This is a genomic window from Aeromonas sp. 25-AL00135 (genome assembly GCF_054052385.1).
Genome location: NZ_JBSTYQ010000004.1, coordinates 1 through 56,137 on the forward strand (window position 1 = coordinate 1; position 56,137 = coordinate 56,137).

Annotated in this window: 51 protein-coding genes, 1 tRNA gene and 1 riboswitch; of the genes, 18 read left to right on the plus strand and 34 right to left on the minus strand. The window is 57.6% G+C overall.

The annotated features are described in order from the left end of the window. Positions 1 to 137: 137 nt before the first annotated feature. The 5 genes from phoU to tadA form a co-directional block, all read right to left on the minus strand. On the minus strand, positions 138 to 848 hold the full coding sequence (phoU, locus tag ACW5XC_RS04210; protein ID WP_042052914.1) for a phosphate signaling complex protein PhoU: 711 nt from the start codon (positions 846 to 848) through the stop codon (positions 138 to 140). A gap of 85 nt (positions 849 to 933) precedes the next feature. Then, positions 934 to 1,752 (minus strand): phosphate ABC transporter ATP-binding protein PstB, encoded by an 819-nt coding sequence (pstB, locus tag ACW5XC_RS04215; RefSeq protein ID WP_005334102.1) that lies wholly within the window; start codon positions 1,750 to 1,752, stop codon positions 934 to 936. A 133-nt stretch (positions 1,753 to 1,885) separates the two neighbouring features. Beyond that, positions 1,886 to 3,535: a phosphate ABC transporter permease PstA gene (pstA, locus tag ACW5XC_RS04220; RefSeq protein ID WP_021231039.1), complete on the minus strand. Its 1,650-nt coding sequence runs from the start codon at positions 3,533 to 3,535 to the stop codon at positions 1,886 to 1,888. A 17-nt stretch (positions 3,536 to 3,552) separates the two neighbouring features. Beyond that, positions 3,553 to 5,790, minus strand: coding sequence for an ABC transporter permease subunit (locus tag ACW5XC_RS04225; protein WP_042052918.1), 2,238 nt, complete (start codon positions 5,788 to 5,790; stop codon positions 3,553 to 3,555). Positions 5,791 to 5,994: 204 nt separating this feature from the next. Further along, on the minus strand, positions 5,995 to 6,552 hold the full coding sequence (tadA, locus tag ACW5XC_RS04230; RefSeq protein ID WP_042052919.1) for a tRNA adenosine(34) deaminase TadA: 558 nt from the start codon (positions 6,550 to 6,552) through the stop codon (positions 5,995 to 5,997). 249 nt (positions 6,553 to 6,801) lie between these two features. Between tadA and ACW5XC_RS04235 the strand changes: the two genes are divergently transcribed. From ACW5XC_RS04235 to aceA, 4 genes are all read left to right on the plus strand, one after another. Beyond that, positions 6,802 to 6,878: transfer RNA gene (locus tag ACW5XC_RS04235), tRNA-Pro, on the plus strand. Positions 6,879 to 7,101: 223 nt separating this feature from the next. Continuing rightward, a complete protein-coding gene (locus ACW5XC_RS04240) occupies positions 7,102 to 7,242 on the plus strand; it encodes a hypothetical protein (protein ID WP_005334106.1) in 141 nt (46 codons plus the stop codon). Between the two features lie 688 nt (positions 7,243 to 7,930). Beyond that, positions 7,931 to 9,538, plus strand: a complete 1,608-nt coding sequence (aceB, locus tag ACW5XC_RS04245; protein ID WP_042052922.1) for a malate synthase A — start codon at positions 7,931 to 7,933, stop codon at positions 9,536 to 9,538. Between the two features lie 73 nt (positions 9,539 to 9,611). Further along, positions 9,612 to 10,925 (plus strand): isocitrate lyase, encoded by a 1,314-nt coding sequence (gene aceA / locus ACW5XC_RS04250; protein WP_042052925.1) that lies wholly within the window; start codon positions 9,612 to 9,614, stop codon positions 10,923 to 10,925. Positions 10,926 to 11,030: 105 nt separating this feature from the next. Here the strand turns inward: aceA and hda are convergent, their stop codons facing one another. From hda to upp, 3 genes are all read right to left on the minus strand, one after another. Continuing rightward, on the minus strand, positions 11,031 to 11,732 hold the full coding sequence (gene hda, locus ACW5XC_RS04255; RefSeq protein WP_013723920.1) for a DnaA inactivator Hda: 702 nt from the start codon (positions 11,730 to 11,732) through the stop codon (positions 11,031 to 11,033). Between the two features lie 102 nt (positions 11,733 to 11,834). Further along, positions 11,835 to 12,854 (minus strand): DUF2066 domain-containing protein, encoded by a 1,020-nt coding sequence (locus ACW5XC_RS04260; protein WP_042052926.1) that lies wholly within the window; start codon positions 12,852 to 12,854, stop codon positions 11,835 to 11,837. A 150-nt stretch (positions 12,855 to 13,004) separates the two neighbouring features. Further along, positions 13,005 to 13,631, minus strand: a complete 627-nt coding sequence (upp, locus tag ACW5XC_RS04265) for a uracil phosphoribosyltransferase (RefSeq protein ID WP_005334115.1) — start codon at positions 13,629 to 13,631, stop codon at positions 13,005 to 13,007. Positions 13,632 to 13,807: 176 nt separating this feature from the next. Between upp and purM the strand changes: the two genes are divergently transcribed. Together purM and purN are read left to right on the plus strand one after the other, a co-directional pair. Then, positions 13,808 to 14,845: a phosphoribosylformylglycinamidine cyclo-ligase gene (gene purM, locus ACW5XC_RS04270; protein ID WP_042052927.1), complete on the plus strand. Its 1,038-nt coding sequence runs from the start codon at positions 13,808 to 13,810 to the stop codon at positions 14,843 to 14,845. A 32-nt stretch (positions 14,846 to 14,877) separates the two neighbouring features. Then, positions 14,878 to 15,516, plus strand: a complete 639-nt coding sequence (gene purN, locus ACW5XC_RS04275) for a phosphoribosylglycinamide formyltransferase (protein WP_042052928.1) — start codon at positions 14,878 to 14,880, stop codon at positions 15,514 to 15,516. Positions 15,517 to 15,625: 109 nt separating this feature from the next. On the opposite strand, the gene ACW5XC_RS04280 is transcribed toward purN, so the two are convergent. From ACW5XC_RS04280 to ACW5XC_RS04300, 5 genes are all read right to left on the minus strand, one after another. Beyond that, complete coding sequence (locus tag ACW5XC_RS04280; RefSeq protein WP_042052931.1) at positions 15,626 to 16,387, minus strand: Nif3-like dinuclear metal center hexameric protein; 762 nt, start codon at positions 16,385 to 16,387, stop codon at positions 15,626 to 15,628. A 141-nt stretch (positions 16,388 to 16,528) separates the two neighbouring features. Next, complete coding sequence (locus ACW5XC_RS04285) at positions 16,529 to 17,872, minus strand: sigma-54-dependent transcriptional regulator (protein WP_021231049.1); 1,344 nt, start codon at positions 17,870 to 17,872, stop codon at positions 16,529 to 16,531. Further along, a complete protein-coding gene (locus ACW5XC_RS04290; protein WP_042052933.1) occupies positions 17,869 to 18,903 on the minus strand; it encodes a sensor histidine kinase in 1,035 nt (344 codons plus the stop codon). The genes ACW5XC_RS04285 and ACW5XC_RS04290 overlap by 4 nt, the downstream gene beginning before the upstream one ends. Positions 18,904 to 19,009: 106 nt before the next feature. Continuing rightward, positions 19,010 to 20,431: a sigma-54 dependent transcriptional regulator gene (locus tag ACW5XC_RS04295; protein ID WP_042052960.1), complete on the minus strand. Its 1,422-nt coding sequence runs from the start codon at positions 20,429 to 20,431 to the stop codon at positions 19,010 to 19,012. Between the two features lie 268 nt (positions 20,432 to 20,699). After that, positions 20,700 to 21,578: a DUF2726 domain-containing protein gene (locus ACW5XC_RS04300; protein WP_042052935.1), complete on the minus strand. Its 879-nt coding sequence runs from the start codon at positions 21,576 to 21,578 to the stop codon at positions 20,700 to 20,702. A 196-nt stretch (positions 21,579 to 21,774) separates the two neighbouring features. Between ACW5XC_RS04300 and ACW5XC_RS04305 the strand changes: the two genes are divergently transcribed. The 3 genes from ACW5XC_RS04305 to ppx all read left to right on the plus strand — a co-directional run bounded on the left by ACW5XC_RS04305 (position 21,775) and on the right by ppx (position 25,914). After that, complete coding sequence (locus ACW5XC_RS04305) at positions 21,775 to 22,290, plus strand: glycine cleavage system protein R (RefSeq protein ID WP_042052937.1); 516 nt, start codon at positions 21,775 to 21,777, stop codon at positions 22,288 to 22,290. A 74-nt stretch (positions 22,291 to 22,364) separates the two neighbouring features. Then, positions 22,365 to 24,434 carry a polyphosphate kinase 1 gene (gene ppk1 / locus ACW5XC_RS04310; protein WP_005350671.1) on the plus strand — a complete coding sequence of 690 codons (2,070 nt, stop codon included), beginning with the start codon at positions 22,365 to 22,367 and terminating at the stop codon, positions 24,432 to 24,434. Then, complete coding sequence (gene ppx / locus ACW5XC_RS04315; RefSeq protein WP_042052939.1) at positions 24,424 to 25,914, plus strand: exopolyphosphatase; 1,491 nt, start codon at positions 24,424 to 24,426, stop codon at positions 25,912 to 25,914. Before ppk1 ends, ppx begins: the two co-directional genes overlap by 11 nt. Positions 25,915 to 25,974: 60 nt before the next feature. Here ppx and mgtE read toward each other — a convergent pair whose 3' ends face one another. The 14 genes from mgtE to ACW5XC_RS04385 form a co-directional block, all read right to left on the minus strand. Further along, a complete protein-coding gene (gene mgtE / locus ACW5XC_RS04320) occupies positions 25,975 to 27,318 on the minus strand; it encodes a magnesium transporter (RefSeq protein WP_042052940.1) in 1,344 nt (447 codons plus the stop codon). A 122-nt stretch (positions 27,319 to 27,440) separates the two neighbouring features. After that, positions 27,441 to 27,610: riboswitch (M-box (ykoK) riboswitch) on the minus strand. A 182-nt stretch (positions 27,611 to 27,792) separates the two neighbouring features. Then, on the minus strand, positions 27,793 to 29,001 hold the full coding sequence (gene flgL / locus ACW5XC_RS04325) for a flagellar hook-associated protein FlgL (protein WP_042052941.1): 1,209 nt from the start codon (positions 28,999 to 29,001) through the stop codon (positions 27,793 to 27,795). A 4-nt stretch (positions 29,002 to 29,005) separates the two neighbouring features. After that, positions 29,006 to 31,009 (minus strand): FlgK family flagellar hook-associated protein, encoded by a 2,004-nt coding sequence (locus tag ACW5XC_RS04330; RefSeq protein WP_042052942.1) that lies wholly within the window; start codon positions 31,007 to 31,009, stop codon positions 29,006 to 29,008. Between the two features lie 3 nt (positions 31,010 to 31,012). Further along, on the minus strand, positions 31,013 to 32,086 hold the full coding sequence (flgJ, locus tag ACW5XC_RS04335; protein WP_042052944.1) for a flagellar assembly peptidoglycan hydrolase FlgJ: 1,074 nt from the start codon (positions 32,084 to 32,086) through the stop codon (positions 31,013 to 31,015). Positions 32,087 to 32,129: 43 nt separating this feature from the next. After that, on the minus strand, positions 32,130 to 33,227 hold the full coding sequence (locus ACW5XC_RS04340; RefSeq protein WP_005350664.1) for a flagellar basal body P-ring protein FlgI: 1,098 nt from the start codon (positions 33,225 to 33,227) through the stop codon (positions 32,130 to 32,132). A gap of 8 nt (positions 33,228 to 33,235) precedes the next feature. Continuing rightward, entirely contained in the window at positions 33,236 to 33,907 is a 672-nt protein-coding gene (flgH, locus tag ACW5XC_RS04345) for a flagellar basal body L-ring protein FlgH (protein WP_005334152.1), read from the minus strand. Between the two features lie 14 nt (positions 33,908 to 33,921). Next, positions 33,922 to 34,710: a flagellar basal-body rod protein FlgG gene (gene flgG, locus ACW5XC_RS04350; protein ID WP_005334158.1), complete on the minus strand. Its 789-nt coding sequence runs from the start codon at positions 34,708 to 34,710 to the stop codon at positions 33,922 to 33,924. A 14-nt stretch (positions 34,711 to 34,724) separates the two neighbouring features. Next, positions 34,725 to 35,471, minus strand: coding sequence for a flagellar basal-body rod protein FlgF (gene flgF, locus ACW5XC_RS04355; protein WP_005334159.1), 747 nt, complete (start codon positions 35,469 to 35,471; stop codon positions 34,725 to 34,727). A gap of 141 nt (positions 35,472 to 35,612) precedes the next feature. Further along, entirely contained in the window at positions 35,613 to 36,950 is a 1,338-nt protein-coding gene (flgE, locus tag ACW5XC_RS04360) for a flagellar hook protein FlgE (RefSeq protein WP_042052946.1), read from the minus strand. Positions 36,951 to 36,960: 10 nt separating this feature from the next. Further along, positions 36,961 to 37,701 (minus strand): flagellar hook assembly protein FlgD, encoded by a 741-nt coding sequence (locus ACW5XC_RS04365; RefSeq protein ID WP_042052947.1) that lies wholly within the window; start codon positions 37,699 to 37,701, stop codon positions 36,961 to 36,963. 15 nt (positions 37,702 to 37,716) lie between these two features. Next, positions 37,717 to 38,136 (minus strand): flagellar basal body rod protein FlgC, encoded by a 420-nt coding sequence (flgC, locus tag ACW5XC_RS04370; protein WP_005350658.1) that lies wholly within the window; start codon positions 38,134 to 38,136, stop codon positions 37,717 to 37,719. Then, complete coding sequence (gene flgB, locus ACW5XC_RS04375) at positions 38,136 to 38,534, minus strand: flagellar basal body rod protein FlgB (RefSeq protein WP_005334169.1); 399 nt, start codon at positions 38,532 to 38,534, stop codon at positions 38,136 to 38,138. The genes flgC and flgB overlap by 1 nt, the downstream gene beginning before the upstream one ends. Positions 38,535 to 38,829: 295 nt before the next feature. After that, the gene (locus tag ACW5XC_RS04380) at positions 38,830 to 39,654 is read right to left on the minus strand and encodes a CheR family methyltransferase (protein WP_005350656.1); all 825 of its coding nucleotides are present in this window, start codon (positions 39,652 to 39,654) and stop codon (positions 38,830 to 38,832) included. Positions 39,655 to 39,671: 17 nt separating this feature from the next. Next, a complete protein-coding gene (locus tag ACW5XC_RS04385) occupies positions 39,672 to 40,583 on the minus strand; it encodes a chemotaxis protein CheV (RefSeq protein ID WP_005334174.1) in 912 nt (303 codons plus the stop codon). Between the two features lie 144 nt (positions 40,584 to 40,727). On the opposite strand from ACW5XC_RS04385, the gene flgA reads away from it, so the two are divergent. From flgA to ACW5XC_RS04400, 3 genes are all read left to right on the plus strand, one after another. Then, positions 40,728 to 41,411: a flagellar basal body P-ring formation chaperone FlgA gene (gene flgA / locus ACW5XC_RS04390; protein ID WP_074042683.1), complete on the plus strand. Its 684-nt coding sequence runs from the start codon at positions 40,728 to 40,730 to the stop codon at positions 41,409 to 41,411. Positions 41,412 to 41,502: 91 nt separating this feature from the next. After that, positions 41,503 to 41,823, plus strand: coding sequence for a flagellar biosynthesis anti-sigma factor FlgM (gene flgM / locus ACW5XC_RS04395; RefSeq protein WP_042052948.1), 321 nt, complete (start codon positions 41,503 to 41,505; stop codon positions 41,821 to 41,823). After that, a complete protein-coding gene (locus ACW5XC_RS04400; protein WP_040066163.1) occupies positions 41,820 to 42,236 on the plus strand; it encodes a flagella synthesis protein FlgN in 417 nt (138 codons plus the stop codon). The genes flgM and ACW5XC_RS04400 overlap by 4 nt, the downstream gene beginning before the upstream one ends. A gap of 36 nt (positions 42,237 to 42,272) precedes the next feature. Here ACW5XC_RS04400 and yfcE read toward each other — a convergent pair whose 3' ends face one another. Together yfcE and ACW5XC_RS04410 are read right to left on the minus strand one after the other, a co-directional pair. Further along, a complete protein-coding gene (gene yfcE, locus ACW5XC_RS04405; RefSeq protein WP_042052949.1) occupies positions 42,273 to 42,815 on the minus strand; it encodes a phosphodiesterase in 543 nt (180 codons plus the stop codon). A 10-nt stretch (positions 42,816 to 42,825) separates the two neighbouring features. Beyond that, positions 42,826 to 44,463 carry a peptide ABC transporter substrate-binding protein gene (locus tag ACW5XC_RS04410; RefSeq protein ID WP_042052950.1) on the minus strand — a complete coding sequence of 546 codons (1,638 nt, stop codon included), beginning with the start codon at positions 44,461 to 44,463 and terminating at the stop codon, positions 42,826 to 42,828. A gap of 156 nt (positions 44,464 to 44,619) precedes the next feature. Between ACW5XC_RS04410 and ACW5XC_RS04415 the strand changes: the two genes are divergently transcribed. Continuing rightward, positions 44,620 to 45,519, plus strand: coding sequence for a DMT family transporter (locus ACW5XC_RS04415; protein ID WP_005350643.1), 900 nt, complete (start codon positions 44,620 to 44,622; stop codon positions 45,517 to 45,519). A 19-nt stretch (positions 45,520 to 45,538) separates the two neighbouring features. Here ACW5XC_RS04415 and rsuA read toward each other — a convergent pair whose 3' ends face one another. Further along, positions 45,539 to 46,231, minus strand: a complete 693-nt coding sequence (gene rsuA / locus ACW5XC_RS04420) for a 16S rRNA pseudouridine(516) synthase RsuA (protein WP_021231067.1) — start codon at positions 46,229 to 46,231, stop codon at positions 45,539 to 45,541. A 168-nt stretch (positions 46,232 to 46,399) separates the two neighbouring features. Here rsuA and ACW5XC_RS04425 point away from each other — a divergent pair, with 168 nt between their 5' ends. Then, positions 46,400 to 47,599 (plus strand): HD-GYP domain-containing protein, encoded by a 1,200-nt coding sequence (locus ACW5XC_RS04425; protein ID WP_042052952.1) that lies wholly within the window; start codon positions 46,400 to 46,402, stop codon positions 47,597 to 47,599. A gap of 18 nt (positions 47,600 to 47,617) precedes the next feature. Here the strand turns inward: ACW5XC_RS04425 and ACW5XC_RS04430 are convergent, their stop codons facing one another. Together ACW5XC_RS04430 and fsa are read right to left on the minus strand one after the other, a co-directional pair. After that, a complete protein-coding gene (locus ACW5XC_RS04430; protein ID WP_042052953.1) occupies positions 47,618 to 47,797 on the minus strand; it encodes a hypothetical protein in 180 nt (59 codons plus the stop codon). Between the two features lie 131 nt (positions 47,798 to 47,928). After that, positions 47,929 to 48,582, minus strand: a complete 654-nt coding sequence (gene fsa, locus ACW5XC_RS04435) for a fructose-6-phosphate aldolase (protein ID WP_042052954.1) — start codon at positions 48,580 to 48,582, stop codon at positions 47,929 to 47,931. A gap of 128 nt (positions 48,583 to 48,710) precedes the next feature. Between fsa and ACW5XC_RS04440 the strand changes: the two genes are divergently transcribed. From ACW5XC_RS04440 to ACW5XC_RS04455, 4 genes are all read left to right on the plus strand, one after another. Next, complete coding sequence (locus ACW5XC_RS04440) at positions 48,711 to 49,607, plus strand: glycyl-radical enzyme activating protein (protein WP_042052955.1); 897 nt, start codon at positions 48,711 to 48,713, stop codon at positions 49,605 to 49,607. Between the two features lie 52 nt (positions 49,608 to 49,659). Continuing rightward, entirely contained in the window at positions 49,660 to 52,092 is a 2,433-nt protein-coding gene (locus ACW5XC_RS04445) for a formate C-acetyltransferase/glycerol dehydratase family glycyl radical enzyme (RefSeq protein WP_042052956.1), read from the plus strand. Between the two features lie 94 nt (positions 52,093 to 52,186). After that, positions 52,187 to 52,933, plus strand: a complete 747-nt coding sequence (locus tag ACW5XC_RS04450; RefSeq protein ID WP_042052959.1) for a DeoR/GlpR family DNA-binding transcription regulator — start codon at positions 52,187 to 52,189, stop codon at positions 52,931 to 52,933. A gap of 127 nt (positions 52,934 to 53,060) precedes the next feature. Continuing rightward, the gene (locus tag ACW5XC_RS04455) at positions 53,061 to 54,911 is read left to right on the plus strand and encodes an extracellular solute-binding protein (RefSeq protein ID WP_042052722.1); all 1,851 of its coding nucleotides are present in this window, start codon (positions 53,061 to 53,063) and stop codon (positions 54,909 to 54,911) included. A gap of 94 nt (positions 54,912 to 55,005) precedes the next feature. On the opposite strand, the gene ACW5XC_RS04460 is transcribed toward ACW5XC_RS04455, so the two are convergent. Next, complete coding sequence (locus ACW5XC_RS04460) at positions 55,006 to 55,398, minus strand: DUF2750 domain-containing protein (protein WP_005334204.1); 393 nt, start codon at positions 55,396 to 55,398, stop codon at positions 55,006 to 55,008. 159 nt (positions 55,399 to 55,557) lie between these two features. Further along, entirely contained in the window at positions 55,558 to 56,106 is a 549-nt protein-coding gene (locus ACW5XC_RS04465; protein WP_042052721.1) for a hypothetical protein, read from the minus strand. Between the last annotated feature and the right edge of the window lie 31 nt (positions 56,107 to 56,137).

Below are 56,137 nucleotides of genomic sequence, written 5' to 3' on the forward strand. Positions count from 1 at the left end.
AGTAATCGCGCTGTGTCCGTTTCACACCTTGTCCCATCGGGTTCTCCATTTATTGGGGGGGAAAGGTGTAAACCATATTCAGGACGGCACATATGCAACAAAAAAGGCGCTTCACGCGCCTTTTTATTCACTTCCGGTTAGCCCTTGCCCAGCAAGGTGCCCAGATCGTCCGCCTTGGTGTGGCGCACATCCTTGCCTTTCACGTAGTAGACGATGTACTCGCAGATGTGCTGGCAGCGATCGCCGACCCGCTCGATGGCTCGCGCCGCCCACAGGACGTTGAGCACCTGGGGGATGGTGCGGGGATCTTCCATCATATAGGTCATCAGCTCACGGATGATGGACTCGTACTCCCGGTCTACCTTGTCATCTTCTTTGTAGACCACCAGCGCTGCATCCAGATCCATGCGGGCGAAGGCGTCGAGCACATCGTGCAGCATCTTGATGGTGCGACGGCCCATGTTCTCCAGCGACACCAGCGGCGGCTGCGGCTTGTTGGCGTTGTCGGTCAGCATGCGGGCGATCTTGTCGGCCACGTCGCCAATGCGCTCCAGATCAGTGATGGTCTTGATGATGGCCATCACCAGTCGCAGGTCGGAGGCAGTCGGCTGACGCTTGGCGATGATGCGGGTGCACTCCTCGTCGATCGCCACTTCCATCGCGTTGACCTTGTGGTCGTTGGCCACGATTTTACGCGCCGCATCGAGATCCTGATCGTGGATCGCCGCAATGGCGTCGGTGAGCTGCTGCTCCACCAGACCGCCCATCACCAGCACCTGGTTGCGCACGCTCTCTAGCTCGGCATTGAACTGACCGGAGATGTGTTTATTGAGGTTCATATTGTCCATACAAATAATCCTTGATTGCTCCGATTATGCCTTAGCCGTTGAACCGACTGCCAATCTGTTTGCTGAGATTCATCCTCTCCTCTCCTTAGCCGTAACGACCGGTAATGTAATCTTCGGTCTTTTTCTTGGCCGGGGTGGTGAAAATGGTGTTGGTATCCGAGTACTCGATAAGCTCGCCCATATACATGAAGGCGGTCTGATCCGACACTCGCGCAGCCTGTTGCATGTTGTGGGTCACGATCACCACGGTGAACTGGCTCTTGAGCTCGTTGATCAGCTCCTCGATGGTGAGGGTGGAGATGGGGTCGAGCGCCGAGGTCGGTTCATCGAGCAGCAACACTTCCGGCTCGATGGCGATGGCACGGGCGATCACCAGACGCTGCTGCTGACCACCGGAGAGACCGAAGGCGTTGTCATGCAGACGATCCTTCACCTCGTCCCACAAGGCCGCACCGCGCAGGGAGCGCTCGGCCGCTTCATCCAGAGTGCGACGATCGTTGATCCCCTGCAGGCGCAGACCATAGACCACGTTCTCGTAGATGGACTTGGGGAACGGGTTCGGGCGCTGGAACACCATGCCCACCTGACGGCGCAGGGCGGAAACATCAACGCTCTTGTCATAGATGTTGTGGCCGTGCAGCTGGATTTCCCCCTCGATGCGGCAGATCTCCACCAGATCGTTCATCCGGTTGATGCAGCGCAGCAGGGTCGATTTGCCACAGCCTGACGGGCCGATAAAGGCGGTCACCTGCCCTTTGGGGATCTTCATGTTGACGTTGAACAGCGCCTGTTTGCTGCCGTAGTACAGGTTGAGATCCTTCACCTCCAGCGCGGTCTGCTCCGGGGTCAGGTTGAGCAGGTCCAGCGCGGTGTGCTGGGTAGACGTGGTCGTTACGTTGATCATCTGTTACCTCAAAATCTATCTGGAGTGGCCGGACTGCTGCCGGTGCCCCTCACGTATTGGTGCAGAGAGATGGCGGCTCGCGCTCGGCCGCCCCTCTGTTATCTCACTCTTGTATCACTCATGCGGCGCCGGATTAATGCTCCAGCGACCGGAATTTCTCGCGCAAGTGGTTACGAATACCGATAGCGGTCAGGTTCAGACCCACGATCACCGTCACCAGCAGGAAGGAGGTGGCGTAGACCAGCGGGCGGGCCGCCTCGACGTTGGGGCTCTGGAAGCCGACGTCATAGATGTGGAAGCCCAGGTGCATGAACTTGCGCTCCACATGCAGATACGGGAAGTTGCCATCCATCGGCAGGGTCGGCGCCAGTTTCACCACCCCCACCAACATCAGCGGCGCCACTTCACCGGCTGCACGGGCAATCGCCAGAATAAGGCCGGTCATGATGGCCGGGCTCGCCATCGGCAGCACGATGCGCCACAGGGTCTCGGCCTGGGTCGCGCCCAGTGCCAGCGAGCCTTGACGGATGGTGCTCGGGATCCGCGCCAGCCCCTCTTCGGTGGAGACAATCACCACCGGCAGGGTCAGGATAGCCAGGGTCAGCGCCGACCAGATCACGCCGGGTGAGCCAAAGGTCGGGCTCGGCAGCGCTTCCGGGTAAAACAGCTGATCCAGCGAACCACCGAGCGTGTAGACGAAGAAGCCCAGACCAAACACGCCGTAAACGATGGAGGGCACGCCCGCCAGGTTGATCACCGCAATGCGGATAAGCTTGGTCAGACTGTTCTTGCCCGCGTATTCGTGCAGATAAACCGCTGCTACCACCCCCAGCGGGGTCACGATGATCGCCATCAGGATAACCATGAAGACGGTACCGAAGATGGCCGGGAACACCCCGCCCTCGGTGTTGGCTTCGCGAGGCTCACCGGAAACAAACTTGCCAATCTGGTGGAACCAGTGACCCACCTTGGCCAACAGGCTCATGTCGTTGGGCCATACCACGTCCAGTACCTTGGACATCGGCATGGTCACCAGCTCGCCACGCATATCCTTGACGGTGATGGCGTCGCGGTCAGCTTGGCTACGCAGAGAGAAGAGCTCTTTTTCCAGCACCTGATAACGATCGTTGAGGGCCTGACGCTCACTGGCCAGCTCCGCTTTGAGCTGATCGGTCAGCTCATTTTCGAGCTCTGCTTTACGTTCCTTGAGGCGCAACTTCTCTAATTGGTAGTTGATGGCGCCAATGGGGCCTTTTTGCAACTCATTGGCTTGTTCAGACAAACCGTTGCTTCGAGCCAGCATCCGCTTGAGCACTTTGTGCAAATCTTGCTCATGCACGACGCCATCTTCCTTGGCCTCTACCACATAGCCATAGAAGTTGCCGTTGGTAGTACGCTCGATCATTGCCATCTCGACAGGAAGAGCCTGAGACTTGATATCAGTCTCCAGCACCCAGCGAAAATCGAGGTCAACGAACTCACGGTTACCGGTCTTGACCAGATAACGGGTCAACACCTCACGTTCTTCACCTTCCAATGGCAATCCTGCGGCTCGCAGGCGTTCAACCGGCACCAGCTCACTGTCATTGATTTCACCAACCAACACACTCTTGTTACCGCTGGCGTCTTCCAGCTGCCACTCATAGATAGGGTGGGGCCAGAAGTAGACCAGACCACGCCAGCCGATCAGCAACAACAGACCCAGTACCGCTACCAGGCTCAGGCTGACGGCACCGCCGGTCATCCAGATCCAGGGGGCCCCTGATTTAAACCACTTACCCATTGTCGATTCCTTGCCCGTTACATGGAGCTGTATTTTTCACGCAACCGCTGGCGGACAAACTCGGCCAGGGTGTTGAAGAAAAAGGTGAACACAAACAGTACGAAGGCCGCGAGGAACAGCACTCGATAGTGGGAACTGCCCACTTCCGATTCCGGCATCTCCACCGCGATGTTGGCGGCTAGGGTACGCAGCCCCTGGAACATGGAGAAATCCATGATGGGGGTGTTGCCAGTGGCCATCAACACGATCATGGTCTCGCCCACGGCGCGGCCAAGGCCCATCATCACCGCAGAGAAGATGCCCGGGCTGGCGGTGAGGATCACCACCCGGCTCAGGGTCTGCCACGGGGTGGCCCCCAGCGCCAGCGAGCCCTGAGTCAGATGCTTGGGCACAGAGAAGACCGCATCTTCAGCGATGGAGAAGATGGTGGGGATGACCGCAAAGCCCATGGCGATACCGACCACCAGCGAGTTGCGCTGGTCAAATTTGATCCCCATTACATTGGTGAGCCAGCTACGGGTATCACCACCGAAAAACGCATTTTCGACGACAGGACTGAGAGTAAGAGCCATCCAGCCAATCAGAATAACGACAGGGATCAGCAAGACGGCTTGACTGCCCTCAGGCACACTTTGCTTGAGAGTGTCAGGCAACAGATGCCATAGCAGAGCTGCAAGCAGCATCCCCATCGGCAACATCACCAGCATCATAAAAATGCCCGGCAGGTAATCTTCCACAATGGGAGCAAGCCACAAACCAGCCAGGAAGCCGAGGATGACGGTTGGCAATGCCTCCATGATCTCGATGGTCGGTTTAACAAACTTGCGCATCCCCGGAGACATGAAGTAGGCGGTATAGATGGCACCGGCAATCCCGAGTGGTACAGCAAACAACAGCGCATAAAAAGCGGCTTTGAGAGTACCAAACGAAAGGGGTACCAGACTCAGCTTGGCTTCAAAGTCGTTGCTGGCGGAGGTGGATTGCCATACATACTGGGGCTCCGGATACCCTTCGTACCATACCTTTTGCCACAGGGCAGACCAGGTCACTTCGGGGTGATCATTCTCAACCGTAAACAACTTGAAGGTGTCGCCTTGCTGCATCAACAGTGCATTGTGGCGTGGAGAGATGGCCAGGGCAGAAAGTTCCCCCCCTTCTACTGTCTCGGTCAGCAGCTTGGTCTCGCCTGTGGCGTGGAAGAAGCTGATGATGCCGTCCTTGTCGGCACTGATGAAGCCTTTGCGAAAGTGCTCGGGAGTCAACAGATCCACAGCGCCATCACCCTTGAAATCACGGATCTGGGTGAACTGACGTTTGCCATCCTTTGCCACTTCAAACCACTGGGAGATGACGCCGTTGTCATTACCTACCAGCAACGAAGAAGCGCCTGCCAGCAGCTCGACCCGGGTCACGTTGGCGTTGGTGGCATTGATCTCCAGCACGTTGCGCAGGGAGATTTCGCTCAGGTTATGAATGTCATAGACGGAGAGACGATTTCCCTGACGTACAAAGAGGATCCGCAGATTGGGGGTCAGCAACATCTGATCCACATGACGCGGCAAAGAGGGAATCGTGTAGTTTTCACTGCTCCACTCAATCTCCCCGGAGATGAAGTTCTCCTCGCCGCTCATCACAGTCATCACGCCACGACCATCTTCGGTCACGGCAGCGGTCGCCATCTTGTCCTTGGTGGCTTCGAACACCATCCGTTGCAGCGCCTTCCCTTGCGGGTCGATCACCACAGGCTCTTCGCCGAAGGGATATTTCAAGCTGGGTTCAATCACCCGCACATCGTTGGGATAGGAGACCTTGAACGCTGGCTGGACGACCTGCGCCTTACCATCGGCAAAGCCGTAGGCGATCAGCCGCTGACCAGGAGCAGGGGTCGCTACCGTGGTGATGTCACCAGCAACCTGGGCCTGACCCAGTGACTGGCCGACCTTGATCTTGTCATCTCCCTGCACCGCAAAGAAGTTGACCTGCCCTTTATCGCTGAAGCGATAGCCGATCTCGTTCTGCTCTTCCACGCCGAGCCAGGCGGTCTTCCCTGCGGCAGGCAGGGTAAACGAGGCGGTCTGCTCCATGGAGGCGCCATTGAAGATGGGTTTCACCACATAGAGCAGATAAAAGAAGATAAGCAGCAGCGCCACCAGTACCAGGGCTCCGCCTGTGGTGACGCCATATTTGGCCAATTTATCCTTGATCCGGCGTTTTCTACTGCCCGCCATGACCAGGTTTAACGATTCCGATGACATGCAAGACCTCAATGTAAGCTAGGCTTCGCGGCATTATATGGCGGTTGCATGACAGTTTTGTTACATCGAGAGCGCTTTAACAGAGGTTGTTAGCGGAAAAATGGGCGGGGATTCTTTCGAAGGAAGATGAACGCAATATATTGTTTATAAAGGGATATTTATGAGGATAATCAGCAAGGGCAGCCTGCGCTGCCCCCGAATGATTCAGGAAAGGGTATCGTTTGATTGTTGCAACGCCAGTTTGGCCGCCTTTTTCTCGGTGCGGCGGCGCTTGAAGAAGGCCGACAACTGGGCCGAGCAGGCATCGGCCAGCACACCGCCGGTCAGCTCGACACTGTGGTTGTGGCGCGGGTCCTGCAAGATCTCAAACACCGACCCCGCGGCACCGGTCTTGAGATCTCGGGCGCCGTAAACCACCCGCTTGACCCGGCTATGGATCAGCGCACCGGCACACATACAGCAGGGCTCCAGCGTCACATAAAGAGTGGTGTCGAGCAGGCGGTAGTTCGCCAGCTGCTTGCCCGCCGCCCGGATTGCCATCACCTCAGCATGGGCACAGGCATCGTGTTCGCTGATGGAGCGGTTCCACCCCTCTCCCACCACCTGACCATCCAGCACCAGTACGGCACCGACCGGGATCTCGCCAATTCCTTCGGCCCGGGCGGCCAATGCCATGGCATGGCGCATCCACTGTTCGTCCTGCTCGGTTTGACTCTGTGCCTGACTCGGTATTTCTGGGACCTTTGATGGTTTCACGCCCATCCCCTCTTTATATTGTTCAATTGTGCTGTTTGCATTCCAGCTATCCATACCAGTCAGATGATTCCATAGATAGCAGGCATGATAGCTCGCGGTGACAGGGCGGCGATTATGCCAAATCTGCACGTCAGACCCAAGCCGCATCCCGACTGAGCAATAAAGAAGCAATCGGCATCTCTATGATAAAAAAGGAGTTGCACCCGTTTGGCCATGCTATTAGACTTCCTCCCCGTCAGCCGAGTCTGACTCCGTCGGTGTGTAGCGCAGCCAGGTAGCGCATCTGCATGGGGTGTAGAGGGTCGGAGGTTCGAATCCTCTCACACCGACCATTTTCCCCGAGAATAGCCCAGTCAAACGACTGGGCTATTTTTTTGCCTCCGATTTATCCTCCTGACGATGTCTACCTATCAAGCACAAAAAACACCCAGAACCACTTGAATCTTTTTGCCGAACTCATTAAGATGCGCAACTTTCCGCCGGTAGACAACACAAGGAGGTGGAAACACGAGTGAAGGGATCACTGTCCGGCTTGCGCGCAACACAGGACCAGGCATGAACCAGAACACCGATTTCGCACCCGCCATTACGCTTTATTCCGTTCCTCACGACACCCCTTGCCACACCGAAAGCGAAAATGAACAGGTCATCCAGCTGGATGTGATCGATCTTGCCGAACCGGATGATGACTATTGAGCCCGGCCAGATGGCCACTCAATCACTGGGGCATCGCCTGTTCAACACACTCAGTTTCACACCCTTGGCGAGAAATCTGCAAAAAACGACAAACTGCTAATTCTATCAAGGATGGCAGTATTATTGACTGATGTATCTCCCCCTTTCCTCCCCGGCATTCCCCCCGACAACTGATACAAACCTACGTTATTGCACTTCACTTTCCATCGCTGCAACCGCTGGTGCCAACAGAGCCTGCATCACCACACCAAGTTTAAAACGCACGTTCACCAATCAGGTCTAGCATTAGCAAAACATTCATTACCACATTCAAACGCACTTTATACGGCTGTTTTGGCAAAGCCTGGAGTTAGGTCGGGATTTGTTTTTGCATTTGTAATTTTATTACGTAATAACTTACAAAGTAAGAGCCTGGGTAACGGCCCAAATTAGCCGTTGTCCGATGGGAAAAAGCAGGAGCATAACCATCTGCATAGAGCTTTTATACCAACCCAATAAAGCAATAAAAAACATCAACTTAACCATATCCAAAAAACAGGTGTTTAAAAAAAACTGTTGACGTACTCAACAATATTTCGCACCTTATCAATCGTGTTACCCCGTTGCTGCGGGAACGTTTCAAGAACAGGGATTCGACTTTAGTCGTAGTTAGTAAGTTCAAAATGTAATTCTCAAAGGAGTGAAACTTATGTCGGCACCGGCTCAGACCCACTGCAGCGCCCGCCTTCGCATCCAGGGCGAGATGCTGCCCGAATACGCGCAAATTCTGACGCCGGACGCGGTGGCTCTGGTCTCCGAACTGGTGGAACGTTTTGCTCCCCAAAGAGGGGAATTGCTGAAACAACGTGTGGCACGCCAGGCCCGTATCGATGGCGGCGAGCTGCCGGACTTCCTGCCGGAAACCGCCCACATCCGTGAAGGTGACTGGACCATTCGCGGCATTCCCGCCGACTTGCAAGACCGCCGTGTGGAGATCACCGGCCCGGTCGAGCGCAAGATGGTGATCAACGCCCTCAACGCCAACGTCAAAGTGTTCATGGCGGATTTCGAGGATTCACTGGCTCCCGCCTGGAACAAGGTGATCGAGGGCCAAATCAACCTGCGCGATGCGGTCAACGAGACCATTTCTTACACCAGTCCGGAGGGGAAGGCTTATACCCTGAATGCCGATCCGGCCGTCCTTATCTGCCGGGTGCGTGGTCTGCATCTGCCGGAAAAACATGTCACCTTCGATGGCGAGCCCATCCCAGGCGGCCTGTTCGATTTTGCCCTCTACTTCCTGCACAACTATCAAGCGCTGCTGGCCAAAGGCTCTGGCCCCTATTTCTACGTGCCCAAGCTGCAGAGCCATCTGGAAGGGCGCTGGTGGAGCGAGGTATTCGCCTGGACCGAGGACAAGTTTGGTCTGCCCCGCGGCACCATCAAGGCCACCGTGCTGATTGAAACCCTGCCGGCCGTGTTCGAGATGGATGAGCTGCTCTATCAAATGAAGGATCACATCGTTGCGCTGAACTGCGGCCGCTGGGACTACATCTTCAGCTATATCAAAACCTTGAAGAACCATCCGGATCGCGTCCTGCCCGACCGCCAGGTGGTGACCATGGACAAGCCGTTCCTCTCCGCCTACTCGCGGCTGCTGATCAAGACCTGCCACAAGCGCGGAGCGCTGGCGATGGGCGGTATGGCTGCCTTTATTCCGGCCAAGGACGCGGCCGTCAACGAGCAGGTCTTCGCCAAGGTCAAGGCCGACAAGGAGCGCGAAGCCAACAACGGCCACGACGGTACCTGGGTCGCCCACCCTGGCCTCGCTGATACCGCCATGGCGGTGTTCAACGCCACCATTAAGGCTGGCGCCAAGAACCAGATCGGCGTGCTGCGCGAGCAGGATGCCCCCATCACTGCCGCCGACCTGCTGGCACCCTGTGAGGGTGAGCGCACCGAGGCAGGGATGCGCACCAATATCCGGGTCGCCCTGCAATATCTGGAGGCCTGGATCAACGGCAACGGCTGCGTGCCCATCTACGGCCTGATGGAAGATGCCGCCACCGCCGAGATCTCCCGCACCTCCATCTGGCAGTGGATCCGCCACGGCAAGAGCCTGTCGAATGGCAAGGTGGTGACCAAAGAGCTGTTCCGCCAGATGCTGGCCGAGGAGTTGGAGGTGGTCAAAGCCGAGGTGGGTACTGCGCGCTGGCAGGCAGGACGCTTTGCCGAGGCCAGCGAGCTGATGGAAGAGATCACCTGCGCCGATACCCTGATCGATTTTCTGACGCTGCCCGGTTACGAGCGGCTCTGAATCACGGGCCCCCAGCGGGGCTCGCCAATAACAAGTCAATGGAAACGTGAAATCAATGAAAGAGGGAACTGATATGGCACTGACCCGTGAGCAACAGATCCAGGCTATCGAGAAAGACTGGGCGGAAAACCCCCGCTGGAAAGGGATCAAGCGCGGCTACAGCGCCGAAGACGTGGTGAACCTGCGCGGCAGCTTGCAGCCGGTGCACACCCTGGCCCAGCGTGGTGCCGACAAACTGTGGGGCCTGATCCACGGCGACGCCAAGAAAGGCTATGTCAACTGCCTCGGCGCCCTGACCGGTGGTCAGGCGGTGCAGCAGGCCAAGGCGGGGATCGAGGCGATCTACCTCTCCGGCTGGCAGGTGGCGGCGGACAACAACTTGTCCTCCACCATGTATCCGGATCAGTCCCTCTACCCGGCCAACTCTGTACCGTCCGTGGTGGAGCGCATCAACAACTCCTTCGCCCGTGCCGACCAGATCCAGTGGGCCAACAAGGTTGGACCGCAGGATGAGGGCTTTATCGACTACTTCCTTCCGATCGTAGCCGATGCGGAAGCCGGTTTCGGCGGCGTGCTGAACGCCTTCGAACTGATGAAGGGAATGATTGAAGCAGGCGCCGCTGGCGTGCACTTCGAAGATCAGCTCGCTTCCGTCAAGAAGTGCGGTCATATGGGCGGCAAGGTGCTGGTACCGACTCAGGAAGCGGTGCAGAAGCTGGTTGCCGCCCGTCTGGCAGCCGATGTGTGCGGCACCACCACCCTGGTGATCGCCCGTACCGACGCCAACGCCGCTGACCTGTTGACCACCGACGCCGACCCGTACGATGCAGGCTTCCTGACTGGCGAGCGCACTGCCGAAGGGTTCTACAAGGTACGTGCCGGTATCGATCAGGCCATCGCTCGCGGTCTGGCTTACGCACCCTACGCAGACATGGTGTGGTGTGAAACCGCCAAGCCGGATCTGGACGAAGCGCGTAAATTTGCCGAAGCAATCAAGGCCAAGTTCCCGGATCGTATCCTGGCCTACAACTGCTCCCCGAGCTTCAACTGGAAAAAGAATCTGGACGATGCCACCATCGCCCGCTTCCAGCAGGAGCTCTCCGACATGGGCTACAAGTACCAGTTCATCACCCTCGCGGGTATCCACAACATGTGGTTCCACATGTACGAGCTGGCCTACCAGTACGCCCGTGGCGAAGGGATGAAGCACTACGTCGAGATGGTGCAGGAGCCGGAATTTGCCGCCGCCAGCCGTGGCTACACCTTCGTGGCCCACCAGCAGGAGGTTGGTACCGGTTACTTCGACAAGGTGACCACCGTGATTCAGGGTGGCCAATCCTCGGTGACCGCACTGACCGGCTCCACCGAAGAAGATCAGTTCCACTAATAAGAGAGCTGCCTTGAAATAGCAAAACCCCGGCCTGAAGCCGGGGTTTCTTTTTATCTACCATTCAAACGAAAGTCAGGCCACAACCGCACACCGCAGAGAGGATCAGAGCTCGAGGATCTCTTTGACAAAGGGAATGGTGAGCTTGCGCTTGGCGCGAAATGAGGCGTTGTCGAGCTGATTGAGAGTGGTGAGCAGGGTTCGCATATCGCGGGAGAGTCGGTTGAGCAGGAAGCGGCCCACATCGATAGGCAGTTTGAAGCCCCGCAGCTCGGCACGCAGCTGCAGGGCACTGAGCTTGCCTTCATCATCCAGCTCTTCGAGATGGAAACTCACCCCCCAGTCGAGGCGCGAAGCGAGATCCGGCAACTGCAGCCCCAGTTTGCGCGGCGCGCTGCAGCCAGTGACCACCAGCGTCCCCTCGCCCTTCTCCTGCCAGCGGTTGTAGAAATCGAACAGCGCCCGCTCCCACACGGCATTGCCGGCGATCGCCTCGAGGCTGTCGAGACAGACCAGCGGCAGGCTTTCGAGAGCATCGAGCATGCTGGGATCAAGCTGTTCAAACTGATCGAGGGAGAGATAGGCCGCAGCCGCATCGCGTGCGTTGACCTCGGCACAGGTGGCGTGGAGCAGATGAGAGCGTCCGGATCCCTTGGCTCCCCAGAAATAGAGGAAAGGCGATCCCTGACCGATGGCCGCATTCTTGAGGGCGGTGATCAGATGAGCATTGTTGCCGGGATAAAAACTGACGAAGGTTTCATCATCCGGTAGTTGTACGGCTAAAGACAGTTGGGCCGGTTGCTTCACTCGTTGGGCTTTGACTGTGACATTTGTGGCTAAGTGTATCATCGCAAAGGCAGATAGAGAACCGCCCGGACAAGCCGGGCGGTAGACAAAAGCCTTATAAAATCAGGGCTGCGACCATTGGTAACGCAAACCGCTGCCATTATCGTCAACCTTGCGCAAACGACTCTCAAGCTGCAGTGCCCGCACCAGCTCGGCCTGATCTCCTTGCAGGGTAAAGTTGAAGGTGACCTGGTCCCCCTCCAGCTTGCCGATCGCCACCTTGCTGACGTTGGCCATCCCCTGCAGCATCTTCTGCACGGCGATCATGCTGTCCACTTCGGAGAGGCCATCCACCACCAGGGTCTGGCTGGTTGCCGGACCAGAAATGCGGGCACCGTAGTTTTTCACCAGCCAGGCCGCCAGGGTATCGGCAAACCCTTGCGCCACTTCGGCCTGAGTGCCGGTGCTATTGCCACGGGTCAGCTCGGTCACTTCACCGGCCGCTTTGGGGCCGTAGAGTCCCCAATCGATGCTCCACTTGTCACCTTCCGGTGTCAGCTTGCCCAGCACCACCATCTCGGCGCCATAGCGCTGGCTTGCCTGCAAAATCGGGTCGGCAAAGCGTCCCCAGACGTCGGTGGCACTGACCGCCATGTTGTCATCGAGATCCATCAGCGGAATGCTGATGGGCAGCCCCAGCGTCTGGGCCTGCTCGCGCAAGGCTTGCGCCCAACCATCGCTGGATTGATCCGCCAGCAGGCGACGCTCCCCCTGATCCACCACCAGCCAGATGGCCATCTGGGGACGAGCCGGGCCAAGCAGGGCATACTGGCTCTCGGAGACCAGGCTGTTGACCTTGTCACTCTTGAACTCGGCCTTCAGATACTTGACGGAGTCCTGATCCTGATAGCCATAGCTTTTGACATAGTCGCCCGGGGCCGCCAGCGCCTTGACCACCACCGGCTGGGTGAGGATGTCGCGCTTGCCGGTCACCTTGATCAGCACCTGACCCAGTGCCTGCCCCTGAGCGGCCACCATGTCGCCACTGGTCGGGGCCTTGCCCTGATAGAGGTCGGTCACCTGAGCGGCCGAGGCCATGAATGACAAGCCGCAGCAGAGGGCGGTCACAACACGTTTGAACATGAACAGAGTCTCGAAATGGGAGAGTGTGCTTATGGTAGCGGCAAGGCGCGTCCTGCGGCAAGGCTGGCACAAGCGGCCACAAACAGCAGAGCCGGCGATGCGCCGGCTCCGATCACCCCTTCCACATGGGAAGCAGGTCAAGGCATAAACTTATTTGGTACCGAAGATCTTGTCGCCTGCATCGCCCAGACCCGGCACGATGTAGCCTTTCTCGTTCAGCCCCTGATCGACAGAAGCACAGTAGAGCTCTACGTCAGGGTGAGCGGCTTCCAGCGCCTTGATCCCTTCCGGCGCGGCAACCAGTACCAGCACCTTGATGGATTGGCAGCCTTTCTTCTTCAGCAGATCGATAGTGGCGATCATGGAACCACCGGTGGCCAGCATCGGATCGATGACCAGCGCCAGACGCTCTTCGATGTTGCTGACGATCTTCTCGAAATAGGGAACCGGTTGCAGGGTCTCTTCATCGCGGTAGATACCGACCACGCTGACACGGGCACTCGGCATGTGCTCCAGCACGCCATCCATCATGCCAAGGCCGGCACGCAGGATGGGTACGACGGTTACCTTCTTGCCTTTGATCTGGTCAACTTCTACTGGCCCATTCCAGCCATCGATGATAACCTTCTCGGTTTCGAAGTCAGAGGTCGCTTCATAGGTCAACAAACTGCCCACTTCTTTGGCCAGTTCACGGAAACGCTTGGTGCTGATATCGCCTTCACGCATCAGACCGATCTTGTGTTTGACCAGGGGGTGTTTGACTTCAACGACTTTCATTATTATCTCCTCTAACCTGCCGCAAAAAAATCGCGGAATCATACAACAAAAGCCACCGCTTGTAGAGCATTTCCGCGCAAAAACGCGCAAACGATTTCCTTTCTGGTTTTCCACCGCCACTGTTAGAATACGCCCCGAATTTTACCCTCCACTTCTTTACATGACGGGGAATACTCGTGACTGACAAAACCTCACTGAGCTACAAGGATGCTGGCGTAGATATCGATGCCGGCAATGCACTGGTTGAACGTATCAAGGGCGTGTCAAAGCGCACTCGTCGTCCTGAAGTCCTTGGTGGTCTTGGCGGCTTTGGGGCCTTGTGTCAAATCCCTGCGGGCTACAAGGAGCCGGTACTGGTCTCCGGTACCGATGGTGTGGGCACCAAGCTGCGGCTGGCCATCGACCTGAAGAAGCACGACACCGTGGGCATCGATCTGGTGGCCATGTGCGTCAATGACCTGATCGTACAGGGCGCCGAGCCGCTGTTCTTCCTCGACTACTATGCAACCGGCAAGCTGGACGTGGACACCGCAGCCGCGGTGGTCACCGGGATCGGTGCCGGTTGCGAGCAGTCAGGCTGTGCCCTGGTGGGCGGCGAGACCGCCGAGATGCCGGGTATGTATGAAGGGGAAGACTACGACATCGCCGGTTTCTGCGTCGGTGTGGTGGAGAAGAGCGAAATCATCGACGGCAGCAAGGTCGGTGAAGGGGATGCCCTGATCGCCTTGGCCGCCAGCGGCCCTCACTCCAACGGCTTCTCCCTGATCCGTAAAATTCTGGAAGTCTCCAAAGCCGACGTTCATCAACCGTTGGGTGACACGACCCTGGCCAACGCCCTGCTGGAGCCGACCCGCATCTATGTGAAACCTGTGCTCAAGCTCATCAAGGAGTGCGAGATCCACGCCCTCTCCCACATCACAGGTGGTGGCTTCTGGGAGAACATCCCCCGCGTCCTGCCCGCCAACACCCAAGCGGTAATCGATGAGCAGAGCTGGCAGTGGCCGGCAGTGTTCAGCTGGCTGCAGCAGGCTGGCAACGTCACCCGTCACGAGATGTATCGCACCTTCAACTGCGGTGTCGGCATGATCATCGCCCTGCCCGCCAACCAGCTGGAGAAGGCGCTGACCCTGCTCAAGGCGGAAGGCGAAAATGCATGGCATATCGGCCATATCGCCAAGGCAGCCGATGGTGAGGAGCAGGTCGTCATTCAATGAATGACCGGATCAACAGCCAAATGAACTCCCCTATGAAACGCATCCTGGTGCTAATCTCCGGCAGCGGCAGCAACCTGCAGGCGATCATCGACCACTGTGCCAGCGGCAAGATTGCCGGTGAGGTGGTCGGCGTCATCAGCAACAAGGCCGATGCCTATGGTCTGGTTCGCGCCAGAGAGGCAGGCGTGGCGACCTCTATTCTGGCCCAGCAGCAGTTTGCCAGCCGGGAGGAGTATGACGCCGCCCTGCTTGCGCTGATGTCAGACTATCAGCCGGACTTGGTGGTGCTGGCCGGGTTTATGCGGATATTGAGCGGCGATCTGGTGCGCCATTTCGCCGGGCGGATGATCAATATCCACCCCTCCCTGCTGCCCAAGTATCAGGGCCTGCACACCCACCAGCGCGCCATAGATGCCGGTGACAGTGAACACGGCGCCAGTGTCCACTTTGTCACCGAAGAGCTAGATGGTGGCCCGGTTATCCTGCAGGCCCGCGTGCCCATCTTTGAAGGGGACACGGCGGACGAGGTAGCGGCACGGGTACAGGCGCAGGAGCACAGCATCTACCCGCTGGTGGTGCGCTGGTTCTGCGAAGGCAGGCTGCAGATGATAGATGGCGCCGTGCAACTGGATGGCGCCCTGCTGGGCCCCGCGGGTTACGCCTGCGAGTAACAGCTAACAACTGCATGTCAGATACAACAAGGGAGGCTTAGGCCTCCCTTGTCATTTCTACCTACCGCACGATGGCAGCGGTTAGGTCGGATTACTCGGCCAAGCGACCCTACACCGGATTGTCGATATCGATAAAGGTCACATCCAGCCCATGCACGGTCGCCAGCCACTCCCCCAGCGCCTTGACGCCGTAACGCTCGGTGGCGTGATGGCCCGCGGCGTAGAAGTGCATCCCCATCTCGCGAGCGGTGTGAATGGTCTGCTCGGAGGCTTCGCCGGAGATAAAGGCATCGATACCCTGCTCCGCCGCCAGATTGATGTAGCTCTGACCGCCGCCGGTGCACCAGGCCACGGAACGGATAAGCTCGGGGCCGCTGTCGCCACAATAGAGTGGTTCACGGCCAAGGCGCTCGGCAATCAGCTTGGCAAAATCGCGGCCGCTCATCGGCTCTTCCAGCTTGCCCACCATGGCGACGCTCTTGCTGTTCCACGGCTCCAGACCGCGACGCACCTTGATGTCGAGCAGCTTGGCGAGCTGGGCGTTGTTACCCACCTCGGGATGGACATCCAGCGGCAAATGGTAGGCAAACAGGTTGATATCGTGGGTCAGCAGGGTCTTGAGCCGACGCTGCTTCATGCCGGTGATCTGGGCCGGTTCACCGCTCCAGAAGTAGCCATGATGGACCAGAATGGCATCGGCCTCGGCAGCCACCGCCGCGTCGATGAGCGCCTGACTGGCGGTGACACCGGTAACTATCTTGCGAATACGTTCGCGCCCCTCCACTTGCAAGCCGTTGGGGCAGTAATCCTTGATGGCGTGCGGTTCGAGCAGATGGTTCAGTACGGTTTCGAGTTTTCGATGAGAGATCATAGGGGTCCCTTATTAAGGCTCGGTCCCCTGCTTTACCAATAAAAACAGGGCCCAGGCTCAAAGCGCCAAGGGCCCCATGATAATCGAGCCGGGCCGTCAAGACCATGACAGCCCCCACACAGTACGGTTTCCCTACATGCCTTAGGCTGGCAGGTCGATCCCCGCCTCCCGCATCTGGGCCAGCTTGTAGCGCAGGGTGCGCGGGCTGATGCCGAGCCGGTCGGCCACCGCCTTGCGGCTGCCGTTACAATCTTGCAGGGTGTCGAGGATGATCTGGTGCTCCTGCTGCTTGAGCTCGCTGCCGAGGCGATCGCCGCCATAGCTGCGCTCGACGCTGACAAACTCCATCTCCTGCTCGTCCAGCTCCTCCAGAATGAGGTGGTCACAATCAATGACCCCGTCGGGGCTGAGGATCAGGGCACGCTGTACCACGTTGTCCAGCTCCCGCACGTTGCCGGGCCAGGGGTGAGCCAGCAGCCGTTCCCGCGAGGCATCCGTCAACTGTGGTGTCGGCAGCCCCTGCTGACTGGCATGAAGCGCCAGCAGATGTTCCGCCAGCGGCAGAATGTCGCCGGGCCGCTCACAGAGGGCAGACCAGCGCAGCGGGAAGACGTTGAGACGATAGTAGAGATCTTCGCGAAACAGGCCATCCTGCACCGCTTTTTTCAAATCCCGGTTGCTGGTGGCGATGACCCGCACATCCAGCGGGATCATCTTGCGACTGCCGAGCCGCTCCACCTCTTTCTCCTGCAGTACCCGCAGCAATTTGGCTTGCAGCCCCTGATCCATCTCGGTGATCTCGTCGAGCAGCAGGGTGCCCCCCTGCGCCTGCTCGAACTTGCCGGGGCACCCCTGCACCGCACCGGTGAAGGCCCCCTTCTCGTAGCCAAACAGGGTAGCCTCCAGCATGTTTTCCGGAATGGCGGCGCAGTTGATGGCGACGAAAGGCTGCTCGGCGCGGCTGGAGTTATCGTGAATGTAACGGGCCAGCACCTCTTTCCCCGTCCCGCTCGGGCCGGTCACCATCACGGTCGCTTCGCTTCTGGCCACTCGGGTCGCCAGCTGGAACAGCTCGGCAGTTTTGGGATCCCCGTAGACCACAGCGCGCTTCTCCACCTTCTGGGCGGGCACATAGCGGCTGACCTGATTAAGCAGCACCTCCGGCGAAAATGGCTTGGCCAGATAGTCGATGGCACCTTCGCGCATGGCGCGCACCGCGCCATCGATGTTGGCGTAGGCGGTCATCAGCAGCACAGGGATCTGCGGATATTGCTGGCGGATGGTGGCCAGCAAGGTGAGACCGTCCATTCCCCCCATCTGGATATCGGAGATCACCATGTCAAACGGCTGACGGGAGAGGGCCAGCAGAGCCCGCTCGCCGCTGTCCGCTTCACGGCACTCATAACCGCCGAGCAAAAGGGTATCCACCAGCGCTTCGCGCAGGCCATTGTCATCTTCAACTACCAGGATCCTGGCCTGTGTCATGCTACACCTCCAAGCTGCACCGGTTGCTGATGCAGGGGGAACGACAGAGTAAAGCAGGTGCCCTCACCGGGAACCGAGGCCACACCGACCTCCCCCTGATGGGCACGCACTACAGATTGCACCACCGCCAGCCCGAGGCCTGTGCCCTGGGAGCGAGTGGTAAAGAAGGGTTCGAATACCTGACCGAGCTGATGGGAAGGGATCCCCTTGCCATTATCAATGACCCGCATCTCCACCCGGGCACCGCTGCGTACCGCGCTGACCAAGAGTGAGGTGGCCCCTGCCTGCTGGGCATTGGCAATCAGGTTGTTGATGGCCCCCGCCAGCGCACTGCTGTTGGCCAGCAGACAGAGATCGGGCTCCGGAGCTTCCATGTGCAGCTCGCAGCCCTGTTGCTGGCAGAAGGCCTCGGCACCTGCCTGCACTTCGGCCAGCAGCCCTTGTACCGAGATGGGAGTGACCACCTGATTGTCACCGTTGCGGGCGAACAGCAGGATGTCGTTGATCTGCTTCTCCAGATCCTGCAAACGGGCCATCAGCTTTTGCTGAAACTGAGTGCGAGATTCCGGCTTGAGGGTGCGGTTGGCCAGGTTTGCGGCATAAAGCATGGCAGCGGAGAGCGGTGTGCGGATCTGGTGGGCGAGCGAGGCCGCCATATTGCCGAGCGCCGACAGCCGCTTCATGTGGTTGATGCGGTCTTGCAGTTTACGGGTTTCGGTCAGGTCATTGATAAAGACCAGCTGGCCGGACTGATCCGGCAGCGGCTGGGTCGAGAGCTGCACCCGGCGCCCGTCGCGCAGGGAGATCTCGTGGCCATCATCCTCGCGCGGCTCGAAGCAGCGGGCAATGATGTGGCGCCAGAGCTCCCCTTCCAGCGGCTCCCCCAGCAGGGAGATGGCCGCCGGATTCGCGCGGGTGACCACCCCAGCCCCGTCAAGCAGCAACACCCCGGTGGGGAGCGCCTTGAAGATGGCATAGAGCTGGCTCACTTCGTGGGACTGGAGTGGCATGTCCTGCTGCTGGATTGTCATAAACCTGACCTCAAACTGGCTATTGGGTCAGGTTATTCAATTTCCATGCCACTAAAATATATGAATAAAAACAATGAATTGCGCATTAGCGTCAAGGCTTTGACCCTCAGACGTCCTTGCTCATCCCGTACTTTTTCATCTTCTCAACCAGAGTGGTACGGCGCATGCCGAGCAGATCGGCAGCGCGGGCCACCACCCCGTCCTGAGACTCCAGCGCCTGACGGATCAGCTCCACTTCAAGGTCGGCCAGCATCTCTTTGAGGTTGACTCCCTCTTCCGGCAACTGCATGGTGCGGGCCGAGGCGAGGGAGTGATCCAGCTCGGGCGGATCCTGGAATACCGCCGCCAGCGCATCCCGTTCATCCATCTCGGTCAGCCGCTCATCCCGCGGCTCGCTCGGCAGCAGGCGATAACGGCTCGGCAGATCGGCCACATCGACAATCTGGTGCGGGTAGAGGATCAGCAGCCGCTCCAGCAGGTTGGAGAGCTCGCGCACGTTGCCGGGCCAGGGGTACTGCATCAGCGACTCCAGCGCCCGCTGGGTCAGCCGGATAAAGCCATGGTGCTGCTCGGCATGGCGGTTGAGCAGCTCCTGCAGCAGCAGCGGGATGTCGTCGATGCGATCCCGCAGCGGCGGCGTCTCAATGGGGAAGACGTTGAGGCGGTAGTAGAGATCTTCACGAAAACCCTGAGTGCGGATCATCGCCTCCAGATCCCTGTGGGTAGCCGCTATGATGCGCACATCGGCCTGAATGGGCTTGCCGCCACCGACCCGGTCGAACAACCGCTCCTGCAACACCCGCAGCAGTTTGACCTGCATCGGCATCGGCATGTCGCCGATCTCGTCGAGAAACAGGGTGCCCCCCTGAGCCAGCTCGAAGCGACCGCGACGGGCCGCGATGGCGCCGGTAAACGCCCCCTTCTCGTGGCCAAACAGTTCGCTCTCCAGCAATTCGGCCGGAATGGCGCCGCAGTTGATGGGCACGAAGGGACCTTGACTTCGGGAAGAGAGTTCATGGATAGCGCGAGCCACCACCTCTTTACCTGTGCCGGACTCGCCGAGGATCAGCACGTTGGCATCGGTCTCGGCCACTTGGCTGATGAGGCGGCGTACCTCCTGGATCCCCTTCCCTTTACCCACCAGCAAGCGCAGCAGGGCCTGACCCTTGTCATGGGTCTGCTGACGAGGATGCAAGGAGACGAACGCCTGACAGAAGTGCAAATGACGGGTAAGGGATTCATAGGTAAAGGGCGAGAGCGCGACCCCGATAAAATTGCTGTTGGGCAGATCGGCCTCAACCAGCGAGAGGAAGGGGGTACGGGGGAAGGCTGCCAGCAGCTCTGACAAGGGACGGTCGGTCAGCTCACCCACCAGCACCCCTTGCAGCGGACCGGAGGATTCGATGGCTACATCCATATCGCTTTGTGCCACCTCCTGCCACGGGATCCCCATAAACGAGAGCACGGTTCCCAACTGTTGGCGCCGCTGCGCATCGGCATCAACAATCAACACGCCCATCTCCACCATATCCATTCCTCGCGATGTCCTGAACTAACTTATTGTTTTATTTAATGATAAAACAGCTACCGACTGTCTTTTTGCAGGCACACAAAGTGCCAAAATTCCGACACATTGTCAAAAATTGTCGTATTCAGGCTAAGTGTATCGACAGAAACGAGAGATTAGATAAATTTTGCCGAGGAATTTTCTGCATTGGCGCCGTTAACAAACGCAGCCAAAAGCGGAAAGAAAACTGCCCTCGTCAGAGGGCAGCATGGGACACGGTGAAGCGCATTCAGTGGCGATTATGGTGGTGCGGCGCCGCGTAACGACACTCGGGGAAACGGCTGCAAGCCAGAAAGAGTCGACCGGCGTGGGGGCCTTTTTTCGCCTCCCGCTCCACCAGCGGCGCATCGCAGCGGGGGCAGTGGTGTACCTCGTGCTCTTCATCATCTTCTACATCGGCGAACAAGCCATCGACCAGCTCCCCCTCACTCTGTGGTGCCTCCACCATCCCCTTGGCCTGAATGGCGGGCTCGTGGAGCGACGCAGGCGAGATGGCCTCGGCATGGGCAGTGCGGCCACGCATCCCGGTACCGACATCCACACCATCCAGCAACAGAGGGTTGAAGGTGGGCTCGCGCCGCGCTCCGTGCGGCAGATCGTCGATCAACGGTTCGCTGGTTTTGACCAGCAGCGGCAGGATCTGTTCGCGCAGCTCTTCCACCAGATAGCTGGCACTTGCCGGGATCTGCAGCAACGGCAGACCGGCGCTGTCACAGGCGGTTTTCAGAAAAAGGTCGCGCGCCTTGCGCTTCTGATGACGGTGAGAGCTGTCATCGAGTTCAATGGCGCAGATAAAGGAGAGATCCGCAGGGTGGCAAAGCAGATAGTCGAAATGCTTGGCGCTGATCTTGTTGAAGTGCTGCTGCCATTTGCTTTTACCGATCCCGGCCTGCGGCGTCAGCACATCGGCCACCCGCACCTTGGCAAAGACCCGGGCCTTGTCACCCACCGCCAGATCCAGTACCCCGAGGAAGGATCGCTCGGCGGGACTGAACAGGGTCTCCTGCACATCATAGGGCAGGCGCTTTTGCTGTCTGCCTCTGCTCCAGAAGATCGCCAGCACAAGCAGCGCCAGCAACAACAATCCCGATAGGACAAGGGTATTCATGAGAGCACGATCCAGTTCACGACACGAAAGGGGAATTACTTTACCACAGCCGCCACGGAGCAAGGCAGCAGACCCGTGTATAGAAAGTGAAAAGTCCCGTCTTTTTATCTATTTGTCATCAGGCGGGGGTTCATATGACCAGCCCCAGCAGGCACAATAGGGATAGAGTAAGAAATCCCATTTCAAGGAGAGCAGGATGCAAAAGCAATTGGTGGTCACCGTGATCGGTGCAGACAAACCCGGGATCGTCGAGAGTCTGGCAGCTATCATCAGCCGCGAGCAGGGCAACTGGCTGGGCAGCGCCATGAGCGAACTGGCGGGCCAGTTTGCCGGTATCCTCCATGTCTCTGTCCCCGATGAGCACTATCGCAGCCTGTGCGAAGCACTGGCCCTGCTACCGGATCTGACCATCAGCTTTGCCGAAGGGACACCGACCGCCGAGCCAGCCCATCAAGTCATGATGACGGTGACCGGCAACGACCGCCCCGGCATCGTCCATGAAGTAGCCAGCATCCTGCGCCAGCTCGAGATCAACGTGGCCGATCTCACCACCGGCTGTGAACCGGCGCCCCACTCCGGCGCCCCGCTCTTCTATGCCCATGCGCTGGTTGCCCTGCCCGACGGGCTCGCGATGGATACGCTTATCACCGCGCTGGAATCCCTCTCCGACGATCTGGTGGTCGACATCGACGAAGCGTTCAGCGAGCAGTAACAATACTGTCATTTATTTGTCATATATTAACGCCATAACTGCCGCGCAGACGCGACCTGAAACAGAGGCACAAGATGAGCACCGACAAGCAGTATGAAGAGAAAGAGCTGAGCTGGCTCTCATTCAATGAACGGGTGTTGCAAGAGGCAATGGACAAGACGGTGCCCCTCATCGAGCGGGTTCGTTTTCTGGGGATCTTCTCCTCCAACCAGGATGAGTTCTTCAAGGTACGGGTATCGGACGTCAAGCGCCGCATCCTCATCAATGAAGTACATGGTGGCGACGATGAAGCGAAAGTGCTGCTGCGCGCCATCCAGCAAAAAGTGATGGCGCTCGGTGAAGCGTTCGACAACACCTACAAGGAGCTGTTGATTGCGCTGGCCCGCCACAACATCTTCCTGGTCAACGAGAACCAGCTCTCCGATGCCATTCAGAAGTGGCTGCGGGTCTTCTTCAAGGAGAAGGTGCTGCGTCACATCATCCCGATCCTGCTCAACAAAGAGGTCAATCCGGTCAAATTCCTCAAGGATGAGTACACCTATCTGGCCATCGAGATGAAGAAGAACGGTCAGGTGATCCAGTACGCCCTGGTGGAAGTGCCGACCGACGACCTCCCCCGCTTCTTCCAGCTGCCGCCGGAAGGGACCCGCCGCAAGAAGCAGATCATCATTCTGGATAACGTCATCCGCTTCTGCCTCGACGAGATCTTCAAAGGCTTCTTCGACTACGACGAGATTGCCGCCTATGCGGTGAAGCTGACCCGGGATGCCGAATATGACCTATCCGACCAGCTGGACTTGAGCTTGGTGGACAAGATGAGTGACGGCTTGAAGCAGCGCCTCACCGCCATGCCGGTGCGCTTCGTCTACGAGCGGGAGATGCCCGCTGCCATGATAAGCTTCCTCAAGCTCAAGCTGCAGATCAGCTCCTACGACGCCATCATGCCGGGCGGGCGCTATCACAACTTCAAGGATTTCATCGGGTTCCCCAACGTGGGCCGTGACTATCTGGAAAACCCCAAGCTGCCGGCCCTCGATTGCCGCGATTTTGACGGCTTCGTCAACGCCTTCGATGCGATTACCAAGCAGGATATTCTGCTCTACTACCCGTATCACAAGTTCCACCACTTCACCGAGCTGGTGCGCCAGGCGGCGTTCGATCCGGCGGTGAGCGCCATTCGCATCAATATCTACCGGGTCGCCAAGAAGTCGCGCATCATCCACTCCCTCATTGATGCAGCCAACAACGGCAAGAAGGTGACCGTGGTGGTCGAGCTGCGCGCCCGTTTCGACGAAGCGGCCAACATCGACTGGGCCAACATCCTTACCGATGCCGGGGTCAAGGTGGTGTTCGGGGTACCGAGCCTCAAGATCCACTCCAAGCTCTGCCTCATCACCCGCCACGAAAATGGCGAGGCGGTGCGCTACGCCCATATCGGCACCGGGAACTTCAACGAGAAGACCGCCAAGATCTACACCGACTTCTCGCTGCTGACCCGCAATCCGGATATCACAGCCGAAGTGGAAGGGGTGTTTGAATACATCGAGTACCCCTATAAGCGATACAAATTCAACCACCTGCTGGTCTCCCCCATCAACAGCCGCCGTCAGCTCTATCGCCTCATCGACAACGAGCTCTCCAACGCCAAGGCGGGCCAGCCGAGCGGCATCATCCTCAAGATCAACAATCTGGTGGACAAGGATCTCATCAACCGGCTCTATGCCGCCGGGCAGGCCGGGGTGCCGATCCAGATGATCATCCGTGGCATGTGCGCCCTGCGTCCGGGCGTACCGGGCCTCAGTGACAACATCAAGGTGATCAGCATCATCGACCGCTTCCTCGAGCACCCGCGGGTGATGGTGTTCCACAACAAGGGCAACCCCCAGCTCTATATCTCCAGCGCCGACTGGATGAGCCGCAATATCGACGGCCGGATCGAGGTGGGCACCCCCATTTATGATGAGCGCCTCAAGCAGCGCATCATGGACATTCTCGAACTACAACTGAGTGATACCTGCAAGGCGCGGGTCATTGATGCCGACCAGCAGAACGAATATGTGAAGCGGGGCAACCGCCGCAAGATCCGCTCTCAGGTGGCGATTTACGACTATCTCAAACGTATCGAGTCAAACAATGGACAATAGTCTCTATGCCGCCGTGGATCTCGGCTCCAACAGTTTTCATATGGTGATCGCCCATCTGAGCGAAGGGCGTTTTCGCATCGTCGATCGCATCAAGGAGCGGGTGCGGCTGGCGGAAGGGATGGATGAGCAAAAACGCATGAGCCCGGAGGCGATGGAACGCGGTCTCGCCTGCCTGTCGCTGTTTGCCGAGCGGCTCACCAACATCAAACCGGATCAGATCCGCATCGCCGGTACCTACACATTGCGCCGTGCCAGCAACGCGCGCGAGTTTGTGAGTGAAGCAGCCAAGGTGCTCAACCACCCTATCGAGATCATCAGCGGGCAGGAAGAAGCACGGCTCATCTATCAGGGGGTCGCCCATACCCAGCATATCGAGGGCCAGGTACTGGTGATCGATATCGGCGGCGGCAGCACCGAACTCATCATCGGTGAAGGGTTTGAACACAAGGCCCTTACCAGTCGCAAGATGGGCTGCGTCAGCTTTACCCAGAGCTTCTTTGCCAGCGGCAAGCTGAGCGACAAGCACTTCACCAATGCCGTGCTGGAGGCGCAGCACCAACTCGCCCCCATCGTCAACCAGTACCGCAAGCTGGGCTGGCAGAGCTGCCTTGGCAGCTCAGGCTCCATTCGTACAGTACGGGATGTGCTGCAAGGTGAGGGGCTGACCGATGGCAGTATTACGCTGGAGGGGCTGGAGCGGCTCAAGGCGCTGATGATTGAGCGCAAGCGAGTCGATAACCTCAAGCTGACAGGGCTTACCGAGGAGCGTCAGGAGGTGTTTGCCGCTGCGGTCGCCATCCTGCTCGGGCTGTTTACCTCGCTGCCCATCGAGCGGCTCGACTACTCCGATGGTGCCCTGCGCGAAGGGTTGCTTTATGAATTCGAGGAGCGCTTGCAGCACCACGATATTCGCGAGCGCACCGCACAGGCGCTCGGTACCCACTACCGGATGGACCGCAAACAAGCAGCCCGGGTGGAGCAGAGCGTGCTGACGCTGTTTGATGCCTTGCAAGAGCCCTGGCAGATGGAGATAGAGCCCTATCGCGCCATCCTCGGCTGGGCGGCGCGGCTGCACGAAATTGGCCTTGCCATCAACTACAGCGGCATTCACCGCCACTCCGCCTATATCCTGCAACACACCGACCTGCCTGGCTTCAACCAGGACGATCAGGCCCTGCTGGCGGCGCTGGTACGCTTTCAGCGCAAGGGGCTCAAGCTCTCCGAGCTGCCTCCCCTGCCCAACCACGACATGCAGACGGTGCTGCGCTGCATCCGCATCCTGCGCCTCGCTGTCGCCGCTCACCACAAGCGCCAGGACAACCTGCTGCCCGAGTGGAAAGTCGCGGTACAAGGGGATCAGCTGGTCGTGACCCTGCCGATCGACTGGTGCGAGGAGAACCGTCTCCTGATGCAAAATCTGGAGAAGGAGCATCGTTATTGCCAGGAGCAGGGCTGGCCACTGTTGTTCCAGCTCGGCTAAATCGGAAAGATAAATTAAAAAGGCAGCCCACTGGCTGCCTTTTGCATGTCAATCTCCCGGTTACTGCAACTCGGGCAACAACCACTTGGCCATCTCGAAGTAGATGATAAGGCCGGTGCCATCCACCAGTGTCGCGATGAATGGCGCAGAGACCACCGCCGGATCGATGCGGAAACGACGCAGCACCATGGGAATAATGGACGCGACCGTGGCACTCCAGAGCACGATGGCGATGATGGTAAAGGTCACCACCATGCCAATCTGGGGACCGACGCCGAGACTCCATGCCCGTACCCAAGCCGCCATGGCAATGGCACCCGAGATGAGCAAACCGGTGGAGAGCTCCTTTTTCAGCACTGTGCCGAGATTGCGCAGGCTCACCTCCCCGACCGCCATGGCACGTACTATGGTGGTGGTGATCTGGGTGCCGCTGTTACCGCCAGTACCGATCAGGAGCGGAATGAAAAAAGCCAGCGCGATGGCCGCTTCCAGCTGCTCCTCAAATGCCCGCAGCACGCTGCCGGTGTAGGCTTCTGCCACAAACAGGATGAGCAGCCAGCCCACCCGTTTGCGCCACAGCTGCCAGGGCGTCGCCTGCAAGTAAGGGGTATCGAGCGGTGATGAGCCCCCCTGCATCTCGGCATCCTCGGTGGATTCGAGCTCCAGAATATCCGCCGCATCATCGACATGGAAAATACCGACCAGTCGCCCCTGATCCTCGACCGGCAATACCGACAGGTCGCGGTCGATCAGCAGGCGCGCTGCCAACTCCTGATCCGCACGGGCGTTGATCCGCACCGTCTCCCGATCCATCAGGGTCGCGACGCTGGCCAGCGGGTCAGCGATCAGCAAGGTCTTGAGGGAGAGGCTCCCTTGCAGACGACCATCCCCGTTGACCACATAGATATGGCGAAACAGCTGGGCATTATCCCAGGCATCGTGGATCAGCTGTTTGGCGTGACCGACAGTGTCCTCCTCCCGCACCGCCAGATATTCGTGGCGCATGTTGGCCCCCACCGACTCGGTGGGCCAATCCAGCAGGGAGTAATAGATGGCCTGAGCCTGGGTCGGGAAGCGAGCCAGCAACATGGTGCGATCCTGACGACTCAGTTTGCGCAGGATGGCGACCATATCACGGCGGGGAATGGCCTCCTGCAACACGCTGACGATGCTGCCATGGAGCCGCTGCAACAGGCGCCCGGCACTCTCGGCCGAGAGTGAACCAAGCAGTTCGGCCCCTTGCGGGATTGGCAGGGTATCAAAGATGCAGTTGAGCTCTTCCGGACGCAGGGTCAGCAGTTGATCGGCGCGCTGAACCGGATCCAGATTATGTTCCAGCCAACCCTGCAGGGCGGCCAGATCGAGCAGTTGGTGACGGTTAAGAATGGTATGTGTTTTCTTCATCACAGATATCCTCATGTGATTTCAGGCGAACCTGAATGCCTCCGGAAATAGCCGGATGCAACGACAAGAAAACAGCAATTTGATTGACGAGTAATAGGCAGGAAATGACGCCGTTCGGCGTGTCATCATCCCCACGTACCAGCTTTAGCACTGTATAACGTATCCGGTATGCCGGAAGCCACTTGGGTTTACACCTTAATCCGATGAAAACTGTCCTGATCTTGGGCGTCTCTGGACGTCGTGAGATCAGTGGCCTGTGTTTATACAGGAGCCTCGCCTAACGAGATGCTGCAAATAATTCGCACAACCCTCTGTTGTGCGGGCGGCATGATTATCCAATCCCGCAGGGAGGTCAACCCCGCAACCACCATTAAATTGGCAACGGCAACAGCTTGTTACAATTGGCAGGAGATGACACGAAACCAATTTTCATAGTCTGGACAAAAAAAAGGCCCCAAAGGGGCCCTTCTTTAATTAGCGAATATAGTCAAATAGTGTCAGACGGCTTATTTTGCTGAAAGAGAGTTGCGAGGCACTCAATGCCGCATCCTCTTTTGACAGCGCGGAAATCACTTCATAGAGATCCGCTTCCGATACCTTGGCTCTCGCCTCGGTGTTGAGGGTACTCAACCCCTCGTTAGAATCCATGACTGCCTCGAGACTGTTCATCCTGCCGCCCAACTCACCCAACCCATGATCGATATTCAGGCGGGCATTTTTCATATGAACGGTGGCATCGGCTACTTCCAGCGCAAAGTTGTCAGCGGTAATAGCAGGATCACGCAAGGCGGTAATAAAATCCGACATACCATTCAATATGTTGTCATTCTTCGGTGGATTAAGATCAAACTGCTGAGCCGCACCACCTGCAGGCAAATCAAGGGTCAACTCCAGACCATTAAAGGGGATCTTGGTGCCAGCAGTGTAGTTACCCGTTTGCAACGTATTGCCACCGGCATCCTTGATATCATAGGTATCAGGCGGACCTATGGTGGTTGATACGGTATAAGTGTTGCTGGGCAGTGCCGAGTTATAATTGGACTTATAGAAATTATCAAAGTTACCCTGATCGCCTATCCCGACCTTGATATTTGCAGTGGTTGCACTGGCGGTTCTTCTGGTCGCCACGATTTCAAACAGATCCTGCCCGGAATCATTGGCAGCGATTTGTACTGTGGGTGAGACCTGAATATTTCGCTGACCTGGATCACCCTGATAAATATATTTTCCGTTGACGTCTTTTATATATGGCTGGGTCTTGCTCTGATTGCCACCAAATATAAATTCACCCGATGAGTTTTTGCTATTCATCAGGTCGAACATCTGCTGCTGCAACCCTTCAAGCTCGCTGGCGATGGCCTTGCGATCATCCATGCTGATAGCGCCATTATTTGACTTCTGGATCAGGGTCTGGGCACTGAGCATCGCCGTATTAAGAGAATCCAATACTGTCTCTTCATGCCCCAGGCTGTTTTCCAGCAAGCTGCCATTGACACTGTACTGCTTGAACAGGTCAATCTCCTTGGTCAGAGCCATCTTCTGACTCATCCCTGCGGGATCTTCTCCAGCTGTCTGAAATTTATTGCCGGTTTGCAGTTGTTGATAGGCAGTATTCAACCGCTCGTTGGCACTGTTGAGGGAATATAAATTCCGGTCGTAGATCATGTTAGTGGTGATGCGCATGACGTTACCTCACGGAAGAGAGCAGTGTATCGAAAATGGTTTTGGCCGTGCTGACGATTTGCGCCGATGCCGCATAGGATTGCTGGAAGCGGATCAGATTGGCAGCTTCCTCCTCCAGATTGACCCCTGACACGCTTTCAAAGATGCCGGTGCTCTGGATAAGCTTGGACTCATTGGCCTTGAGCAACGTTTTTGCCTGACTGGTATTGTTACCCACTTCCATCACCAACCCGGAATAGGCCTGGTTGAAGGTCATCTTGTCGTTGGTCGTCCCACCATTGGTGCTCTTGCGCACCAGATCCTTGTTTTGCAGCTCGGCCAGAACCAGGCCATTGCTGTTATCGGCAAAGCCATTGCTGTTGTAACTGAGCTTGAAGCTGTCACCGGCATCCACCGTGCCGGTGATGCTGAACTCGTAGCCGGGGGCCTGTTTCGGGTTGGCATAGACTGCGGCTCCGGCGGGGAAAGGGTTGACGATCGCAGACATCAGGTTTTGCCCTTTGCTGCTCGCAGGGGCAGTGCCAATCAAGGTAGTACCATCGGCTTGAAACACCTGATAGTTACCACTGCCATCAATTTTGACGACCTGGGGCGCTGTCGGGCTCAGACTATTGGTACCAAAACCTGACCCTGCACCTGTATTGAATACGCCACCCAGTTTGATATCAGCCCCGCCGCCATTATTGGTGGTCTTTTCCGCTTTAAGCGGAGAAGCCAAGGCCAAATCTTCCGGTCGGGTGATCAGCTGACCCAGACCGGCGGCCGCACTTTTGGTGGGTTGCAGCAACAGTCTGTCACCCGCAGCCGGCGTGCCGGTGAGATCGATCGAGATCCCGTGCCCAGTCAGCTCAAAGGTTGCTGGTGGGGTAGCCCCCGCTGTGATCAAGGTACGATTGCCAGACTTGTCGAGCGAGAACACCTCATAACCGGTAGCACTGCTAAATTGCACTTCGTAATCAAACGGAGTCACTGATGTCCCCTTGCCCGGCACGAAGCTGACATTCGCCCCGACCGTCCCCGTGTTATTGCCGTAGGGTAAGCCCTTGCTGGTAGGCAGGGTGAAGATATCACCGCCAATCTCGTTATCCAGATCCATCCCGAGGCGGTTCTGCTGGTTCATCGCATCGGCCATCGCCACGGCCAGCTGCCCCAGTTCGCGCTTGGTCGGCTCAAGGTCGGTACGCGCCTTGAACAGCCCCCCCATGGCACCACCAAACGTATCGTGATCGATGGTTGCCTTGTTCGCCCCCAGGGTCAGCTGCAGCTCCTGATCCCGGGAGTCAGGATCTCCTGCAATCACCTTGAACTGGGCGACGCCCCCATCGAGGATCAGCGAATGGCCAGTGCTCATATTGACCAGCATGCTGCCGTTGGGTTGGGCTACGGTGCGAATATCCATCTTCTCCGACAGCTGACGGATCGCCTCATCCCGTTGATCAAACAGCATCAGGTTCTCTTCGGGTGACCCCTGGGTGCGGATGATGGCCTGATTAAGATCATTGATGCTGGTGAGCAGGCTGTTGACCTGCTTGGTTTCATCTTCAATGCGGGTGTTGAGGGTATCGCTCTGCTTGTCGAGCTGCGCCGAGAGGGTATGAAAACGGTTGACCATGCCACTCAACTCCGTCATCACCACCTTGCGACCACCGATCTCGGCAGGCGATTCATTGGCAGAGTGAAATGACTTGAAGTAGGAGGTGATGGCCGCCCCCACGCTGTTGCTGGTATCCCCAAGCAAGCTGTCAACGCCAGCCAGCTGCTCATAATGGGTCAGGGAGGCATGATAGGCAGAGGTATCACGACGCACCTCCCCCTGCATATAGTCGTTGATTACCCGCTGGGTCTTGATGTCACCGGTCCCTAGACCGATGGTATTGGTATACACCAGCGTACGCTCACGCACATAGCCCTGGCTATTGACGTTCACTATGTTGTTACTGGTGGTCTGCAGCAGGCGTTGCTGTGCCAGCACGCCCGATGAACCAATCCCAAGCAGGTCGCTTGCCATACGTTACAGCTCCATCTCGTTGTATTGGGCAATGGCGTCACTGCGCAATACCTGTTTCAATTTTCTGGCGTAGTGCGGGTCGGTGGCATAACCCGCCTGTTGCAGCGCCTCAAAGTAGCGATCAGGACTATCCACCTTCGCCAGGGCTCCCTTGTAGCGAGAGCCGGAAGTGAGGAAGTCCACGTAGTCGTTGAAGCTCTCTTCAAACGACTCATAGGAGCGAAATGCCGCTTTCTGGCGGGAGGCAACGCCTTGCTCATACTCGAGCGTGCTGACCACCGCCTTGGGCCCTTCCCAGCGCGGATCGGCCTTGATGCCAAACAGGTTATGGGTCACCTGCCCCTCGCCATCCTTGATCACCCGCTTGCCCCAACCGCTCTCCAGTGCCGCCTGGGCGACCAGTACCGCCGGGCTTAACCCCAGCTTGTCGGCCGCTTTCTTGGCCAGCGGCATCAGGCGATTAACGAACTCTTCCGGCGTATCGAACTCTTTGCCCCCACTACCGGTGGCACTGCCCTCTTCGCTGGTCATGCGTCCCATGGGCGGAATGCTGCGGTGCGGTCGACGGGGCATAGTGAGTGCGTGACTCTCCTTTGCCCCCTCGGTCATCTCTTTTTCAGCAAAATCTTTGCCAACTTTTGATGCCGCGATCAAATCATCTGCTGCGGCCGTGGGTGGCTGATAGGGTTTGTAGGTCCGTTCGGTGCGCTGCGGCATCTTGAGCACCCGTCCATCCTGATGGGTAAAGGTCTCGGGAGAGAGCTGTTTGGCCACCATGTCAGCCAATCCCAGCCCCCCCTTGCTGGACATGTCGGCGACTCGCTGCTCATCCAGCATCCCTTCATAGAACTGGGTATAGCTGCTGTTCATCGGGTTGTCCTGAGTCAACACCCCGTTGGCCTGACGCATGCTCTGAAACAGCATCTGGGTAAAGATTGACTCGAACTGGCGTGACGCACTCTTGAGCGCTTCGGCCTGCCCCTCTTTGCTTTGGCTCATCTGGCGCAGACGGTCCAGGTTCTTGATGTCCTGTACCATCCCGAGATTCATGCCGCTGTTGCTGTCAAACTCCGCCATTTTGCTTACCTCATTGCCACCCGTGGCAACCACTTGCCGCTTGTTACAATATGACCAGTTGCCCCTCGATGGCGCCTGCCTGCTGCAGCGCCTCAAGGATGGCCATCAAATCACCGGGGGCGACCCCGACCTGATTGACCGCCCGGACCAAATCGTCCAGGGTCGCACCGGTATCAAACTTGAACATCCGCCCCGGCTCCTGCTGGACATTGATGGTCGAGTTGTTGGTCACCGTCGTCTCTCCTCCCGCCAACGGGTTGGGCTGGGAGACCTGCTGGTTTTCGGCGATGGTCACCGTCAACCCGCCGTGGCTGATGGCCGCCGGTTTGAGCTTGACCTGACTGCCGATCACTATGGTGCCAGTGCGGGAGTTAACGATGATCTTGGCCGCCTCGTTGGCCGGATCCACCTCCAGATTCTCGATGGTGGCGAGATAGGAGACGCGCTGACCCGGATCCCGCGGGGCATAGACCTTGACCGAGGTGGCATCGAGCGCCTGAGCGGTATTGGGCCCCACCAGATCGTTGACCACATCGGCCAGACGGCGCGCAGTAGTAAAATCGGGGCGGTTAAGGTTGAAGGTGATGGTGTCACCCTGACTGAAGGAGTTGGGCACCTCCCGCTCCACGGTCGCACCGTTGGCAATCCGCCCGACGGTCGGGGTATTGATCACTACCTTGGAACCATCAGCCCCCTCGGCCCCCAGACCACCAACCACCAGACTGCCCTGGGCGACCGCATAGACCCGGCCATCGAGCCCTTTCAGGAAGCTCTGCAGCAGAGTGCCACCCCGCAGGCTCTTGGCCTCACCGATGGCAGAGACCGTCACGTCGATGGTCTGGCCCGGCTTGGAGAAGGGGGGCAGGTCGGCATGGATCGCCACCGGAGCCACATCCTTGATCTTGGGCTTGATGTTATCCGGCACCTTGATGCCAAAGTTGTTGAGCATGGTACGGAAGGTCTGCTCGGTGAAGGCGTTGTTCTTCTCGCCAGTACCGGGCAACCCCACCACCAGACCGTAACCAATCAACTGGTTGTTACGCACCCCTTCAACCGAGCTGATGTCCTTGATCCGGGCCGCATTGGCCACACCCAAGGGCAGCAGACAGCAAAGCAGAGTGACAAGACGGAGTGACTTCATAACATCTCCTAGAGCGGCCACCAGGGACCATTGAAAAAGCTGGTAAGCCACCCTTGCTCCTGGCTATTGGCCAGATCGCCGGTACCACCGTAGTAAATGCGGGCATTGGCCACTTTCTGGGATGAAACGCTGTTATCCGACGTCACATCCTCCGGGCGAATAAGGCCGGTGATCCGGATATATTCATTGCCATTATTGAGCATGATCCACTTCTCGCCACGCACCACCAGATTGCCGTTGGGCAGCACCTTGGCCACGCTGACCGAGATATTGCCCTGCAGGCTGTTGCTCTGGTCCGCTTTGGCCTGGCCCTTGAACGCGCTGTTCTGACCAATGGAAGCCGAAAGATCATAGGGACTGGCGGTGACCGGCACGCCACCCAGCTTGACCGGATCCAGATTGAATTTATTGTCCTTGCCACTCTGGGTATTGGCCTTTTTCGAGGCGGAGGTCGACTCCGACAACTCGATGGTAATGATGTCGCCTACCTTGTGCGCCTTGATATCCGAATAGATGCCATTGACCTGATCCGGCTGGAAAATCGCCCCTGTCGGTCGCACCGACACCGGCTCCGACTCCCCGTAGACGGGGGAAAACTCGGGATCATCAGGCTTAGGCGTATTGGGAGTGCTGCTACACCCTCCCAGCACCAGCAATCCCAGCATCCATACGGCTTTCATCATGCACCTCCTAATTAGGTACGCTGGATCAGGAAGGACATCATGCCGTCCACGGCGGAGAGCACCTTGGAGTTCATCTCGTAGACCCGCTGAGCCTGAATGAGGTTCACCAGCTCTTCGGTCACGTTGACGTTGGAAGTCTCCAGCATCCCCTGTTTGATCACCCCCAAGCCATCGGCACCGGCAGTCCCCTGGGCGGCAGCACCGCTGGATTGGGTCTCGACGAACATGTTCTCCCCCATCGGCTGCAAGCCGCTGGCGTTGACGAAGTCAGAGATGTTGATCTGACCGACGACCTGAGACGCGCCATCGCCCTTGAGCTGCACCGAGACCTGTCCATCTTCACCCACCGTAACGCTCTGGGCGTTTTCCGGGATCTGGATTTCCGGTTGCAGCGGGTAGCCATTACCCGGGGTCACTATGGTCCCTTCATCGTTGAGGGTGAACTGACCGTTGCGGGTATAGGCTGCACTGCCATCCGGCAGCTGAATTTCAAAGTAGCCACGACCACTGATCATCAAATCGAGCGAGTTGTCGGTGGTTTGCACGTTGCCCTGGCTGTGGTTTTTCTGGGTCGCCACCACCTTGGCACCCGCCCCCAACATCAGGCCGGAAGGAAGCTCGGTATCGGCAGAGGAGCGGCCACCGGGCTGGTTGATGTTTTGATACAGCAGATCTTCAAAGATGGCCCGTGACTTTTTAAAGCCCACGGTGCTGGCGTTCGCCAGGTTGTTCGAGGTGACCGAAATATTGGTCTGCTGTGCATCCAACCCGGTCTTGCTGATCCAGAGTGCGGGATTCATAGGTAACTCCTTGATTAGCTGATTCGCAGCAGTTGGGTTTGAGCTTCATCATTCTCTTCGGCCGTCTTCATGATTTTGACCTGAGTTTCGAACTGGCGTTGCAGCCGGATCAGGTTGGTCATCTCATCCACCACATTGACGTTGCTCCCCTCAAGGGAGCCGGCAATCAGGCCGACATTGGCAGAGGCGGGTTCATTCTGGCCATCCTTGCGGCGAAACAGACCATCTTGCCCCTTCTCCACCGCATCGGCGGCCGGATTGACCAGCTTGATCCGCTGAAAATCTTCCGGCAAGTTGGCGGCAGCCCCCTCAGGACGACCGCTGATGGTGCCATCCCGATTGATCTCGAGTTTCTCCATCGGCATCGGCAACACGATTGGCTGACCGCCGTCATCCACCACATTCAGACCGGTCGAGGTTTGCAAGTTGCCGGTCGCATTGACCTGCAAATTCCCCATGCGGGTATAGGCTTCACCACCCTTGGGATCCTGCACGGCAATCCAGCCCGGACCATCCACAGCCACGTCCAGATCCCGTCCGGTGGTCATCAGCATGCCATGCTGCAAGTTCTGCCCCGGGCGCTCAGCCATGGCAAAGACCCGGCTTGGCAAGCCCTCTCCGAACGCCTGCATGCTTCTGGCCTGCTCGAAATCGGACTTGAAGCCGGTGGTATTGGCATTGGCGAGGTTGTTGCCCCGAACAGCCAAGCTGTTCATGGTCTCTTTGGCCCCGGACATGGCGATATAAAGCAGGTGATCCATGGAATTCTCCGTCAAACAGATGACTCTGACAGGAGAAATGCAATTAGAGTGCCAACAGCAGAAATATGGGGGGGTAAGGATGGGAATGTGACAGAAATAGAGAGGGGGCCAAGCCCCCTCTCATTATCATTTATTGCGCGATTAACGGATCTGCAGGATGGTCTGCTGCAGCGAACTGTTGACCTCCAGAGAACGGGAGTTGGCCTGGAAGTTACGCTGGGCAGTGATCAAGTCCACCAGCTCCGAGGTCAAATCCACGTTGGACTGCTCCAGCGCTGAAGATTTTATGCCACCAAACGTACCTGAATTAGGAGTGCCTGGCAATGCATCCCCTGAGAGCAAGGACTGCCGCCAGGATGTATCGCCAACCTGAGTCAATCCTTGCGAGTTGGCAAACTTGGCCAGCGCAACCATAGCCACTTTTAACGTCGTAGCATTACTGTATGTGGCAGAAACAACACCGTCTGGCGTAATTTCAACCTTTGTTAGACGGCCCACTGTCGCACCATCCTGAGTCAATTTGTTGACTTCAAAAGGTGAGTTGTATTGGGTAACAGTCCCAAGACGAATTTCCAACGTCTGAGTCGGATCTGCACCATTATTGATAATCCCTGCTCCACCAGCGCCATTGCCCAACGCAACAGTCTTGATAGGCGCAACCGGTATGGTTGTATCCAGCTTACCCGAGGGAGTAAATGTCATCTGCAGACCAGTGGGAATACCTGCACCTGGACTCGCCGTACCACCATTAATATTTATAGGCTTGTCTCCTTCATACATGAACATACTCCAAGTTCCCGGGTTCAAAGGCTGCCCCGCATTGGCCGGATCTTCATGGCGGACAAAATACTTGGTGATTGTATGGGGAGCACCAAGGGAATCATAAATAGTTACAGATGTTGAATGAGCATATGTTGACGAGTTAGTGCGATCAAAATTAGCGGGTAAAGTAGGCTTTGTTTTACTATCGATACTCAAGTTAAAACTTGCCTCCACCAATGAAGTCATTTTAGGCTCACCAGCCCTATCAGGTATTTGAATAGGCTTGGTCGCATTAATACTGACCGCCTTGGGCGTACCATCAGGATTAATTTCATAGCCTTGCAGGTAATGGCCCTGATTGTTGACCATATAGCTGTTTTCATTGAGCTTAAAGGCGCCGGCACGGGTATAGGTGCGATCCAGGTTGGTCAGGCCATCGGAGGTCACAAAGAATCCATTCCCCTGAATCGCCAGGTCCAGCGCGTTATTGGTAAATTGCAGCGCCCCCTGGTGGAACTGCTGGGCAACCGCACCGGTCGCCACACCGTTACCGACCTGAGTCTTGGCATTGACAAAGATGGAGTTGGCGTAGACATCCGCAAACTCGGCACGGGACTCTTTAAAGCCCATGGTGTTAACGTTGGCAATGTTGTTGGCGGTGACGTTCAAGTCTTTTTGTGCCGCGTTGACACCGCTCAAGGCATTGTTAAATGACATATCCAGCTCCTTAGATCGATGCTGTCGACGTGGTTTTTGACGGTGTAACCGTCGGATTTGAATTGGTGCCTGAAATTTGCAAAATATTGTTCAGATATTCGCTCCCCAGCCCTCTCAAGTTGAGGCGGGTCGGGTTGGTGGCATTGCCCAAGGCAACGCTATCCACTTTGGCATAAGCGTATGCAGCAATATTTTCCGACTTGCCATCAAGAGTACCGCTGGCTTTGACGACATACTTGCCTGCAGAAACTCGGTTACCAGCCTTGTCTGTACCATCCCAAGCAACTTCTACGTTACCTTTTTGCTCTCCTTCCAGAGGAAACTCTTTGATAACTTGTCCCTTTTCGTCTTCGATAGTGATTTTGATATTCGCATATTTATTAGTAGTGCCAACCGCTACGACTGCTGATAGTGGCCCCTCTTTGTCTAAATAGCTTATATTGCTTGGCAGTAGCACATTTTGACCTACCAAAGAGGATGCTTGCAGGGCTTGACTGGAAATCATCTGGTCATTGAGTTTCCCCATCTGGGTAGACAAACTACTAATCCCCTCCGAAGTTGACATGGACGCCATTTGGGAAAGCATCTGGGCATTGTCGACAGGCTTGAAGGGGTCTTGATACGATAATTGCATTGTTAGCAGCTTCATAAATGAAGCCTGATCCAGCTCTTTCTTCGGCGCCGTTGTGCTGCCTGTCGTCTGGGTCGTGGTACGGCTGATGCCGTTCACATTATTGGTTGTATCGACCATGCTGCATCCCTCCTATCAGGACTTGCCAAGCTGGAGCGTCTGCTGCAGCATCTTCTTGGCCGAATCTGCAACCTGTACGTTGGTCTGGTAGCTGCGCGAGGCGTTGATCATGTCGGCCATCTCTTCAACCATGTTGACGTTTGGCTTGAAGATAAAACCGTCTTTATCCGCCATCGGGTGGTTGGGGTTGTACTCCTTGAGCAGTGGCGCCTTGCTCTCGACAATCCCCTTCACCTCAACCCCGACCGAGCCCTGCTTGTCAGACATCGCCTGATCGAGCTGGGCGGCAAAGACTGGCCGCCTGGCGTGGTAAGTATTTTCCACACTGGAGCTGACGCTGTCCGCGTTGGCCATGTTGCTGGCAACCGTGTTGAGGCGCACTGACTGTGCGCTCATAGCCGAGCCTGCTATGTCAAAGACCTTGAACAAACTCATCACTGCTCTCCTTTCAGGGCCTTGAGCAGGCCACTGATTTTGCTATTCATAAATTCAAGGGAGGTTTGATACTCGAGGCTATTGCGCAGAAATTCGCTGCGCTCCTGCTGCACATCGACTGTATTGCCGTCACCGGTATCCGGTTGCAGCGGGTTGCGATATTGCACGGTACCTGGGGCGTCCATATTCAAGGCAAAGTGCTTTTCGCTGGTCGTTGCCAAACCAAACCCCTGATGCGACTGGGCCTCCTGCAATGCCTGAGCAAAATTGATATCCCTGGCTTTGAAGCCCGGGGTATCTGCGTTGGCAATATTGCTGGAAAGCACCTCAGCACGCTTGGCGCGAACGCTTATGGTGTGTTGATGCACACCGAATGCCTTGTCAAATGAAAGAGCCATAGCACACCTCCTGCTTGGTTTATTTTGTTTGCAAGAGGCGTGCCATAAGCAAATCACTCAGATCGATGGTTTGGGTATGAGCACATTTCAGACCGAAAACGGCAGGAGCATCTCGTGCATTGAGTCAGACGGCATCATTTGGCCACCTTAAGGTTTCAACCACTTTTGCAGTGGCGAGATATGGTAGGTAAATAGAAAGACTGAGCTGTAGATAAAGAAAGAGGGAAGCTCGTAGCTTCCCTCTTTGCATGAACTGGCAATATTCGGCAGACCCCGAATATCAGGGCCCTCAAGCCTATTTGACCTTGTAGACAATCCCCGGATTACAGCGGATCATCTCAAACCGATCGGTCAACCCGGCCAGTGACTCCGACGCTCCCAGCATCAGATATCCACCGGGGTTGAGACTGGCAGCAAACTGGTTGAGGATCTTCGACTTCACTTCCGGCGCAAAATAGATGAGCACGTTACGGCAAAAAATAATGTCAAACTTGCCGAGCAGACTATAGCTCTCCAACAAGTTGAGTGGCCGGAAGGTGGTCAATTTTCTGACTCGCTCGGCAACCCGCATCTTGTTGTCACCGTAAGGCTCAAAAAACATCTTCTTGCGCTCCGGTGACAAACCGCGCGCCAGAGCAAGGCTATCGTAAACGCCTTCCTTACACTGATTGAGCATGGTCGTCGAAATATCCGTCCCGACAATCTGCACGCCACCAGGCAAGGTACCCGGCTTTTTCATCTGCTGCTCCAGTGCCGTCATGGCAATGGAATAGGGCTCCTGACCTGACGAGGAAGCGGCTGACCAGATCTTGATGGGGCGGCCACTTTTCCCCAACTCGGGGAAAATCTTGTCAGTAAGAAGCTGAAACGGGTAAGTATCACGAAACCAGAGGGTCTCGTTGGTCGTCATGGCATCTACTACGGCCATTTTCAGGTCACGCTCTCGCACACTCATTGCACGGGTAACCAGATCAGACAGACTCTCGATGCCAAACTGAGCCATCAAAGGTGAAAGACGGCTCTTCACCAGATACTGTTTGTTATCCCCCAGCACAATTCCGCTCTGTACCGCCAGAAAGTTGCTGAACTGTTTGTATAAGTCGTCCGAAAGTGTCTTCATGCAGCTGTTCTTCTTTATTAGAGTGCGTTTTGTACGGCCTTGGCCAATTCATCAGGCTGGAACTTGGCGATAAAATTGTTCGCACCAACTTTCTGCACCATTGCCTGGTTGAATACTCCACTGAGCGAGGTATGCAGAATAACATGCAAATCCTTGAGATTGGGATTATTCCGGATCTCGGCAGTGAAGGTATAGCCATCCATTTCCGGCATTTCGATATCCGAAATAACCAGCGCAACCTGATCCTTGATAGGACCATTTTTGGTCATTTCCAGCAGCATGTTCAATGCTTCGCGGCCATCTTTTGCCAACACGCACTCGACACCGATGGCCTCAAGCGCACGTTGTACCTGTTTGCGTGCCACTGAGGAGTCATCCGCAACAAGAACAGGACGCCCCAGAGTCGGGTGGTCGACACTGGCCTGAACCAGCTCCTCACTAACATCCGTTGCAACCGGCGAAATTTCGTTCAATATCCGCTCAACATCAAGGATTTCGACCAACTCGCCATCGACTTCAGTCACGGCTGTCATGTAGTTGATGCGACCCGCACCTTTGGGCGGAGGCAGGATGGATTCCCAGTTCATATTGATGATGCGCTCGACCGAATGCACCAGAAAACCCTGAATAGAGCGGTTGTACTCGGAGATGATAATGAAGCATTTGCTCAGATCATCAATCGGGCGTTTACCAACTGCCATGCTGAGATCGATGACCGAGATAGTCTGGCCACGAATATGTGCGACCCCGCGGATGCAGGAGTTCAATTTGGGCATCACGGTCAAGGGGGGACACTGCAACACTTCACGCACTTTGAATACGTTGATGCCAAATCTTTGACGTCCATTGAGACGAAACAACAACAACTCCAGCCGGTTTTGCCCCACTAGCTGGGTACGTTGGTTGACCGAGTCCAGGATACTGGCCATAAACACTCCCTAAAAACGCTTGGCATTAATCATGCATGCGTGATGGATTGCGTCAGACTATCGATGTGACAACGAACAGATTCTGAAGCAATCATAGTTAAATATGGTGATATGCGTGAACAACTTATCGACCAACGAGCGAAAATGATTAACCGACTTTTACTCATCAGCCTCTTTTTTGGCAGCATATCTTCCAGCTACGCCTCGGACGTCACTACTTATCTGCAAGAAAAGGCACAAGAGTTCGTTTACAGCCAGCTGGATATTCCGTTGGATGCCAGAGCCGAGGTCACCTCTGCCACGCTGGATGGACGGCTCCCACTGACCCGCTGCGAAGATCTGCTCACTATCAGCTTACCAGCAAAAATGGAAATTCGCCGTAATACAACAGTTTACCTTAAATGTGAGGAAGACAAACCCTGGGACGTCTATCTCCCGGTACGGGTCAGCATTCAAAAACCCTATGTCACTGTGACCAACCCCATCGCCAAGGGGGACCTGCTGAGTGAAAGCCAGCTGGTGTTGGCCTATCAAGATCAGACCCTGATCCGCGGCGACTACCTGACTGACACCGCCCCTCTTATCGGAGTACGCAGCAAGCGGGAGCTAAAACCTGGGCAACCCATCCGTTTGAGCCAGGTTTGTGTAGTGTGCAAAGGGGATCAGGTCACCCTGACGGCAGAAAATAGCAACTTCCAGATCAAAACCATGGCCCGAGCCTTGCAAGATGGCAGCTTCGGAGAGATCATCAAACTCGTCAATATTCGCTCCGGCAAAACCGTTGAGGGTAAAGTCAGTGCGGTAGGTGCCGTATCGGTCACTTTTTAAATCCGGATCCTTGACAACTTTTTTCTAAAGTTTTGATCTGCCGCACCGATAAACAGGTAAGCAAACCTTAAAGCAGACGAAGGTAACTAAAATGGCCATCAACAATATCAACAACTTGGCGAATAATCGGTTGCAAAATACCGCTAATAGCCAGGGGACAGGCAGCAAGTCAGTCACCTCATCGCCCGAGAACAAAGCGGCTACTGTCAAGCTGGACTCCGTCTCCTTGACCAGTGAGGCGCAACAATTGCAAAAGATGCAACAAAACCTCAATACCGCCTCGACCGGCAATGAGAGCAAGGTCGAACAGCTGAAAAAAGCCGTTGCGAGTGGCGAATATCAGGTTAACAGCGACGCTGTGGCCAAGAAGATGTTCAGTTTCGAGGCCAATCTGGACAAAGTTCTGGGATGATGGACTTACCTTCGTTACTGCACACCCAAGATGATTACCTCAGCCAGATGCAAGGCATTCTGGAAGAGGAGTTCAGCTTGCTCGAACAGCATCAGGCCCTGGCCCTGCCCGCACTGACCGAGCGCAAACAGCAGTTGCTTGCTGCGATAGAAACGCTGGACAAGACACTGGCAGAGATGCCAGAACTGGCACTGCAGCTGGCAGCCTATCCCGACGAGATGGCGCAGCTTCGTGCAAAACTGGATGCTTGCCAGGCACAAAATGATATCAACGGTCGCTTGCTTGAATTGAGCATCGTATCAAACCGTCGTCTGGCAACCTTTCTGAGTCAGCTGCGCGATCGCAACAGCCTGACCTATGACGCCAAGGGTAACACTCGCTCTGGCACCCGCTCCTACGGTATCAAGGCCTGACATCTCTTATCAGGCCTTGCATTTTTGCTGTCCATTTTAAAGCACCAGTCGCAACAACTCTCGCCCGTCCTCACACGCATTGACGCGCAGTACCCCGTCCTCATAGCACCCGTAACTGGCAGGCAACTCGCCGCGCGGGAAACAGATTGACCCCGGGTTCATCAATATCCGTTCCCCCTGCCACTCCAGCACCGGCACATGGGTGTGGCCGCTCAGGAACAGACTACCCGGCGGTAGCTGAACCTCGTCCGGGCGATAAAGATGGCCATGGCTGACAAACCAGCGCCGCTCATCGACCAGCAACTGGTTGTAGGGGGCGGTGATGGGAAAGCGCAACAGCATCTGATCCACTTCGGAATCACAGTTGCCCCGCACCGCGATGATTTGCGGAGCCAACTCGTTGAGCCGATCAGCCACAGCGGCCGGGTTATACCCTTCCGGCAGAGGATTGCGCGGGCCATGGTTGAGCAGATCGCCGAGCAGCAGATAGTGATCCGGCTGCCAGGGCTCAAGTTGGGTCAGCACCCGCTCCAGCGCAATGATGCTGCCGTGGATGTCGGAAATGATGGCAAGTTTCATGAAATGCTCCTCACTGCGGGCTGAAATAGAGATCCTTGGTGGCAATCGTCCCTTTCAAATTCTGGCTGGGCAGCCCTCGCAGCGCGGGATCGGCCAGTCTCATCTGATTGTAATGATACACGGGGAGGATCGGCGCCTCCTCAAGTAGCAACTGTTCGGCATGTCGGTAGAGTTCAACCCGGCTCGCGCTGTCCAACGTATTGGCAGCCTGCTCCAGCAACAGATCAAAGTCGGGATTGCAGTAGCCGCTCTCGTTGCGCAGATCCTGACAACGGAAGCTGCCCAGCATGGCAGACGGCTCCACGTAATCGCCAAACAGGAAGCTTCTGGCCACCTGGAAATCACCGCTATCCTTGGCCACCTGATAGGCACCCCACTCCAGACTGTTGAGGGTGACCTGTACCCCCAGCTTCTGCCACATGGCGGCAATGGCCATCGCCATCTGCTTGTGGGTTTCAGCGCTGTTGTAGGTAATGCTCAGCTTGAGTGGATTGGCACTGTTATACCCGGCCGCTGACAGCAACGCTGCCGCTTTGGCCTGGCGGGTTGGCATATCTTCAAGCGCCACAGGCAATATCACCCGGGGGTAACCCGGCATCTCCGGCAACAGCGACCATGCCACCTGTTCATCCTGCCCGCTTACCGATCCAATGAGCTGCTGTCGATCAACCGCCATGGAGAGCGCCTGACGCACCCGCACATCCTGCAGTTCGGGGCGTTTCAGATTGAACGCATAGAGATAGGTGCCAAACAGCGGTAAGCCCCAGAGCCGCTCTGGAGATTCGCGCTTCATCTTCTGGTAATAGCCGAGGGAGACCTTGTTGGTAAGCTGGATTTCACCAGCCTCATAGCGCAGCCGTTCGGCATGTTGCGAAGTGATAGGCAGATAGGTGACCCGTCCGATACGCGTGTGAAGGTCATCCCAGTAGTGGATATTGCGCTCGGCTTCGATCTGCTCGTTCGGCGTCCAGCTTGTCAGCCGATAAGCACCATTGCTCACCAGCTTGCCGGGCTCGGTCCACTGCTTGCCAAATTTGGCTATCGCCTTCTGGTTGACTGGCACAAAGGGGCGCTGACTGATGAGTTGCAGGAAATAGGGAGCCGGCCGCTCCAGAGTGATTTTCAGGATCTGATCGCTTTGCGCTTCAATGCCAAGATTGCCGAGCTCCAGTGCGCCGGCATAGATGGATTGCGCATTGTTGATCCCCGTGGCCAGCAGCAATCCGGCAGAAGGAGAGTTGATGGCCGGATCGAGCAGACGGCGCCAGGCATAGACAAAATCAGCGGCCACCAGCGGCTCGCCACTGGACCATTTCAGTTGGGGTCGCAGGAAGAATCGCCACTCCAGCCCATCTTCACTCACCTCCCAGCGCTGGGCCTGAGCGGGGACGATATGCCCCTGCCCATCTTCGCTGACCAGCCCTTCAAACAGATCGACCAGTACCGCCTCCCCCGGAAAACCGGATCGCACCAGCGCCGGATCCAGTGACTCCGGCTCGGCACCGTTGCCCTTGACTAGGGTTTGCCGATCGGCAAGCAGAGGCTGCTGCTCAACGGTGGTGGCATGGGCCAGGGGCCCAGCCAGCACGGCAAGCAATAGCGGGGAGAGCCAGCGTTGTGCCAGCTTGGGGAAAAAACCATACCTCATGACAAAACCTCGAATAACACCACTGCAGGAGGGGAAGGCCGACGGCGCGCCTGATGAATGCCTGATGCCGCTCTTGTTATCCCCGAAAACGCCCCGTATTGTATCGGGCTTGCCCGGGAGATGGAGTCTTTCGGGTTAATTTTTTCAGGAGTTTTTATGGGTTATGAGTGGCTGGCCCTCGCGTCGGCCAGTTTATGGGCAATTGCAGCGCTAATTTCGGTCAAACCGGCCCGTCATCTCGGCGCATTTGCCTACAGCCGCTGGCGCATGTTTCTGGTCAGCCTGATGCTCGGCACCATGAGTCTGCTCACCGGTGGCTGGCAAACCCTCACCGCAAGCGCCCTGCCCCTGCTCGCCATCTCGGGGCTGGTCGGCATCTTCGTGGGCGATACCGCGTTGTTTGCCTGCATGAACCGGTTGGGGCCAAGACGCAGTGCCTTGCTCTTCTCCTGCCATGCGCTGTTTTCCGCTCTGCTTGGGCTCTGGCTCTTTAATGAACAGCTGACAGGCTGGCGACTGCTGGGGGCCATGCTGGTCTTTGCTGGCGTGATGCTGGCGATCCTGTTTGGCAGACGCAGTAGCAGCAACGAGTGGGAGCAGATCCGTGGCAATCTGGCGCTAGGAATTGGCCTTGGCCTGACGGCGGCATTGTGTCAAAGCGTGGGAGCCATCATCGCCAAGCCGGTGATGATGAGTGGTGAGGTGGATGCGGTGAGTGCATCGGGTATCCGGATGGGCAGTGCCCTGCTGGCCCACTGCGTCCTTCGGCTGGGGCGTTTGCCACTGGCCATGCCGCTCAAACCGGTCAATCGCCATATCCTCGCCATGATTGCCACCAACGGTTTTCTGGCGATGGGGCTGGGCATGACGCTGATCCTGATGGCGCTGCGGCAGGGCGAGGTGGGCATGGTGGCCATTCTCTCCTCCACCACGCCGGTACTGCTGCTGCCGCTGTTGTGGTGGCACTCGGGGGAGCGGCCATCCATTGCCGCCTGGGCGGGTGCACTGATTGCCACCCTGGGCACAGCACTGGTGCTGGGTTTCAGCACTCACTGACCCCCGGCACCATCCCTGATCAGAACAGGGCAATCTCCTCAGCGGTCAGCTCACGGTATTCACCGGGTGCCAGCTCCTCATCTAGCGTCAAGCCGCCCACCCGCTCGCGATGCAAGCCAACGACCTTGTTGCCGATGGAGGCAAACATCCGCTTGACCTGGTGGTACTTGCCTTCGTGAATGGTCAGGCGGGCCTCGCACTCGCCGAGAATTTCCAGCTGGGCAGGACGGGTTTTATCGGTCTCGTTACGCAGGTAGACCCCTTCGGCGAACAGCGCGATCGCATCCGGGCTTACCGGATCGGCCAGCCAGACATGATAGGTCTTGGCACACTCGTGGCGCGGCGAGGTGATGCGGTGGGACCACTGACCGTCGTCGGTCACCAGCACCAGACCCGTGGTATCGAGGTCGAGGCGACCCACCACGTGCAGCTTGCCCATCGCCGGCTCATCCATCAGGAAGAAGACGGTCGGGTGATCCGGATCCTCGTTGGAGCAGACATACCCTTCCGGTTTGTGCAGCATGAAATAGCGGTTGCGCTGCTCCAGCGTCAGCAGCACGCCGTCAAACTCGATCTGGCTCTGCTCATTGATATGAAAGGCGGGCTGCTTGACCACAATGCCATCCACCATGACCTCACCCTGACGGATCAGTTTGCCTGCCAGCGAACGGGTCAAATCGGAACAATCGCACAGAAATTTATCAAGCCGCATTCACAACCTCGGAGTCCAACAAGTAAAGGGGCGTCATTATATCGGGCGGAGGCGACAACGCCACTGTTAAGGGGTTGCCAATTATGACGAACTGGTCATCCGATGTTACACTTCTCCGGTGTGACCCATCCGAACGATACTCATAATAATAAGAGTCAGGAAGCCTTCATGAAGTCTCAAGCATCCTATCCCGTCATTCCCGTCAACCAGCTGAAACCCGGCATGTATGTCATTGCTATCGCCAGCCAGACAGGTGGGATGGAGATCGCCCAGATGGGCTTGGTGACCAGCGTGGCGCAAATTACCAATCTGGTGCGTCAGGGGGTGCTCACGGTACGCATCGATCTGGCTCGCAGCAAACTGGGCAGTGCCGAGAGTGACGCCGTTACCTCCCCCGATCTCAATGCCAACAGCGCCCAGGTAGGGCGCCGTGCCAGTGCCAACGGCGAAGGACGGGAGCTTAAAATCCGCCGCCTCTATCAGGAAGCGCGCGAGCTGCAAGGCAAGTTCATTCGCCACCTCAAAGCGGGTGAACCCATCGACATCACCCCGCTGGCCGAAGTCGCCGAAGAGATGGTGGACACCATGTTCACCCACGGCGATGCCATGCTCTGTCTGGCTCGTATTCGCGCCAAGGATGCCTACCTGATGGAGCACTCCATGAACGTGGCCATTCTGCTGGCCAACTTCGGCCGCTATCTGGGACTGGAGCGCAGCGTGCTCAAGGAGCTGACCCTGGGTGGCCTGCTGCACGACGTGGGCAAGATCATGACCCCGGACGAGGTGCTCCACAAACCGGGCAAGCTGACCGATGAGGAGTTCGCCATCATGCGTCAGCATGTGGTGCACAGTTACGAGATCCTCAGCAATACCCCGGGCATCACCCCCACCATGCTGGAGGTGGCCGCCAACCACCACGAGCGGCTCGATGGCTCCGGCTACCCGCAGCGACTGAAGGGGGAGCAGCTCTCCCTCTATACCCGGATGAGCGGCATCGTCGATGTCTATGATGCCATCACCGCGGATCGGGTCTACAAAGCAGGTATGCAGCCGACCCAGGCCTTCCGCATTCTGCTCAAGGGGATCAATCAGCACTTTGATGCCGAACTGGTTACCAAGTTCATCAAGTGCATGGGGGTCTATCCGGTGGGAACCCTGGTACAGCTCTCAAACCAGCGCCTGGCTATCGTGATGCAGCGCAACGAGCAGCAGCCGCTCAAGCCAGTGGTCAAAGTGATCTATCACGCCACCCAGCGTCACTACCTCGAGGTACAGTGGCTGGATCTGGCCAAATCAGGGGTGCAGGAGAGCATAGAAAACACGGTCGACCCCAAAGAGTTTGGCATCAACCTCGCCAACTTCTTCTAAATCTCTCATCTCAGATATTCATGATTGGCGCTGGCTGTCGAGCCAGTGCCGGATCAGAAACTCCTCATCCAGCGGCGAGAGATCAAAACGCAGGCTGGCCTCTTCAATGGCGGCGATATCGTGCTGATGATGATCGCTGAGCCAAAGCACCGCACGACGCAAATCTTCACCATGGGGGAGCAGCAGATGGTCGCTCATGGGATACCTCCGGTAGACTGCAGGGCGGCCAGCGAATGTAGCCACCTCTTTCCAGTCTAGTCGGTCAATCCCCATCACCCGCGCTTCTTCACCCTCCCCCCTCAATCATGGCAATCAGCTTATCATCGGTATCAGCGACCGAAGGCGCGCTGCCAATCCTGATCAAACTTCACCAGCGCCGCATCCACTGCCGGTACGTTCAGCAACTGCTCGGCCACGTCGAGCGGCAAGGTGATCGATTGGCAACCCGCCAGCAGGCAATCGAGCGCCTGACGGGGAGTACGGAATGACGCCGCCAGCACCTTGCTGTTCGGTGCGTGCAGCGCAAGCAGCTGTTGCAGCTCCTGCACGGTGGCGATGCCATCACCGCCTTGGGCATCCAGTCGATTGACATAAGGTGCGACATATTCCGCCCCCGCTACCGCAGCCAGCCAGCCCTGCAACGGGGTATAGACCGCCGTGCCCAAAGTCGGCACACCGTTGGCTGTCAGGCTCTTGATGGCAGCCAGCCCCTCTGCGCATACCGGGATTTTGATCACCAGATCCGGGTCCAGCTCACGCAGAGCGAACGCCTCGCGCACCATCTCGGTTTCGGTTTTGGCCATCACCTGGGCAAACAGGCGCGCCTTGGGCCCCAGCACGTCGCGCAGGGCGGGCAGCAGCTCACAGAGCGGCAATCCCCCGGCGGCGGTAATGGAAGGATTGGTGGTGACACCGGCCAACGGCAGGATCCGTGACCAGCGACGCACTGCCACCACATCGGCGGTATCGAGATACAGCTCCATCTCTAACTCCTTAACGGGATGTTCAATCTGTCGCCATTTTAGCCAGATAACATCCGCAATTTAGTTGATCGAAATCAAATCAGCTTTCGAACGAAAGCAAATAGAATGCAAATACAAAAGGAGGCGGTATGATTTTCGACCTGCAACGCTATTCAACTCACGATGGCCCCGGCATTCGCACCCTGGTATTTCTCAAGGGGTGCTCGCTGGCCTGTCGCTGGTGTCAAAACCCGGAAAGCCGCTCTCCCAAGCCGGACATACTACTCGACCGGCGCCAATGCATCGAGGGATGCCGGCTCTGCAGCGATGCCTGTCCGGCAATCTTGCGTGACAGCCAGGGTGTCCAGCTCGTCCGCTCAACCCTCGGCAATCAGGATGTGGAACGGCTGCGCGGCCTCTGCCCCAGCGAAGCGCTGCAGGTGTGCGGCCGGGAGGAGAGCCTGGACACCCTGATGGCCACCATCTTGCGGGATCGCCCCTTCTTCGAGCGCAGTGGCGGCGGAGTCACCCTCTCTGGCGGCGAACCCTTCATGCAGCCCGAATTTGCTGCCGACCTGCTGGCCCGCTGCAAGGCCGAGGGACTGCATACCGCAGTGGAAAGTTGCCTGCACGTGCCCTGGCACCAGATTGAGCCAAGCCTCCCCCATCTCGACCTGCTGCTGGCGGATCTCAAGCATGTGGATAAGAAGCGCTTCTTCGACTGGACCCGCGGCAAGGTCGCCCTGCCCCTGGCCAACCTCAAGCGTCTGGCCGAGCGCGGCGTGGCCATGCAGATCCGGGTGCCGCTCATTCCCGGCTTCAATGCCGACCGCGCATCCATAGAGGCCATTACCCGAGCTGCCGCCAGCCTTGGCACTGTGCAGGAGATCCACTTTCTCCCCTACCACACCCTAGGCGCAGGCAAATACGCCCTGCTCGACCAACCCTATCAGGCCCCCCTGCTGCCACTCGATGACCCGGCACTGCTCGCCTTTGCCCATGAGTGTGCCCGTGCGCAGGGGCTGACCCCGCTCACCCGGGGCTAGCAGCACCCCATGACATCAGCCACTCACTGCCCAATGACCAGAGGATAAGACCATGACCCAGCTCGACCTCACTACCCTACCCCCGCGGATCCGTGCCCACAAGGAGAGCCTGATCCACATCGTCCAACCGCCGGTCTGTACCGAGCGCGCCCGTCACTACACCGAGGCCTATCAGGCCCATCTGGCCCGGCCACTGCCGGTGCGCCGCGCCTTGGCGCTGGCCCACCACCTCAAGGAGCGCACCATCTGGATCAAGCACGACGAGCTCATCGTCGGCAACCAGGCCAGTCAGGTGCGGGCGGCGCCGCTCTTTCCCGAATACACGGTGGGCTGGATAGAGAAGGAGATCGATGAGCTGGCTGACCGCCCCGGCGCCGGCTTTGCGGTCAGCGAAACCGACAAAGATATCATCCACGCCCTCACCCCCTTCTGGCGCGGCCAGACGGTGCAGGATCGCTGCTTCGGCCTCTTTACCTACGAACAGAAAGCACTGCTGGAGAGCGGCATTATCAAGGCCGAGGGCAACATGACCTCGGGGGATGCCCACCTCGCGGTCAACTATGAGGAGCTGCTCACGCTGGGGCTCGATGGCTTCAAGGCCAAGGTGGCCGAGCGGCGCAGTCGGCTGGATCTGGCGGACTGGGCCGACCTGCAGCGCGAGCAGTTCCTGCACGCCGTCGCCATCACTCTGGATGCGGTCAGCGCTCACATCTCGCGCTACGCCGCACTTGCCCATGATATGGCAGCACAAGAATCTCGCCCCGAGCGCCGAAACGAGCTTGAGACCATCGCGCTCAACTGCGCCCACATCGCCCACCAGCCCCCCGAGACCTTCTGGCAGGCGCTGCAGCTCTGCTACTTTATCCAGCTCATCCTGCAGATCGAATCCAACGGCCACTCGGTATCGTTTGGCCGGATGGATCAATACCTCTATCCCTGGTATCGCCGCGAGGTGGAATTGTCGGAATCCCTGCCTCGGACGCGCGCTATCGAACTGCTGCAAGGGTGCTGGCTCAAGTTGCTGGAGGTGAACAAGATCCGCTCCGGCACCCACTCCAAGGCCTCCGCCGGCAGCCCGCTCTACCAGAACGTCACTATCGGTGGCCAGAACTGGCGGGATGGCAGTGCCCATGATGCTGTCAACGGCCTCTCCTACGCGATTCTGGAGTCCTGCGGCCAGCTGAGATCCACCCAGCCCAACCTCTCGGTGCGCTACCACGCCGGGATGAGCGAGGATTTCCTCGACGCCTGCATTCAGGTGATCCGCTGCGGCTTCGGCATGCCCGCCTTCAACAACGACGAAGTGGTGATCCCCGAGTTCATCAAGCTCGGAGTAAGCGTGGAGGATGCCCACCACTACGCCGCCATCGGTTGCATCGAGACCGCCGTGCCCGGCAAGTGGGGCTATCGCTGCACCGGCATGAGCTTTATCAACTTCGCCCGCATCCTGCTGGCCTCTCTTGATGGCGGCCGCGATGCCACCACCGGCAAGGTATTCCTGTCCCAATCCCAGTCGCTGCGAGACGGGAGCTTTGGCAACTTTGACGAGGTGATGGCCCGCTGGGATGAGCAGGTGCGCTACTTCACCCGCAAATCCATCGAGATCGACTGCGTGGTCGACAGCGTGCTGGAGGCTCAAGCCCATGACATCCTCTGCAGCACCCTGGTGGATGACTGCATCGAGCGCGGCAAAACCATCAAGGAGGGGGGCGCCGTCTATGACTGGGTCTCCGGTCTGCAGGTGGGGATCGCCAACCTCGGCAACAGTCTGGCGGCCCTGAAGAAACTGGTGTTCGAGCAAGGGATTGTGGATCAGCAAGAGCTGGCTGCCGCACTGGAGCAAGATTTTGCCGGGCTGGCGGGGGAGCAGCTGCGCCAGCGCCTCACCAATGCCGCCCCCAAATATGGCAACGATCTGGACGAGGTTGACCTGCTACTGGTGCAGGCCTACCAGAGCTACATCGACGAGCTCAAGGGGTTGCACAACACCCGCTTCGGCCGCGGCCCCATCGGCGGCACCTACTATGCCGGCACCTCCTCCATCTCCGCCAACGTGCCCTTCGGTGCCGCCACCATGGCCACCCCGGATGGTCGCCGTGCCCGCACGCCGCTGGCAGAAGGGGCCAGCCCCTCGTCGGGTTCCGATCGTCTCGGCCCGACGGCGGTGTTCAACTCCATCGGCAAGCTGCCCACGGCGGCCATCCTCGGCGGGGTGCTGCTCAACCAGAAGCTGAGTCCGGCGAGCCTTGAGAACGAGCGGGACAAGGCCAAACTGATGAGCCTGCTGCGCACCTTCTTCGAGGTGCACAAGGGGTGGCACGTGCAGTACAACATTGTCTCGCGGGAGACCTTGCTGGCGGCCAAAGCCAATCCGGATCAGTACCGGGATCTGGTGGTACGGGTGGCGGGCTATTCGGCCTTCTTCACCGCCTTATCCCCGGATGCGCAAGATGATATCATCGCCCGCACCGAGCACAGTCTCTGACGGGGCGCCCCCATGGCGCCAGTGACGTCATATGATTGGCAAGCCACCCCACGGGTGGCTTGCCGCTATCCACCACCTTGCATGTGAGCGCACCATGAATCCACGCCACCAACTGATCCTCACTCTGGTCCATCAGGCTCGCAAGATGAGCGTGAGTGAACTCTCCCGACACACAGGCGTGTCTGAGGTGACGGTGCGCAACGACCTCACCGCGCTGGAGAAGCAGGGACTGCTCAGACGGGTACACGGCTCGGCCATGGCGCTGGAGACCGATGACCCGGATGCCCGGATGAACATCAATTACCTGCTCAAGGAGCACCTCGCCGAGCGGGCCGCCCAGCTGGTGGAAGATGGCGAGACGGTCTTTATCGAGGGGGGCAGCGCCAACGCCATGCTGGCGCGACATCTGGCCCTGCACAAACGGGTCACCATCATCACCATCAGCAGCTATATCGCCCATCTGCTCAAAGATACCCCGGCTCAGGTGGTGCTGCTCGGCGGGCTGTTCCAGCATCAGAGCGAGAGCGTGGTGGGGCCGCTCACGCGCCTTTGCATCGAGCAGGTGCACTTCTCCAAGGCCTTTATCGGGGTCGACGGTTTTCATCCCGAGATGGGTTTCACCGGCCGCGACATGATGCGGGCCGACGTGGTCAACAGCGTGCTGGCCAAGGGGATGACCAATGTGGTCATCACCGACAGCAGCAAGTTCGGCGCCATCCACCCGAGCCAGCTTGGCGCGCCGGGCCAGATCAACGTGCTGGTTACCGACGATGCCCTGCCCGTCCCCATGCGGGCAGCCATCGCGGCCAGGGGGATCATCCTGCACTGCGTTGCGGCCTAGGCCGCCCGCTAATTCACGCTATTTCATTGACCTGACAGGATAAAATTCTCATGATGAGCCAGTCCCCATCGGGACTGACATCACCAGTGCGTGATCTGCAGGAAGCAGACTTCAGGAGAGCAAGGACATGCCATCGACCATCACCGCCGGGGAGCGCCGACTCTCCCCTATCATTCGCGCCACCGCCATCACCCTAGCCCTGTGCTGGAGCCCGTTTGGCTGGAGTGCCACGCTGCCCGCTGACTTGAAGTGGGAGAGCAACAACCAGGATCCTCTCTATGCCGATCCGGCCGCCAAGCGCGGCGGCACCTTTCGCACCTTTATGACCAGCTTCCCCCTGACCCTGCGCAAATATGGCCCCGACTCCAACGGCGGCTTTGCCGGTTACGTGCGGGAAACCAACCTGCCACTGCTGAGCACCCACCCCGTCACCGGCAACCCCATGCCGATGCTGGCAAACGAGTGGGCCTTCGGCGCCGACAACAAGACCCTCTATTTTCGCATCAATCCCAAAGCGCGCTGGTCAGACGGCCAACCGGTGACCGCCGATGACTGGCTCTTTACCCTCAAGATGATGCGCAGCAAGGAGATCAACGACCCCTGGTACAACAACTACTACAGCACCCAGATAGCCGATATCACCAAGTTTGATGATCACACCCTGGCCATCACCAGCGGTACCGAAAAGAGCCGCCAGGATTTGCTCGAGTCACTGCCCATCAGCCCGGAGCCGAGCCACGCCATCAAGCTCACCGCCAACTGGGTCAAGGAGTACAACTGGAAGGTGTTGCCAGTCACCGGTCCTTATCAGATCGATCAGGTGAAAAAGGGCAAATCGGTCACCTTCAAACGGATTGAAAACTGGTGGGGGGATGACGAGCGCTACTTCCAGCATCGCTTCAATCCTGCGCGGATCGAGATCAAGGTGCTCAGGGATCTGAACATCGCCTGGCAGCACTTCCTGCGCGGCGATCTCGACACCTTCCCGCTGGTGATGCCCAACTGGTGGCACGACAAGACCAAAACCGCGGAGTTCGAGAAGGGTTATATCGCGCGTACCTGGTTCTACAACCAGACCCCGCAATCGCCAATGGGGCTCTATCTCAACACCGCAGATCCGCTGCTGAATAATCTAGATGTGCGGCTAGGGATCCAGCATGCCCTCAACCTCGACAAGATGCTCACCACCCTGCTGCGGGGGGATTACCAGCGACTCAACAGTTATGGCTCAGGTCAGGGTGAGTTTACCAACAGCGAGATCAAGGCCCGTCCGTTCGATCCCAAACTGGCACGGGAATACTTTGCCAAGGCAGGCTTTAACAAGGTAGGGCCACAGGGGATTTTGCAAAACGACAAGGGGCAGTCACTGACCCTCGCCATCACCTACACCACCGCAGAGCATGCCCAGCGGCTCACGCTGTTGCGGGAAGAGGCCAAGAAGGCGGGGCTTAATCTGGAGCTCAACCTGATGGATGCATCGGCCGGTTTCAAATCGATGCTGGAGAAAAAGCACCAGAGCGCCTGGATGGCCTGGGCGGGCAGCCGCTATCCCGCCTATTGGGAGTTCTTCCACAAGGTCAACGCCAACAAGCCCCAGACCAACAACATCATGAACATCGATGACGATGCCATCACGGCTCTGGTGGAGCAGTATGACAAGGAGTTCGACTTTGCCAAAAAGGCGGCCCTGTCACGGCAGATCCAGCAGCGGCTCTATGAGCTGGCAAGCTTCGTCCCCGCCTATCAGGTGCCCTACACCCGGGAAGGCGCCTGGCGCTGGATAAAACTGCCAAAAGTACCTGCAACACCCAAGAGCGAGCAGCTTTACTGGCCTCTTGGGGGCGACAACAGCGGTTACAGCTATGGCGGTCTGCTGTGGATTGATGAAGAGCTAAAATCCGAGACCAGGGCAGCCATCAAGATCGGCAAGACTTTCCCGGCCGAGCCCATCATCGACACCACTTATCGCCAGCCCTGATAGCGACAACTCATTTGGCAAACAGACCTAAAACAAAGACCCCACCAGATAGCAGGGTCTTTGTTGGCAACCGGTGTTGCGAATCGAGCGGTTATCAGCCGCGTTTGGCCTGCTTCTCGGCAATGGCGTCAGCCACGTCAGCCGGCTCCAGCACGATGCCTTCCTGATCCGGGGTCGGGAACACGGCAACACACAGCTCGTCCTGCTCCATACCGTCAACCCAGCGCTCCAGCCATACCTTCAGGGTGATGGACTGCGGCTTGCAATCGGCCCACTCGCCTTCAGCCCACGCCTTGGCGTACTCCGGGTGCGGCCATACCGGGATGCAATCTTCATCGTCGGTGGTCAGCATCATGACGCCATGCTCGTCAGTCAGGACGAACAGCTCTTCATGCTCGACCAGCTTGCTGATGAAGTGATCGTAACGGTAATCAGCGTTCAGTTGCAGCGCGGCATTGCGCTCGGTGTCGCTCAGTTCATAGCTCATTGGCCAAGTCTCTCTCTCGATAAAGGGCGCCATGTTCACATCTTGTCGTCAGCTTGTCCAGCTTGCAGCCCCTTGGCACCGGATGGGGAGGGCAATGACGCCAATAAGGATAGAGCAGCCTCCTCGATAACGAGACCGCCAGCCATCATATTGCCCCTTTTACAGCGCAGGGGTGATCAGCTCCACATCAGGCTGCTCGCTCAGCTTTTGCCGCAGCCAGTAGGCGGACTCCACTTCGACAAAGCAGAGCAGATCCCGGCCATTGGCCGCCATCGCTATCAGCTGCTCAAAACGCAGCTGTTGTTGTTGCTCCCAGGCGGCAGCGAGTTTGGCACCGTGGGCTTCATCCACCACTTCGCGACGCAGCTCGAACAGGTTATCGGTGATCGGGCTGTTGATCTTGGCGGCGGTGTGCCAGTACATCAGCAGGTTATCCATCATCTCGCTGTCGTAGTTGGCCAGTGCATCCAGCTCGGGCGTATCACCGCTGTCGCTGGCGGCAAAATCACACCAGCCCGCATCGAGTGACGCCAGCTCATGAGCCCCCTTGGCATGCTTGCGCAACAGTGCAATGTCGGCCCCCTTGCGTGCAGGCAACCACACCTCGCCCTGATGGGCATCCAGCAGGGACGTCAACGAAGCAGCGGGGTAAACCGGAAAGCGGGCACAAAGTGAATGCAGCAGGGATACCAGAGTGATCTTGACCATGAGCGATACCTTGAACAGGGCGAACAGCCAC

Excerpts from the sequence above, each read along its gene's own strand:
- phoU (WP_042052914.1), bottom strand. The coding sequence starts at position 848 with ATGGACAATATGAACCTCAATAAACACATCTCCGGTCAGTTCAATGCC.
- pstB (WP_005334102.1), bottom strand. The coding sequence starts at position 1,752 with ATGATCAACGTAACGACCACGTCTACCCAGCACACCGCGCTGGACCTG.
- pstA (WP_021231039.1), bottom strand. The coding sequence starts at position 3,535 with ATGGGTAAGTGGTTTAAATCAGGGGCCCCCTGGATCTGGATGACCGGC.
- ACW5XC_RS04225 (WP_042052918.1), bottom strand. The coding sequence starts at position 5,790 with ATGTCATCGGAATCGTTAAACCTGGTCATGGCGGGCAGTAGAAAACGC.
- tadA (WP_042052919.1), bottom strand. The coding sequence starts at position 6,552 with ATGGGCGTGAAACCATCAAAGGTCCCAGAAATACCGAGTCAGGCACAG.
- ACW5XC_RS04240 (WP_005334106.1), top strand. The coding sequence starts at position 7,102 with ATGAACCAGAACACCGATTTCGCACCCGCCATTACGCTTTATTCCGTT.
- aceB (WP_042052922.1), top strand. The coding sequence starts at position 7,931 with ATGTCGGCACCGGCTCAGACCCACTGCAGCGCCCGCCTTCGCATCCAG.
- aceA (WP_042052925.1), top strand. The coding sequence starts at position 9,612 with ATGGCACTGACCCGTGAGCAACAGATCCAGGCTATCGAGAAAGACTGG.
- ACW5XC_RS04260 (WP_042052926.1), bottom strand. The coding sequence starts at position 12,854 with ATGTTCAAACGTGTTGTGACCGCCCTCTGCTGCGGCTTGTCATTCATG.
- upp (WP_005334115.1), bottom strand. The coding sequence starts at position 13,631 with ATGAAAGTCGTTGAAGTCAAACACCCCCTGGTCAAACACAAGATCGGT.
- purN (WP_042052928.1), top strand. The coding sequence starts at position 14,878 with ATGAAACGCATCCTGGTGCTAATCTCCGGCAGCGGCAGCAACCTGCAG.
- ACW5XC_RS04280 (WP_042052931.1), bottom strand. The coding sequence starts at position 16,387 with ATGATCTCTCATCGAAAACTCGAAACCGTACTGAACCATCTGCTCGAA.
- ACW5XC_RS04285 (WP_021231049.1), bottom strand. The coding sequence starts at position 17,872 with ATGACACAGGCCAGGATCCTGGTAGTTGAAGATGACAATGGCCTGCGC.
- ACW5XC_RS04290 (WP_042052933.1), bottom strand. The coding sequence starts at position 18,903 with ATGACAATCCAGCAGCAGGACATGCCACTCCAGTCCCACGAAGTGAGC.
- ACW5XC_RS04295 (WP_042052960.1), bottom strand. The coding sequence starts at position 20,431 with ATGGTGGAGATGGGCGTGTTGATTGTTGATGCCGATGCGCAGCGGCGC.
- ACW5XC_RS04300 (WP_042052935.1), bottom strand. The coding sequence starts at position 21,578 with ATGAATACCCTTGTCCTATCGGGATTGTTGTTGCTGGCGCTGCTTGTG.
- ACW5XC_RS04305 (WP_042052937.1), top strand. The coding sequence starts at position 21,775 with ATGCAAAAGCAATTGGTGGTCACCGTGATCGGTGCAGACAAACCCGGG.
- ppk1 (WP_005350671.1), top strand. The coding sequence starts at position 22,365 with ATGAGCACCGACAAGCAGTATGAAGAGAAAGAGCTGAGCTGGCTCTCA.
- ppx (WP_042052939.1), top strand. The coding sequence starts at position 24,424 with ATGGACAATAGTCTCTATGCCGCCGTGGATCTCGGCTCCAACAGTTTT.
- mgtE (WP_042052940.1), bottom strand. The coding sequence starts at position 27,318 with ATGAAGAAAACACATACCATTCTTAACCGTCACCAACTGCTCGATCTG.
- flgL (WP_042052941.1), bottom strand. The coding sequence starts at position 29,001 with ATGCGCATCACCACTAACATGATCTACGACCGGAATTTATATTCCCTC.
- ACW5XC_RS04330 (WP_042052942.1), bottom strand. The coding sequence starts at position 31,009 with ATGGCAAGCGACCTGCTTGGGATTGGTTCATCGGGCGTGCTGGCACAG.
- flgJ (WP_042052944.1), bottom strand. The coding sequence starts at position 32,086 with ATGGCGGAGTTTGACAGCAACAGCGGCATGAATCTCGGGATGGTACAG.
- ACW5XC_RS04340 (WP_005350664.1), bottom strand. The coding sequence starts at position 33,227 with ATGAAGTCACTCCGTCTTGTCACTCTGCTTTGCTGTCTGCTGCCCTTG.
- flgH (WP_005334152.1), bottom strand. The coding sequence starts at position 33,907 with ATGAAAGCCGTATGGATGCTGGGATTGCTGGTGCTGGGAGGGTGTAGC.
- flgG (WP_005334158.1), bottom strand. The coding sequence starts at position 34,710 with ATGAATCCCGCACTCTGGATCAGCAAGACCGGGTTGGATGCACAGCAG.
- flgF (WP_005334159.1), bottom strand. The coding sequence starts at position 35,471 with ATGGATCACCTGCTTTATATCGCCATGTCCGGGGCCAAAGAGACCATG.
- flgE (WP_042052946.1), bottom strand. The coding sequence starts at position 36,950 with ATGTCATTTAACAATGCCTTGAGCGGTGTCAACGCGGCACAAAAAGAC.
- ACW5XC_RS04365 (WP_042052947.1), bottom strand. The coding sequence starts at position 37,701 with ATGGTCGATACAACCAATAATGTGAACGGCATCAGCCGTACCACGACC.
- flgC (WP_005350658.1), bottom strand. The coding sequence starts at position 38,136 with ATGAGTTTGTTCAAGGTCTTTGACATAGCAGGCTCGGCTATGAGCGCA.
- flgB (WP_005334169.1), bottom strand. The coding sequence starts at position 38,534 with ATGGCTCTTTCATTTGACAAGGCATTCGGTGTGCATCAACACACCATA.
- ACW5XC_RS04380 (WP_005350656.1), bottom strand. The coding sequence starts at position 39,654 with ATGAAGACACTTTCGGACGACTTATACAAACAGTTCAGCAACTTTCTG.
- ACW5XC_RS04385 (WP_005334174.1), bottom strand. The coding sequence starts at position 40,583 with ATGGCCAGTATCCTGGACTCGGTCAACCAACGTACCCAGCTAGTGGGG.
- flgA (WP_074042683.1), top strand. The coding sequence starts at position 40,728 with ATGATTAACCGACTTTTACTCATCAGCCTCTTTTTTGGCAGCATATCT.
- flgM (WP_042052948.1), top strand. The coding sequence starts at position 41,503 with ATGGCCATCAACAATATCAACAACTTGGCGAATAATCGGTTGCAAAAT.
- ACW5XC_RS04400 (WP_040066163.1), top strand. The coding sequence starts at position 41,820 with ATGATGGACTTACCTTCGTTACTGCACACCCAAGATGATTACCTCAGC.
- yfcE (WP_042052949.1), bottom strand. The coding sequence starts at position 42,815 with ATGAAACTTGCCATCATTTCCGACATCCACGGCAGCATCATTGCGCTG.
- ACW5XC_RS04410 (WP_042052950.1), bottom strand. The coding sequence starts at position 44,463 with ATGAGGTATGGTTTTTTCCCCAAGCTGGCACAACGCTGGCTCTCCCCG.
- ACW5XC_RS04415 (WP_005350643.1), top strand. The coding sequence starts at position 44,620 with ATGGGTTATGAGTGGCTGGCCCTCGCGTCGGCCAGTTTATGGGCAATT.
- rsuA (WP_021231067.1), bottom strand. The coding sequence starts at position 46,231 with ATGCGGCTTGATAAATTTCTGTGCGATTGTTCCGATTTGACCCGTTCG.
- ACW5XC_RS04425 (WP_042052952.1), top strand. The coding sequence starts at position 46,400 with ATGAAGTCTCAAGCATCCTATCCCGTCATTCCCGTCAACCAGCTGAAA.
- ACW5XC_RS04430 (WP_042052953.1), bottom strand. The coding sequence starts at position 47,797 with ATGAGCGACCATCTGCTGCTCCCCCATGGTGAAGATTTGCGTCGTGCG.
- fsa (WP_042052954.1), bottom strand. The coding sequence starts at position 48,582 with ATGGAGCTGTATCTCGATACCGCCGATGTGGTGGCAGTGCGTCGCTGG.
- ACW5XC_RS04440 (WP_042052955.1), top strand. The coding sequence starts at position 48,711 with ATGATTTTCGACCTGCAACGCTATTCAACTCACGATGGCCCCGGCATT.
- ACW5XC_RS04445 (WP_042052956.1), top strand. The coding sequence starts at position 49,660 with ATGACCCAGCTCGACCTCACTACCCTACCCCCGCGGATCCGTGCCCAC.
- ACW5XC_RS04450 (WP_042052959.1), top strand. The coding sequence starts at position 52,187 with ATGAATCCACGCCACCAACTGATCCTCACTCTGGTCCATCAGGCTCGC.
- ACW5XC_RS04455 (WP_042052722.1), top strand. The coding sequence starts at position 53,061 with ATGCCATCGACCATCACCGCCGGGGAGCGCCGACTCTCCCCTATCATT.
- ACW5XC_RS04460 (WP_005334204.1), bottom strand. The coding sequence starts at position 55,398 with ATGAGCTATGAACTGAGCGACACCGAGCGCAATGCCGCGCTGCAACTG.
- ACW5XC_RS04465 (WP_042052721.1), bottom strand. The coding sequence starts at position 56,106 with ATGGTCAAGATCACTCTGGTATCCCTGCTGCATTCACTTTGTGCCCGC.